This window comes from Burkholderia sp. BE17, from assembly GCF_009362305.1.
Taxonomy (GTDB): Bacteria; Pseudomonadota; Gammaproteobacteria; order Burkholderiales; family Burkholderiaceae; genus Burkholderia; species Burkholderia pyrrocinia_C.
The window spans coordinates 1-55,930 of the sequence record NZ_WHNU01000050.1 but is presented as its reverse complement, the minus strand read 5'-3'; the positions used below and the strand labels follow the sequence as shown (position 1 = coordinate 55,930).

General features: G+C 67.8%; 55 protein-coding genes (1 of these 55 cut by a window edge). 30 read left to right on the top strand and 25 right to left on the bottom strand.

Annotated features, from left to right (window positions below):
• From GD429_RS33550 to GD429_RS33525, 6 genes are all read left to right on the top strand, one after another.
• Positions 1-111, top strand: partial view of an ABC-F family ATPase gene (locus GD429_RS33550; protein ID WP_258281714.1) — the 3' end only. Its footprint begins 1,482 nt before the window's first position; the window shows 111 of its 1,593 coding nt (coding positions 1,483-1,593); its start codon lies off the left edge, out of view; its stop codon occupies positions 109-111.
• 251 nt (positions 112-362) lie between these two features.
• On the top strand, positions 363-1,112 hold the full coding sequence (locus GD429_RS33545) for an FkbM family methyltransferase (protein WP_152863624.1): 750 nt from the start codon (positions 363-365) through the stop codon (positions 1,110-1,112).
• Positions 1,113-2,120, top strand: a complete 1,008-nt coding sequence (locus GD429_RS33540) for a phosphotransferase enzyme family protein (RefSeq protein WP_152863622.1) — start codon at positions 1,113-1,115, stop codon at positions 2,118-2,120.
• Positions 2,113-2,991, top strand: a complete 879-nt coding sequence (locus GD429_RS33535) for a 4Fe-4S cluster-binding domain-containing protein (protein WP_321575073.1) — start codon at positions 2,113-2,115, stop codon at positions 2,989-2,991. Before GD429_RS33540 ends, GD429_RS33535 begins: the two co-directional genes overlap by 8 nt.
• Positions 2,988-4,055, top strand: a complete 1,068-nt coding sequence (locus GD429_RS33530) for an asparagine synthase-related protein (protein WP_152863620.1) — start codon at positions 2,988-2,990, stop codon at positions 4,053-4,055. The genes GD429_RS33535 and GD429_RS33530 overlap by 4 nt, the downstream gene beginning before the upstream one ends.
• A gap of 7 nt (positions 4,056-4,062) precedes the next feature.
• Complete coding sequence (locus GD429_RS33525) at positions 4,063-5,268, top strand: glycosyltransferase (RefSeq protein ID WP_152863618.1); 1,206 nt, start codon at positions 4,063-4,065, stop codon at positions 5,266-5,268.
• On the opposite strand, the gene GD429_RS33520 is transcribed toward GD429_RS33525, so the two are convergent.
• On the bottom strand, positions 5,225-5,914 hold the full coding sequence (locus GD429_RS33520) for a cephalosporin hydroxylase family protein (RefSeq protein WP_152863616.1): 690 nt from the start codon (positions 5,912-5,914) through the stop codon (positions 5,225-5,227). The two genes, GD429_RS33525 and GD429_RS33520, sit on opposite strands and share 44 nt — an antisense overlap.
• 25 nt (positions 5,915-5,939) lie before the next feature.
• Between GD429_RS33520 and GD429_RS33515 the strand changes: the two genes are divergently transcribed.
• A complete protein-coding gene (locus GD429_RS33515) occupies positions 5,940-6,905 on the top strand; it encodes a phosphotransferase (protein WP_321575072.1) in 966 nt (321 codons plus the stop codon).
• 12 nt (positions 6,906-6,917) lie between these two features.
• Here GD429_RS33515 and GD429_RS33510 read toward each other — a convergent pair whose 3' ends face one another.
• Both GD429_RS33510 and GD429_RS33505 read right to left on the bottom strand, forming a co-directional pair.
• A complete protein-coding gene (locus tag GD429_RS33510) occupies positions 6,918-7,493 on the bottom strand; it encodes a polysaccharide deacetylase family protein (RefSeq protein WP_152863612.1) in 576 nt (191 codons plus the stop codon).
• A gap of 197 nt (positions 7,494-7,690) precedes the next feature.
• A complete protein-coding gene (locus tag GD429_RS33505; protein WP_152863610.1) occupies positions 7,691-8,056 on the bottom strand; it encodes a hypothetical protein in 366 nt (121 codons plus the stop codon).
• Between the two features lie 347 nt (positions 8,057-8,403).
• Here GD429_RS33505 and GD429_RS33500 point away from each other — a divergent pair, with 347 nt between their 5' ends.
• The 3 genes from GD429_RS33500 to GD429_RS33490 all read left to right on the top strand — a co-directional run bounded on the left by GD429_RS33500 (position 8,404) and on the right by GD429_RS33490 (position 11,863).
• Positions 8,404-9,840: an aldehyde dehydrogenase family protein gene (locus tag GD429_RS33500; protein WP_152863609.1), complete on the top strand. Its 1,437-nt coding sequence runs from the start codon at positions 8,404-8,406 to the stop codon at positions 9,838-9,840.
• 126 nt (positions 9,841-9,966) lie between these two features.
• Positions 9,967-11,157: an NAD(P)H-dependent flavin oxidoreductase gene (locus tag GD429_RS33495; RefSeq protein WP_152863607.1), complete on the top strand. Its 1,191-nt coding sequence runs from the start codon at positions 9,967-9,969 to the stop codon at positions 11,155-11,157.
• Between the two features lie 64 nt (positions 11,158-11,221).
• Positions 11,222-11,863 (top strand): OmpW/AlkL family protein, encoded by a 642-nt coding sequence (locus GD429_RS33490; RefSeq protein ID WP_152863605.1) that lies wholly within the window; start codon positions 11,222-11,224, stop codon positions 11,861-11,863.
• A 75-nt stretch (positions 11,864-11,938) separates the two neighbouring features.
• On the opposite strand, the gene GD429_RS33485 is transcribed toward GD429_RS33490, so the two are convergent.
• Positions 11,939-12,142 (bottom strand): DUF1289 domain-containing protein, encoded by a 204-nt coding sequence (locus GD429_RS33485; RefSeq protein ID WP_014896954.1) that lies wholly within the window; start codon positions 12,140-12,142, stop codon positions 11,939-11,941.
• A gap of 520 nt (positions 12,143-12,662) precedes the next feature.
• On the opposite strand from GD429_RS33485, the gene GD429_RS33480 reads away from it, so the two are divergent.
• The 4 genes from GD429_RS33480 (at position 12,663) to GD429_RS33465 (ending at position 16,745) form a co-directional block, all read left to right on the top strand.
• A complete protein-coding gene (locus tag GD429_RS33480) occupies positions 12,663-13,757 on the top strand; it encodes a polyamine ABC transporter substrate-binding protein (RefSeq protein ID WP_152863603.1) in 1,095 nt (364 codons plus the stop codon).
• Between the two features lie 86 nt (positions 13,758-13,843).
• On the top strand, positions 13,844-15,004 hold the full coding sequence (locus tag GD429_RS33475) for an ABC transporter ATP-binding protein (RefSeq protein ID WP_152863601.1): 1,161 nt from the start codon (positions 13,844-13,846) through the stop codon (positions 15,002-15,004).
• Positions 15,001-15,927, top strand: a complete 927-nt coding sequence (locus GD429_RS33470; RefSeq protein ID WP_152863599.1) for an ABC transporter permease subunit — start codon at positions 15,001-15,003, stop codon at positions 15,925-15,927. The genes GD429_RS33475 and GD429_RS33470 overlap by 4 nt, the downstream gene beginning before the upstream one ends.
• Positions 15,924-16,745 (top strand): ABC transporter permease subunit, encoded by an 822-nt coding sequence (locus GD429_RS33465; RefSeq protein ID WP_152863597.1) that lies wholly within the window; start codon positions 15,924-15,926, stop codon positions 16,743-16,745. The genes GD429_RS33470 and GD429_RS33465 overlap by 4 nt, the downstream gene beginning before the upstream one ends.
• Positions 16,746-16,850: 105 nt before the next feature.
• Here the strand turns inward: GD429_RS33465 and GD429_RS33460 are convergent, their stop codons facing one another.
• The 4 genes from GD429_RS33460 to GD429_RS33445 all read right to left on the bottom strand — a co-directional run bounded on the left by GD429_RS33460 (position 16,851) and on the right by GD429_RS33445 (position 22,026).
• Positions 16,851-18,464, bottom strand: a complete 1,614-nt coding sequence (locus GD429_RS33460; RefSeq protein ID WP_152863595.1) for an RICIN domain-containing protein — start codon at positions 18,462-18,464, stop codon at positions 16,851-16,853.
• Positions 18,465-18,615: 151 nt separating this feature from the next.
• Positions 18,616-19,422: a sulfite exporter TauE/SafE family protein gene (locus tag GD429_RS33455; RefSeq protein WP_152863593.1), complete on the bottom strand. Its 807-nt coding sequence runs from the start codon at positions 19,420-19,422 to the stop codon at positions 18,616-18,618.
• An 18-nt stretch (positions 19,423-19,440) separates the two neighbouring features.
• A complete protein-coding gene (locus tag GD429_RS33450; RefSeq protein WP_152863591.1) occupies positions 19,441-21,111 on the bottom strand; it encodes a bifunctional protein tyrosine phosphatase family protein/NAD(P)/FAD-dependent oxidoreductase in 1,671 nt (556 codons plus the stop codon).
• Positions 21,112-21,141: 30 nt separating this feature from the next.
• Positions 21,142-22,026 carry an MBL fold metallo-hydrolase gene (locus GD429_RS33445; RefSeq protein WP_174419248.1) on the bottom strand — a complete coding sequence of 295 codons (885 nt, stop codon included), beginning with the start codon at positions 22,024-22,026 and terminating at the stop codon, positions 21,142-21,144.
• A gap of 249 nt (positions 22,027-22,275) precedes the next feature.
• On the opposite strand from GD429_RS33445, the gene GD429_RS33440 reads away from it, so the two are divergent.
• Positions 22,276-23,700: a sigma-54 interaction domain-containing protein gene (locus GD429_RS33440; RefSeq protein WP_152863587.1), complete on the top strand. Its 1,425-nt coding sequence runs from the start codon at positions 22,276-22,278 to the stop codon at positions 23,698-23,700.
• Here GD429_RS33440 and GD429_RS33435 read toward each other — a convergent pair whose 3' ends face one another.
• The 4 genes from GD429_RS33435 to GD429_RS33420 all read right to left on the bottom strand — a co-directional run bounded on the left by GD429_RS33435 (position 23,701) and on the right by GD429_RS33420 (position 30,675).
• Positions 23,701-24,729 carry a MerR family transcriptional regulator gene (locus GD429_RS33435; protein ID WP_152863585.1) on the bottom strand — a complete coding sequence of 343 codons (1,029 nt, stop codon included), beginning with the start codon at positions 24,727-24,729 and terminating at the stop codon, positions 23,701-23,703.
• A 122-nt stretch (positions 24,730-24,851) separates the two neighbouring features.
• On the bottom strand, positions 24,852-26,417 hold the full coding sequence (locus GD429_RS33430) for an efflux transporter outer membrane subunit (protein WP_152863583.1): 1,566 nt from the start codon (positions 26,415-26,417) through the stop codon (positions 24,852-24,854).
• Between the two features lie 2 nt (positions 26,418-26,419).
• Positions 26,420-29,569, bottom strand: coding sequence for an efflux RND transporter permease subunit (locus tag GD429_RS33425; RefSeq protein ID WP_321575071.1), 3,150 nt, complete (start codon positions 29,567-29,569; stop codon positions 26,420-26,422).
• The gene (locus GD429_RS33420; protein ID WP_321575070.1) at positions 29,566-30,675 is read right to left on the bottom strand and encodes an efflux RND transporter periplasmic adaptor subunit; all 1,110 of its coding nucleotides are present in this window, start codon (positions 30,673-30,675) and stop codon (positions 29,566-29,568) included. The genes GD429_RS33425 and GD429_RS33420 overlap by 4 nt, the downstream gene beginning before the upstream one ends.
• 178 nt (positions 30,676-30,853) lie before the next feature.
• Here GD429_RS33420 and GD429_RS33415 point away from each other — a divergent pair, with 178 nt between their 5' ends.
• Positions 30,854-31,474, top strand: coding sequence for a TetR/AcrR family transcriptional regulator (locus tag GD429_RS33415; protein ID WP_152863579.1), 621 nt, complete (start codon positions 30,854-30,856; stop codon positions 31,472-31,474).
• Between the two features lie 86 nt (positions 31,475-31,560).
• Here GD429_RS33415 and GD429_RS33410 read toward each other — a convergent pair whose 3' ends face one another.
• Complete coding sequence (locus GD429_RS33410; RefSeq protein WP_321575076.1) at positions 31,561-33,294, bottom strand: ClcB-like voltage-gated chloride channel protein; 1,734 nt, start codon at positions 33,292-33,294, stop codon at positions 31,561-31,563.
• 103 nt (positions 33,295-33,397) lie between these two features.
• Entirely contained in the window at positions 33,398-34,465 is a 1,068-nt protein-coding gene (locus GD429_RS33400) for a YeiH family protein (RefSeq protein ID WP_152863573.1), read from the bottom strand.
• A gap of 111 nt (positions 34,466-34,576) precedes the next feature.
• Between GD429_RS33400 and GD429_RS33395 the strand changes: the two genes are divergently transcribed.
• The 8 genes from GD429_RS33395 to GD429_RS33360 all read left to right on the top strand — a co-directional run bounded on the left by GD429_RS33395 (position 34,577) and on the right by GD429_RS33360 (position 42,553).
• Positions 34,577-35,470 carry a LysR family transcriptional regulator gene (locus GD429_RS33395; RefSeq protein ID WP_152863571.1) on the top strand — a complete coding sequence of 298 codons (894 nt, stop codon included), beginning with the start codon at positions 34,577-34,579 and terminating at the stop codon, positions 35,468-35,470.
• 160 nt (positions 35,471-35,630) lie between these two features.
• A complete protein-coding gene (locus GD429_RS33390; RefSeq protein ID WP_152863569.1) occupies positions 35,631-36,395 on the top strand; it encodes a TIM barrel protein in 765 nt (254 codons plus the stop codon).
• A 28-nt stretch (positions 36,396-36,423) separates the two neighbouring features.
• Entirely contained in the window at positions 36,424-37,416 is a 993-nt protein-coding gene (locus GD429_RS33385) for a sugar kinase (RefSeq protein WP_152863567.1), read from the top strand.
• 158 nt (positions 37,417-37,574) lie between these two features.
• Complete coding sequence (locus tag GD429_RS33380; RefSeq protein WP_152863565.1) at positions 37,575-38,855, top strand: MFS transporter; 1,281 nt, start codon at positions 37,575-37,577, stop codon at positions 38,853-38,855.
• Between the two features lie 5 nt (positions 38,856-38,860).
• Entirely contained in the window at positions 38,861-39,826 is a 966-nt protein-coding gene (locus GD429_RS33375) for an NAD(P)-dependent oxidoreductase (RefSeq protein ID WP_152863563.1), read from the top strand.
• Between the two features lie 464 nt (positions 39,827-40,290).
• Positions 40,291-41,334, top strand: a complete 1,044-nt coding sequence (locus GD429_RS33370) for a LacI family DNA-binding transcriptional regulator (protein ID WP_321575068.1) — start codon at positions 40,291-40,293, stop codon at positions 41,332-41,334.
• A 54-nt stretch (positions 41,335-41,388) separates the two neighbouring features.
• Complete coding sequence (locus GD429_RS33365) at positions 41,389-42,177, top strand: YhfC family glutamic-type intramembrane protease (RefSeq protein ID WP_152863561.1); 789 nt, start codon at positions 41,389-41,391, stop codon at positions 42,175-42,177.
• 13 nt (positions 42,178-42,190) lie between these two features.
• The gene (locus GD429_RS33360; protein WP_152863559.1) at positions 42,191-42,553 is read left to right on the top strand and encodes a DUF3022 domain-containing protein; all 363 of its coding nucleotides are present in this window, start codon (positions 42,191-42,193) and stop codon (positions 42,551-42,553) included.
• 33 nt (positions 42,554-42,586) lie between these two features.
• On the opposite strand, the gene GD429_RS33355 is transcribed toward GD429_RS33360, so the two are convergent.
• Together GD429_RS33355 and GD429_RS33350 are read right to left on the bottom strand one after the other, a co-directional pair.
• Entirely contained in the window at positions 42,587-43,018 is a 432-nt protein-coding gene (locus GD429_RS33355; RefSeq protein WP_152863558.1) for a PGDYG domain-containing protein, read from the bottom strand.
• A 131-nt stretch (positions 43,019-43,149) separates the two neighbouring features.
• A complete protein-coding gene (locus tag GD429_RS33350; protein WP_152863555.1) occupies positions 43,150-43,695 on the bottom strand; it encodes a Spy/CpxP family protein refolding chaperone in 546 nt (181 codons plus the stop codon).
• Positions 43,696-44,094: 399 nt separating this feature from the next.
• Between GD429_RS33350 and GD429_RS33345 the strand changes: the two genes are divergently transcribed.
• Entirely contained in the window at positions 44,095-44,559 is a 465-nt protein-coding gene (locus GD429_RS33345; protein ID WP_006481526.1) for an Lrp/AsnC family transcriptional regulator, read from the top strand.
• A gap of 55 nt (positions 44,560-44,614) precedes the next feature.
• Here the strand turns inward: GD429_RS33345 and GD429_RS33340 are convergent, their stop codons facing one another.
• From GD429_RS33340 to GD429_RS33325, 4 genes are all read right to left on the bottom strand, one after another.
• Positions 44,615-45,988, bottom strand: a complete 1,374-nt coding sequence (locus GD429_RS33340) for a sensor histidine kinase (protein ID WP_152863553.1) — start codon at positions 45,986-45,988, stop codon at positions 44,615-44,617.
• A complete protein-coding gene (locus GD429_RS33335; protein ID WP_152863551.1) occupies positions 45,964-46,629 on the bottom strand; it encodes a response regulator transcription factor in 666 nt (221 codons plus the stop codon). The genes GD429_RS33340 and GD429_RS33335 overlap by 25 nt, the downstream gene beginning before the upstream one ends.
• 82 nt (positions 46,630-46,711) lie before the next feature.
• On the bottom strand, positions 46,712-47,152 hold the full coding sequence (locus GD429_RS33330; RefSeq protein WP_152863549.1) for a hypothetical protein: 441 nt from the start codon (positions 47,150-47,152) through the stop codon (positions 46,712-46,714).
• 38 nt (positions 47,153-47,190) lie between these two features.
• Positions 47,191-47,973 carry a hypothetical protein gene (locus tag GD429_RS33325; protein WP_152863547.1) on the bottom strand — a complete coding sequence of 261 codons (783 nt, stop codon included), beginning with the start codon at positions 47,971-47,973 and terminating at the stop codon, positions 47,191-47,193.
• Between the two features lie 249 nt (positions 47,974-48,222).
• On the opposite strand from GD429_RS33325, the gene GD429_RS33320 reads away from it, so the two are divergent.
• Positions 48,223-49,323: a saccharopine dehydrogenase family protein gene (locus GD429_RS33320; RefSeq protein ID WP_034181371.1), complete on the top strand. Its 1,101-nt coding sequence runs from the start codon at positions 48,223-48,225 to the stop codon at positions 49,321-49,323.
• A gap of 93 nt (positions 49,324-49,416) precedes the next feature.
• Here GD429_RS33320 and GD429_RS33315 read toward each other — a convergent pair whose 3' ends face one another.
• On the bottom strand, positions 49,417-50,034 hold the full coding sequence (locus tag GD429_RS33315) for an AAA family ATPase (protein ID WP_258281747.1): 618 nt from the start codon (positions 50,032-50,034) through the stop codon (positions 49,417-49,419).
• Positions 50,031-50,177, bottom strand: coding sequence for a cytochrome bd-I oxidase subunit CydX (cydX, locus tag GD429_RS33310; protein ID WP_152863545.1), 147 nt, complete (start codon positions 50,175-50,177; stop codon positions 50,031-50,033). The genes GD429_RS33315 and cydX overlap by 4 nt, the downstream gene beginning before the upstream one ends.
• A 179-nt stretch (positions 50,178-50,356) precedes the next feature.
• On the opposite strand from cydX, the gene corA reads away from it, so the two are divergent.
• On the top strand, positions 50,357-51,334 hold the full coding sequence (gene corA, locus GD429_RS33305) for a magnesium/cobalt transporter CorA (RefSeq protein WP_152863543.1): 978 nt from the start codon (positions 50,357-50,359) through the stop codon (positions 51,332-51,334).
• A 13-nt stretch (positions 51,335-51,347) separates the two neighbouring features.
• Here corA and GD429_RS33300 read toward each other — a convergent pair whose 3' ends face one another.
• The gene (locus GD429_RS33300) at positions 51,348-51,635 is read right to left on the bottom strand and encodes a YciI-like protein (protein ID WP_152863541.1); all 288 of its coding nucleotides are present in this window, start codon (positions 51,633-51,635) and stop codon (positions 51,348-51,350) included.
• A 277-nt stretch (positions 51,636-51,912) separates the two neighbouring features.
• Positions 51,913-52,401, bottom strand: a complete 489-nt coding sequence (locus GD429_RS33295; RefSeq protein WP_152863539.1) for an adenosine-specific kinase — start codon at positions 52,399-52,401, stop codon at positions 51,913-51,915.
• A gap of 142 nt (positions 52,402-52,543) precedes the next feature.
• Between GD429_RS33295 and GD429_RS33290 the strand changes: the two genes are divergently transcribed.
• A complete protein-coding gene (locus GD429_RS33290) occupies positions 52,544-53,530 on the top strand; it encodes a cysteine synthase A (protein ID WP_152863652.1) in 987 nt (328 codons plus the stop codon).
• A gap of 100 nt (positions 53,531-53,630) precedes the next feature.
• A complete protein-coding gene (locus GD429_RS33285; protein WP_152863537.1) occupies positions 53,631-54,116 on the top strand; it encodes an aminoacyl-tRNA deacylase in 486 nt (161 codons plus the stop codon).
• A 453-nt stretch (positions 54,117-54,569) separates the two neighbouring features.
• Here the strand turns inward: GD429_RS33285 and GD429_RS33280 are convergent, their stop codons facing one another.
• Complete coding sequence (locus GD429_RS33280; RefSeq protein WP_152863535.1) at positions 54,570-54,977, bottom strand: hypothetical protein; 408 nt, start codon at positions 54,975-54,977, stop codon at positions 54,570-54,572.
• Here GD429_RS33280 and GD429_RS33275 point away from each other — a divergent pair.
• The gene (locus GD429_RS33275) at positions 54,976-55,677 is read left to right on the top strand and encodes an energy transducer TonB (RefSeq protein WP_152863533.1); all 702 of its coding nucleotides are present in this window, start codon (positions 54,976-54,978) and stop codon (positions 55,675-55,677) included. The genes GD429_RS33280 and GD429_RS33275 overlap by 2 nt on opposite strands.
• Positions 55,678-55,930 lie beyond the last annotated feature (253 nt).

Sequence of the window (55,930 nt, the reverse complement as noted above, 5' to 3'; positions counted from 1 at the left end):
GAGTTCGTGAGCGGGCTGGCGAACCGGATCATCGAAGTGCGCACGGACGGTACGCTGTTCGACTTCGGCGGCAATTACGAGGAGTTCCTGACGAGTCAGGGGCAGGAGTAATTGTCCTGACGCTTCCGTTCATGTGCCGCGGCTAGACAGCAGGAAGCGCGGCGCTTGGAGGGAAACCGCCGAAAACGCATCGGGCCCGCATCGACAGCATTGTCGATGCGGGCTTTTTCATTTCCGCCGCCGGCAAAGCCGGACAGCGCTGCGCATTCCAGTTTCCTCCGATCAATCGACTTCGGGTAAATTACCCTCCGAACGCCGATCCCTGATCCCTATTCCCCATCCCGACCCGGAGCCGCCCCTCGATGCAGGACCATCCTCTGCCGCTCGACCTGTCCGGCCTTGCGCCAAGCCTGTACGCGCAGGGCACCGAGGAAAGCATCCTCGCGCGGCTGATGGAGCGGATCGCGCCTACGAATCGCTTCTGCGTCGATATCGGTGCGAGCGACGGCCTGCGCAACAGCAACACCGCGCGGCTGCTGCGCGAACAGGATTGGGCGGGCGTGCTGGTGGAAGGCAGCGCGTACCGCTTCGGGAAGCTCGCCGCCCACTATGCGGGCGCGGAGCGCGTGCGTCTGCACCACGACCGCGTCCAGCCCGACACGATCGACCCGTTGCTCGCCGATGCGAACGTGCCGGCCGACTTCGACCTGCTGTCGATCGATATCGACGGCAACGACTACTGGGTGTGGCAGGGCCTGCAAGCCTACCGGCCGCGCATCGTCGTGATCGAATACAACCCGTACTACACGCCGCCCGAACGCTGGGTCATGTGCTTCAATCCGGACCACGAATGGGACGGCTCGACTTATTACGGCGCGAGCCTCGAATCGCTCGTTCATCTCGGCAGGCAGAAGGGCTATGAACTCGTCTGCTGCGACGACATGGGCAACAACGCATTCTTCGTGCGGCAGGACCTGTACCCGCTGCTCGGCATCGCGAACAACGCTCCTTCGGTGCTGTTCAGGCCGGCGATGTACAAGCTGCGCTACGTCGGGCACAACACGTTCCTGAGCGGCCATCCATATCGGTACGGGCCGGCCGAGCACATCTGAATGGACGCGCTCGCCGCTACCTTCGACGAGATTCGCGATGCCTATGCGCTCGGCCGCAGCGAGGCGCCGCGCCGCGTCAGCGAACGCGTGTGGCATTTGCCGACTGACAGCGGCGGCGGTGTGGCGGTCAAGCTCTACGCGTCCGAACATCATGCACGTGCGACCAAGGAAGCTGCTGTCCTCGCGCACCTCGAAACGCACGGCGATACCCGATTCCATGTGCAAACGCTGAAACGCACGACGGCCGGCGAACCGCTGTGGACGGGCACCGGCTCGCACGCGATGCTGACGCGCTGGGAAGCGGGGCAGTTCAGAACCTACGATACGTTTTCGCCGGCCGAATGGGATGCACTCGGCGCGAGCCTGGCGGCGTTGCACCTGAGCCTCGAACGACTTCATCTGCCGTCGCTCGACACGATCCGCGCGCGGCTGACCGCGATCGACGCGGACGCGGTGCGCCGCAGCCTGCTCGACGCGCTGGATCGCGCGCGCTCGAACGACGGCGCCACGAACCTGCGCCGCTATGTCGAACTCGCGCTGCGCATGATCGACCGCTACTATCCGGGCAGCGTCGAAGCGTTTCCCATCGACGATCCGCAGCACCCGATCCACAACGACTACAACCAGTTCAACTATCTGTTCGCGGACGCGGGCACGCCGCCGCTCATCCTCGACTGGGAAGCGTCGATCGGCGCGCCGCGCGAATACGAGCTGGTGCGTTGCCTGAATCATCTGCCGCTGGAAGCGCCGCACCTGGCGGAAGCCTTCGTGCGCGCGTACCGGCGGGTCCGGCCGGTGGATCCCGCGCGCATCGCGTGGGCCGTCGATGCCGCGTGCGTGCAGCACGCGCTCAAGCTGTGGGTCGTGCAAGGCTGGCTCGACGATCCGTCGCGCTTCGCCGCGCACCTGAACGGGGCGGTGACGATGGCGTCCGCGATGGTGGACGCGCGCGGCCGTCTCGTCGATTTCTTTTCTCGTAGCGTGGAAGCAGGAAGCCGAAGTGAATGAGAACCTGAACCGGGCCACGAACCCGCTGCCATCCGGCGAGCGGCAACATGTCTTCCCGCCACCGCTGGATCGCGATTACCGCGTCGAAGACGGGCGCGTCCGGACACGCTCGCTTGAAGCGCATATCGTCGATCACTGCAACCTGACCTGCGCGGAATGCTGCTCGCTGTCGCCGCTGCTACCCGAGTGGCATGCGAGCCCCGATTCGCTAGAGGCTGACCTGCGCAAAGCAGCGAAGGTCTTGAGCCCGCGCATGTTCAAGCTGGTCGGCGGCGAACCGCTGCTGCATCCGGCGCTCGTCGAGCTGATCGAACGCGTGCGCGCTACGGGCATCGCACCCGTGATTTCGGTCACGACGAACGGCCTGAAGCTCGGCGAGATGCCGGACGCGTTCTGGCAGTCGGTGGATGCGCTGACGATCTCGCGCTACCCGAAGCCTTCGCTTTCGCCCGACCTGATCGCGCATGTCGAGCACCAGGCCGCGCGCTTTAACGTGCGCCTGAACTGGAAGGTGCAGGACGTGTTCACGACGATGAATCGCGCACAGCCCGGCACGGACCGCGACGACGCACAGCGCCTCTATCGCGATTGCTGGATCCGCGAGCGCTGCCATATGATTCGCGACGGCATGTTCTACACGTGCACGCGTCCCGCGCATTTCCATACGCTGTACAAGGGCGAGAAGGATTTTCAATCCGACGGCCTGCCGCTGCGCGACGACGCAGGCATGCTCGACGCGATGCTCGCCTATCTGCAACGCGAGGCGCCGCTCGAAGCGTGCCTGCATTGCCAGGGCGGCAGCGCGCCGGTGGCGCCGCATCGCATCCTCAAACGCATTGAAGTGGACACCTTGAAGGCTCGTTATCCATGATCGTCGGCACGCGCGACCTGTTCGGTTTCGATCGTCTGCACTACCATCCGCGCAGCGGCGTGTCGGCGTCCGGCATCCGGGCCGTCCTGCACGCGTCGGGGCAACCGTCCGGCGCGCCGGACACGGCCGCCATCGCCGGCTATCTGAGCGGCGAGCGTCCCATCGGCCGCACCGTGCTGCGCGACGTGCTGGCGGTGCCGCCCGGCCATGCGCTGATCCGTTCGCCGCAAGGGCTGGCGGTGCAGCCGGCGCCCGAGCGGCCGCAGCGCGGCGATCTGGAAACCGTGCTGCGCGCATCGCTGCAACGCGCGCTCGACAGCGGCAAGCGCGTCGCGCTGGCGCTGAGCGGCGGGCTCGATTCGGCGCTGCTGCTCGCGTTGCTGCGCGAACTCGGCGCGCAGCGGCACGTGACGTCCTACATCCTCGCGACCGACATGCCGGACTATTGCGAACGGGATGCCGCACTCGAACTGGCCGCGCAGATGCAGGCGACGGTGAAGATCGTGCGCGCGAACGAGGCCGATTTCGTGGCCGCGCTGCCGAGAACGACCCATGCGGTCGAGGAGCCGATGTTCAACCTGCATCCGGTCGCGAAGTTGCTGCTGGCCGAGGCGATGGCCGCGGACGGCATCGAGGTGGCCATCACCGGCGACGGTGCGGACCAGGTGCTGCGCCGCGACCGGTCCGCCAACTATCTGCCGCTGTGCCATGCGTTATTCGATGCGGCGTCGGTCGACCTGCATCCGCCGTTTGTCGACGCCGCCGTCGTCGCGCATCTGACGAGCATCGCGCCCGACCCGAACAAGCAGTGCCTGCGCGATCTCGGTGCGCGCCTGAACCTGCCGGACCGGCTCGTGCACGGCCCCAAGCGCGGGCGGCTCGCACCGGCGATGGACCTCACGAAACTGCTCGATCGCGACCGCACGCACGCGCTCGCCGACACGCTCGGCCTTGCCGCGCCCACGCTGCAGGCGGATACCGAACGCGTGCTGTGGGCGACGCTGACACTGATCCTCGATCATCTCGACCACTTCCACTTCGATGCCGCGCATCGCCCAACCTGAGCCGTTCATGAAACGCATCCTGTTCTGCGTGGTGCCCGAAAAAGGCCACGTCAATCCGTGCATCGGCCCGGCCCAGCATCTGCGTGCCGCCGGCTGCGACGTCGCGTTCTACGCGCCGGCCGACATCAGTGCGCAGCTCGACGGCGCCGGTGACTTCGCGTTCGTCGGGCCGCGCGAGACGCCCGAACGCCACGACCTGTCGCGCGGTGCGAGCTTCGCCGCGAACATTCGCGACGCCGACTGGCTGCGGCACTGGATCCGCACGCTGCTGATCGATCTCGCGCCCGCGCAGGTGGACGGCATCCGCGCGGTGCTGCGTGAATGGCAGCCCGACGTGGTCGTGATCGATCCGCTGCTCTATGCGGCGGCGATCGCCGCCGAGCTGGAAGGGCTGCCGTGGGTCTCGATGTCCAATTCGCTGAATCCGGTGCTGCCGGACGATCTCGATTCGGAACTGCTGCGCACGGTGCGCTGGCTCGCGCCGGAACGCACGCGCCTGTTCGCGCGTTACGGTCTCGACGCGCGTTTTCGCGGTTGCGACATCCTGTCGCCGCATCTGACGCTCGCGTTTACGACCGACGCGCTGGTCGGCGCGCCGCCGCCGGGTGTCGAGCTGGTCGGCCCCGCGTTGCCGTCCGGCCCGCGCGGCGACGAGACGCCGTTCCCGTGGGAACGCCTCGACGCGGATCGTCCGCTTGTCTATATGTCGCTCGGCAGCCAGCTTTATTACCATCCGGACGTGTTCGCGAAGGTCATCGAAGCGACGCGCGCGACGTCGGCGCAACTGGTGCTGTCGGTGGGCGAGCTGGTCGATTCGGATCTGCTGCCGGCCGGTGACGAACGCGTCGTCGCGGTGCGTTATGTGCCGCAACTGGCGCTGCTGCGGCGCACGCATGCGTTCGTCAGCCACGGCGGCGCGAATTCGGTGATGGAGTCGCTCGCGTGTGGCGTGCCGATGCTGCTGTCGCCGTTCTGCAACGACCAGTTCCATTCGGCGCACTTCGTCGAGCGGGCCGGCGCCGGATGCGTGCTGGATCCGCAGCAGGCCGGCGTCGCGGATATTACCGATGCGCTCGAGCGCTTGTTGCGTCCCGGCTCGCTACGCGAGCACGCGGCGCGGATCCGTGCGAGCTACGCGCGCGACGGCTCGGCGCAGGCCGCCCGCCTGATCAGCGAACTCGCTTCAGGAAGCCGCCTGGCGACAGCGTCATGAGCACGCGATCCTCGATGTCCTCGTCGACTTCGAACCGGCCGTCGCGGGCGAGAAATTCGCGCACGGCCGTGGCCGGGTTGTTGCCTTTGCCGTACGGCTTGCCGTCGAACATCGATGCCGGCAGATATTCCATGATGGTATCCATCACGATCGCGTAGCTGCCGGGCGTCACGAGCGCCGCATAGCATTCGAGTTCGCGCAGCACGTGCGCGTGCGTATGCGTGAGATCGAGGATCGCCATCACGCGCGCGCCGTCGCCGATCTGGGCGCGCACCGACGCGAGCGTGTCGGCCGCGCACGATTCGCCTTCGATCAGCACCATGCGATCAGCGAGCCGGTGCAATTGCAGGCGCTGCCTGACTTCGTCGCGCAGGCGCGGTTCGATCGCGACGACGCGGCCGCGATCGCCGTTCAGTTCCAGCATCGACGCGGAGAACACGACACCGCCGCCCGCCGCGATGCCGGTCTGCACGATGCAGTCGGGGCGCTCGCGCCAGATCAGTTCCTGGAGTGCGAGCATGTCGCCGGGCAGATGGAAGAAGCGCTCGCCGAGCCAGCGCGTCTGGAACAGATGGTCGAATTCGGCAGCGCGCGTCAGCCATTCGATGTTGATGTCCCGCATGCGGGCCGAAGGACGCTCTGACATGGTCAATGCAACGAGTAGGAGTGACGTGAAAACGCTGGAACCCTGGCTTCACCGGCACTGGAACCTCGGGCCGGCGCGCCTGCAGGCGCTGTCGTCGGGCCATACTAACAAAACGTATCTCGTCGAGTGCGATTCGGAGCGCGTGGTGCTGCGCGTGTCGTGGTCCGGCAAGCCGGTCGAGCAGGTGCATCGCGAGGCGTCGATACTCGGCGATCTCGGCCGTTCGCGCACGGCGCCGATGCTGCCCGCGCTGCCGCGACTGCGGCCGACCGTGGATGCGCAGTCCGGCGTGCAGGCCCCCGATGGAAGCTGGCTGCACCTGTTCGAGCATATCGACGGCGCCCCCGGCCTGCCCGGCGATGCGCAAGCGGGTGCGATCGATGCGATGCGCGCGCTCGCGCATCTGCATGCGGCGCTGGCGGCGATACCGGCGACCGAATCGGCTCCGCTGGCGTGGCTGTCGGCGCGCCATGCGCGTGTGTCGGCGCGCGCGATGCCGTCGTTGCCGGGTGAGTTGAGCGGCGATTACGGCACGATGATCCGGCGGATCGGCGCGCATCTCGCCGCCGCGTCCCGCTGGCTGACGGGGCCGGTGCATTGGCTGCACGGCGACTATCACGCGGGCAACCTGCTGTACGTGGGGCGTGCGGTGAGCGGCGTGCTCGATTTCGACGATGTCGGGCAGGGCGCGCAATGGCTCGAGGCGGCCTTTGCGCTGTTCTCGCTGTCGCGCGATGCGGGCAGGGACGATCGCTTCGTTTTCGATGCGCTGCGGTGGGAGGCCGGCCTGCAAGCCTATGCGGCGACGCGGGCCGATGCTGTGCCGGACTGGATGCGCGCGAACCGCGCTGCGTTGATGGCGCTGTTCTGCGTGGACCAGACGCTGATCCATCTGGAAGCCGCGCAACGCGGCCTGTGGATGCCGGGGCCCGGCATCGGGTTTCTCGGCGGCTGGCGGCAACTGCTGGGCGGCGCGGCGCCTGGGCGTTAGCCGGCCGCCGCGTCAGTTTTGTCGATTCAGGAACAGGCGCACGGCTTCGACCGTGTTGGGCCGCGCTTCTCCATGCCGCGATCCGTCGTGCATGCAGAACAGCACGTCGCGATGCCGTGCCGCGCTGTCGGCGACATGCGCGCGCATTGCGTCGAACAGTGCTTCGGGCGTCGGCGCCGGGCGCTGCCAATCGTCGAGGATTGCGCTCCAGCCTGTGTGTTCGCGTTGAAGGCGCGCCAGTACGCCGGCGCGATTGTCCTGCGGCGTCAGCCCGTAAGGCAGGCGCAGCGGGATCGTATCCGGCGCGGGCAAACCGGCCCGGCGATACGCGTCGCGAATCAGCGCGTCGGTCGCATCGATTTCGGCGATCAGCACGTCGTCCGCCAGCGCGCCCGGCTTCGCGTGCGAATGGGTGTGGTTGCCGAGCCGATGGCCTTCACGCGCCATTCTTGCCGCGATGTCGAGCGCACCCGCGAGGTTCTTGCCGAGCAGGAAGAAGGTCGCCTTGCACGAGGCGTCACGCAGGACGTCGAGCAAGGGCGGTGTCGACGGGCCGGGGCCGTCGTCGAAACTGAGGTGAATGGACATCGCGGGGAGGGCGCGTCGTTTAAGGTGTACCGGACGAACGATAGCGCAAGTCGCGCCGGGTGGCGGCGATCAGCAGAAATCGAGAGGCGAGCGCCACGCGAGCATCCTTCGGGTTCGAGGCGAGAACGGGCCGGACGGTCCGAACGGCCCGCGACGGCGATTCCATGACGCTTCGCGGGTGCGGCGCGAAATGCGGCTCAATCGGCCAGCCGCTTGTCCGCGAGCGCCTTGCAGCAATCGTCGTACACCCATTGCACGAGTTTCGCCCGATAGTCGAGATCGTCGGTATCGACGATTTCCTCGACCGCGTCGCGCGCCCACGGCGCGTCGACGAACCCGGCGTGCCGCTTCGCGATGTCCTGCGCGAGCGCCGCGAGCTTGGCGACCGCGAGCCAGTCGGCCTGGCGGTGATGACGATCGAGCCAGCGGTGCGCGGCCTGGACCTGGAACGTGGCGTCCGGCCACGATTCGTTGAGGTAAAACGCGCCGAGATTGCCGCAGGTGAGCCAGCAAAGCAGCTCCAGGCGGTCTTGCGAGCCGAGGGTATGGGATGCGTCGGACATGGCAGCGCTCACGAATTGCATCGATTCCGGGCGGCGCCGGTCGCAATGAGCCGGTGCCGATAATAAAAACATAGCACGATGCGGGCCCGACCGCGCACCCGGGCGGATGCTGACATGGCGGCGGCATGGCGGGCGCCGGGCCGGCGCTCGCGACTGACGGTGCAGCGAGGGTGCGGCAGACTCCAGGGTCCTTTCGAATGGCTGTCAATCGTCACACCAGTCGACCGCGACGCTCGTTAGAATGTCGGCTTCCCGCGCAGCATCGGGCTGGAGCAGGTGCCGAAACAGCTACGCCAGCCGACCTGAGCTTCAAGGCGCCAACTCTGGCCAACAGGAGACGGAACACGATGAAAATCTACGACCAGTTCTATATCGACGGCGCTTGGCGCAAACCGGCCGGAACGGGCACGATCGACGTGATCGACTCGGGCACCGAGGCGGTGATCGGCCGGATTCCGGAGGGCATCGCATCCGACGCGCAGGATGCGATCCGCGCGGCGCGCGCGGCCTTCGACGCGTGGGCGGCCACGCCGGCCGCGACGCGCGCGGGCTACCTGCGCAAGATCGTCGAGCATCTGCAGGCGCGCAGCGAGGAACTCGCGCAGTCGATCACGGGCGAAGTCGGGATGCCGATCAAGCTGTCGCGCGCGATCCAGGTCGGCGGCCCGATCTACAACTGGAAGGCGTATGCGAAGCTCGCCGAGTCGTTCGAATTCGAGGCGCAGGTCGGCAACTCGCTCGTGGTGCGCGAGCCGGTCGGCGTGGTCGCGGCGATCACGCCGTGGAACTACCCGCTCAACCAGGTCACGCTGAAGGTCGCGCCGGCGCTCGCGGCCGGCTGCACGGTCGTCCTGAAGCCGTCCGAAGTCGCGCCGCTCAACGCATTCATGCTCGCTGAAGCGATTCACGAAGCCGGCCTGCCGGCCGGCGTGTTCAACCTCGTGTGCGGCTACGGCCCGGTCGTCGGCGAGGTGCTGGCCACCGACCCGGACGTCGACATGGTGTCGTTCACGGGCTCGACGCGCGCCGGCAAGCGGGTGGCCGAGCTGGCGGCCGCGGGCGTCAAGCGCGTCGCGCTCGAACTGGGCGGCAAGTCGGCGTCGGTGATCCTCGACGATGCCGATTTCGCGACGGCGGTGAAGGGCACGGTCAACGCGTGCTACCTGAACGCGGGGCAGACCTGCTCGGCGCATACGCGGATGCTGGTGCCGGAAGCGCGCTACGAAGAGGCGCGCGAGATTGCGAAGGCCGCGGCCGAAACGTACGTCGCGGGCGATCCGCGGCAGGACGCGACGCGCCTCGGTGCGCTCGCGTCGGCCGTGCAGCAGCAGCGCGTGCAGGCGTATATCCAGCGCGGGATCGATGAAGGCGCGGAACTCGTGACGGGCGGCACCGGCCTGCCGGAAGGGCTCGCGAAAGGTTTCTTCGTGAAGCCGACCGTGTTCGGCCGCGTCGATCCGAAATCGACGATCGCGCAGGAAGAGATCTTCGGGCCGGTGCTGTCGATCATCACGTATCGCGACGAAGACGAAGCCGTACGGATCGCGAACGATTCGCCGTACGGGCTCGGCGGCGCGGTATGGGCCGGCAGCGACGAACGCGCGATGGGCATCGCGCGCCGCATCCGCACGGGGCAGGTCGACATCAACGGCGGCACGTGGAACGGCGCCGCGCCGTTCGGCGGCTACAAGCAGTCGGGGCACGGCCGCGAGAACGGTGTGTACGGGCTCGAAGAGTATCTCGAGTACAAGTCGATGCAGTTGAAACCGGCGAAGCCGGCCTGAGCGTTTCGTACTGCATGAACCGGAAACGGCAGGCACGCTCGCGTGCCGTTTTTTATTGACGGCCGTCAAGGTGCGCTGCAGTGAATCGTCGATCATCGCGGTTCCGATGTTCCGACGAGGTATCCGATGACCGTACGCACTTCCTTTCCGCCGCTGACGATTCGCGGCCGCACCTTGCTGCCTGTCGTGCAAGGCGGCATGGGCGTCGGCATCTCCGCGCACCGGCTGGCAGGCAGCGTCGCGCGCGAAGGCGCGGTCGGCACGATCGCGAGCATCGACCTGCGCCACCATCATGCGGACCTGCTCGCGCGTTGCCGTGCGCAACCTGATCGCGCGACGCTAGAGGCCGCGAACCTCGACGCATTGGCGCGCGAGATCCGTCTCGCGAAGACCTACGGCGAAGGGCGCGGGATGATCGCGGTCAACGTGATGAAGGCGGTGAGCGCGCATGCGGACTACGTGCGAGTCGCGTGCGACGAGGGCGCCGATGCGATCGTGATGGGTGCGGGCCTGCCGCTCGACCTGCCCGATCTCACGCAGGGACACGACATCGCGCTGATCCCGATCCTGTCGGACAGCCGCGGGATCGCGCTCGTGCTGAAGAAGTGGATGAAGAAGGGGCGCCTGCCCGATGCGATCGTGATCGAGCATCCGGCGCATGCGGGCGGCCACCTCGGCGTCACGCAGATCGACGACATGCACGATCACCGTTTCGATTTCGCGCGCGTGCTCGACGAGACCGCGCAGGTGATGGCGTCGCTCGGCCTCGCGCGCGACACGATCCCGCTGATCGTTGCGGGCGGGATCAACAGTCACGACATGGTGCGTGACGCGCTCGCGGCCGGTGCGAACGGCGTGCAGGTCGGGACGCCGTTCGCGGTGACGGAAGAGGGCGATGCGCATCCGGATTTCAAGCGCGTGCTCGCCGATGCGGCGCCCGACGACATCGTCGAATTCGTCAGCGTGACGGGGTTGCCCGCGCGCGCGGTGAAGACGCCATGGCTCGATCGTTACCTGCGCAACGAGACGCGCATCCGCAACAAGCTAGGTGCATTCAAGCAGCGCTGTCCGACCGCGCTCGAATGCCTGAGCGTGTGCGGCTTGCGCGACGGCATCGAGAAGTTCGGCCATTTCTGCATCGACACGCGGCTGGCGGCCGCGCTGCGCGGCGACGTCGCGAACGGCTTGTTCTTCCGCGGCCGCGAAGCGCTGCCGTTCGGCCGCGCGATCCGCAGCGTGCGCGATTTGCTCGACCTGTTGCTGACGGGCCGTGCGACCGAGCCTGCGGCAAACCGCCCCACGTTTACGCTGGCTTGACGAATATCAAGATAAGGAAAAGACCCTACGGGGAGAATGGATACATTCTTTGGGGGTCCGTACCATGCATAAAACGATTCGAACTTTTGTCACCGCTGCCGCCGTTGCGGCAAGCCTCGTCGCGATGCCGTCGGTGTCGCACGCGGCGTCGCCGGGCGACGGCATCAACCAGGGTGACGTCCTGGTCCGGCTGCGCGCGATCAGCATCCAGCCGAACGAGCGCGCGAGCGACACGCTCGGCGCGCTCAACGTCGGCGTGAACAACGCGATCGTGCCCGAGCTCGACTTCACGTACATGATCCGCGATTACCTCGGCGTCGAGCTGATCCTCGGCACGTCGCGGCACCAGGTGACGTCGAGCCTCGGCAATCTCGGCGGCGTGGGCGTGCTGCCGCCGACGCTGCTGCTGCAGTATCACTTCAACCATGCCGGCAAGGTGCGTCCGTACGTCGGCGCGGGGTTGAACTACACGTACTTCTACAACAACGGGCTCAACGTCGGCGGGGAGGGCGTGTCGATCAACAAGAGCAGCTTCGGGCCGGCGCTGCAGTTCGGCGTCGACGTGCAGTTGACGAAGAAGGTGTTCATGAACGTCGACGTGAAGAAGATCTGGATGAGCACCGATGCGACGCTCGGCGACAAGGGCATCGGCACGCTGCACATCGATCCGCTGATCGTCGGCGTGGGCGTCGGGATGAAGTTCTAGACGCGGCGGGAAAAGAACAGAGTTGGGGTTGGCGGCATGTCAGTCGGCATGCCGCTTTTTTTATGCGCGAGGGATTTACAGCTTGTCGTACTGGAAGCGCATCGCGGTGCCTTCGCGCGTGATGCGCTCCCACACCGTGCGCTTTTCGTCGTCGCTCAGGAACACCCAGTTCGACACTTCGGCGGCCGTGCGGCCGCAGCCCTTGCAGACTTCGTCGAAGAGGGTCGAGCACACGCCGATGCAGGGGCTGTCGGGCAGGTCGTGGAGATTGGAGGCCATCGGAAGGGTTCGCGCGGTTGAATCGTGAGCCGCCATTTTAATGCATCGCGGCCGGTCGGCCCGGCGGGCGCGGCCGGCATGCGGTATCGGCGCATCGTCACGACGGTGCGGCCGGCCGGTCCGGCGCGGAAGCACCGCACCGGCCGGCCGACAGGGCCGCCCGCCAGGCGCCGGGGCGCGCAGCGCGCCGAGATTTTCACCGGTGAAACGGCGGCGCGCACAGGCCGTTGGACGCGCGACCCGAGCGGCCCGCGAACGCGGTTGCGCCGCTGCCTGTTTTTCCCGGTGGACAGCCGCCGATTACCCGATAGAATTCCTCCCGGAATGCCCGGCCGCACGGGCGGCCTGACTGGCCGGCGGCGGTAATCTGTTCCGTTTGCGCGACACCGGCATGATTTTTTTGTGACCGAGCGCGAATGGTGGTAGTTTTCGGGGTTTTCGAGGGGCGGAGCACCAGAATGCGCCGCCGTGACGAGGCAGACGGCAGCCGGACAAACGGTCCGGCCGGAGGGAGAACGGGATGAAAGCAAAAGTAGTGGGCCGGTTCGCAGCGCTCGCGCTGTGCGTGGGTGCATCGGCGGCAGCGGCGAAGGATACGCAGCTCAATGTCTATAACTGGTCGGACTACATTGCGAAGGACACGATCCCGAACTTCGAGAAGCAGGCGGGTGTCAAGGTTCGCTACGACAACTATGACAGCGACGACACGCTGCAGGCGAAGCTGCTGACGGGCAGCTCGGGCTACGACATCGTCGTGCCGACCAGCAACTACGCGGGCAAGCAGATCGCCGCCGGCATCTTCGCGCCGCTCGACAAGTCGAAGCTGCCGAACCTCAAGTACCTCGATCCGCAACTGATGGCGCTCGTCGCCGGCGCGGACCCGGGCAACAAGTACTCGGTGCCCTGGGCGTACGGCACGACCGGCCTCGCGTACAACCTGACCAAGGCGCAGCAGGCGCTCGGCAAGGTGCCGCTCGACAACTGGGACATCCTGTTCAAGCCGGAAAACCTGTCGAAGCTGAAGACCTGCGGCGTGTCGGTGCTCGACGCGCCCGACCAGATGTTCGCGGCTGCGCTGCACTACATCGGCAAGGATCCGATGAGCACGAACCCGGCCGACTACAAGGCCGCGATGGAAGTGCTGAAGAAGATCCGCCCGTACATCACGCAATTCAACTCGTCGGGCTACATCAACGACCTGGTCGGCGGCGACATCTGCTTCGCGTTCGGCTGGTCGGGCGACGTCGTGATCGCGAAGCATCGCGCGATCGAGGCGAAGAAGCCGTACAAGGTCGAGTACTACATTCCGAAGGGCGGCGCGCCGGTGTGGTTCGACGTGATGGCGATCCCGAAGGACGCGAAGAACAAGGATGCCGCGCTGCAGTGGATCAACTACATCGAGGATCCGAAGGTGCACGCGGCGATCACGAACGCGGTGTACTACCCGAGCGCCAATGCCGAGGCACGCAAGTACGTGCGGCCCGACGTCGCGAACGACCCGGCCGTCTACCCGCCGGCCGACGTCGTGAAGACGCTGTTCCTGCTCAAGCCGCTGCCGCCTGAAATCCAGCGCCTGCAGACGCGTCTGTGGACCGAGCTGAAGTCGGGCCGCTGACGCGAGCCGGCGTTCCCCAGCAGTCATGAAGCCCCTGGTGCCCCCGGGGGCTTTGTTCGTTAAACGCAGGAGAGAAGCAGCACATCATGAATAGCCAGTCGGGTGCGCCGGTCGCGGGCGCACCGTCCTCCGTTTCCTCCTCCGGCGCCGATGCGCGCGCCGAGAATTTTGTCCAGATCGTCGACGTCGTGAAGAAATTCGGCGACACCGAAGCCGTGCGCAGCGTCAACCTGACCGTGCGCCGGGGCGAGCTGTTCGCGCTGCTCGGCAGCTCGGGCTGCGGCAAGTCGACGTTGCTGCGCATGCTCGCGGGCCTCGAGACGGTCACGTCGGGCAAGATCCTGATCGACGGCGAGGATCTCGCGCAGATGCCGCCGTACAAGCGGCCCGTGAACATGATGTTCCAGTCGTATGCGCTGTTCCCGCACATGTCGGTCGAGTCGAACGTCGCGTTCGGCCTGAAGCAGGAAGGCGTGCCGAAGGCCGAGCTGAAGGAGCGCGTGCATGCGGCGCTCGAACTCGTGCAGATGAGCAAGTATGCGAAGCGCAAGCCGCATCAGCTCTCCGGCGGCCAGCAGCAGCGCGTCGCGCTCGCGCGTTCGCTGGTCAAGCGCCCGAAGCTGCTGCTGCTCGACGAGCCGATGTCGGCGCTCGACAAGCAGATCCGCCAGCGCACGCAGATCGAGCTCGTCAACATCCTGAACAAGGTCGGCGTCACCTGCATCATGGTCACGCACGACCAGGAAGAAGCGATGACGATGGCGAACCGTCTCGCGGTGATGAGCGAAGGCCAGATCGTGCAGATCGGTTCGCCGAACGAGGTCTACGAATATCCGAACAGCCGCTTCTCGGCCGAGTTCATCGGCTCGACGAACCTGTTCGACGGCGTGACCGTCGAGGACGAACCCGACCACGTGTACATCGAATCGCCGGAGCTGCCGAGCCGGCTGTACGTGAGCCACGGAATCTCGGGCCCGCTCGGGATGCCGGTCACGGTGTCGGTGCGCCCCGAGCGGATCGCGCTCACGCGCAAGCCGCCCGAAGGCGCGTTCAACTGGGCGCGCGGCAGGATCGGCAACGTCGCGTACATGGGCGGCTATTCGCTGTATCACGTGAAGCTCGACGCGGGCAAGACGGTGATCGCGAACGTGTCGAGCCTCGCGATTTCGGAGCTCGACACGCCGGCGCTCGGCGACGAGATCTACGTGCGCTGGAGCGCGACCGCAGGCGTGGTGCTGACGTCATGAACGCGTTCAAGTCCCTGCTCGAGTGGCCGGTGCGGCGCTTCAACCTGACGGGCGCGTCGGCGGTCGTCGCCGGGCCGTTCACGTGGCTCGTGCTGTTCTTCCTCGTGCCGTTCGTGCTGGTCGTCAAGATCAGCTTCGCGGAACTGCAGCTCGGCATCCCGCCGTACACGGAGCTGGCGTCATACGCGGACGGCGTCGTGCACGTCGCGCTGAACCTGTCGCACTACGCGTTCCTGTTCACGGACAGCCTGTATTTCGCGACCTACGTGAATTCGGTGTGGGTAGCCGCGGTCACGACGCTGCTGTGTCTGCTGATCGGCTATCCGATGGCGTACTACATCGCGCGCTCGAACCCGGCGACCCGCAACCTGCTGATGATGGGCGTGATGCTGCCGTTCTGGACGTCGTTCCTGATCCGCGTGTATGCATGGATCGGCATCCTGAAGAACAACGGGCTGCTGAACAACTTCCTGATGTGGATCGGCCTGACCCATACGCCGATCGAGCTGTACCGCACGAACTATGCGGTGTACATCGGGATGGTGTATTCGTACCTGCCGTTCCTCGTGATGCCGCTCTACGCGCACCTCGTGAAGATGGACCTGCGCCTGCTCGAGGCCGCGTACGACCTCGGCGCGAAGCCGTGGAAGGCGTTCGTGCAGATCACGCTGCCGCTGTCGAAGAACGGGATCATCGCGGGCTGCCTGCTGGTGTTCATTCCGGCGGTCGGCGAGTACGTGATTCCGGAACTGCTCGGCGGCGCGAACACGCTGATGATCGGCCGCGTGATGTGGAATGAGTTCTTCAACAACGCAGACTGGCCGATGGCGTCGGCGGTGACCTGCGCGATGGTGGTGCTGCTGCTCGTGCCGATGGCGATGTTCCAGCACTTCCAGGCGAAGGAGCAGGAGGCCCGTCGATGAAGCCGAATCGTTACCTGCAGTTCGCGGCGCTGTTTGCCGGCTTCGCGTTCCTGTACATCCCGATCATCAGCCTGATCGTCTATTCGTTCAACGAGTCGAAGCTCGTCACCGTGTGGTCGGGCTTTTCGTTCCGCTGGTACTCGGCGCTCGTCGAGGACGACGAGCTGCTGACGGCCGCGTGGCTGTCGCTGAAGATCGGCATGCTGACCGCGTTCGCGTCGGTGTTCATCGGCACGTGGGCCGGCTTCGTGCTCGCGCGGATGGGGCGCTTTCGCGGCTTCGCGCTGTTCAGCGGGATGATCAACGCGCCGCTGGTGATTCCCGAGGTGATCCAGGGGATCTCGCTGCTGCTGCTGTTCATCGAGCTCGCGAAGTGGATCGGCTGGCCGGCCGAGCGCGGCATCTTCACGATCTGGCTTGGCCACGTGATGCTGTGCATCTCGTATGTCGCGATCATCGTGCAGTCGCGCGTGCGCGAGCTGAATCCGTCGCTGGAAGAGGCCGCGCTCGATCTCGGCGCAACGCCGCTGAAGGTGTTCTTCACGATCACGCTGCCGCTGATCTCGCAGGCGCTGATTGCGGGCTGGCTACTGTCGTTCACGCTGTCGATCGACGACCTCGTGCTGTCGGCGTTCCTGTCGGGCCCCGGCTCGACGACGCTGCCGCTCGTCGTGTTCTCGCGCGTGCGCCTCGGGCTGAACCCGGAAATGAACGCGCTCGCGACGCTGTTCATCGTCGCGGTGACGGCCGGCGTCGTGATCGCGAACTTCGTGATGCTGCGCCAGGAGCGCAAGCGGATGGCGGGGTTCGCGACCTGACGCGCAGGTCGCGGCCGCAATAAAAAACGCCCGGTGCCGACGACGAGTCGGGCCGGGCGTTTTGTTTGGGCGCGCTGCGTGCCGCTTGGCGCAGGTCGCCGCCGGTCAGTACGCGAAGCTCTTGCCGGGCGTCGTCCAGACCGCGGTGGCGGCCGAGCACGGTTGGAGGCTCAGCGTGCCGCCGGCGGCGGGCGCGAGGCAGCGGCCCGTCGGCTGCGACACGAGCTGTGCCGAACCGGGCGCGGTGCCGGCCTTGACGAGCCATTGCTGATCGGCCTCGCCGGCGACGCAGGTGCGCAGCAGCGCGCCGTTGCCCGCGCTCGGTGCCTGCGCGGTGAGGCAGTAGCTGTACTTGGTCTGCAGCGTGCCGTCGCCCGCGGCGACCCACAGTTGCGGATTGAAGTGCGTGCCGCCGGACGCGCGCACCGACGCGAGCGTCGGGCAGGCGCCGAGCACCGCGGCATTGCCGTCGCGCAGGCCACCCGATGCGGTCAGGCAAGCGCCATTCGCCTTGACGAGGCCTGCGGCCGACTGCTGCGGGCCGCCGATCAGCGTCGCGACGCCGTTCGATTCGGATGCGTTTGCGTAAGCGGCGGGGCACGTCTTGTTGACCGTGACCGACGGGACAGGCACCGTCACCGGATTGCCGAGCCCGTCGTAGGCAGCCACGCTGAATCGCGCGTTCGTGTATGCAACCGACGCGCAGCTCGTGCGGCTCGAATTCCAGTCGAAGTACTCGACCCACTGGCTGATCGACGAGACCGGAACCTGCGTTTGCGTCGTGCCGACGTAGATGCTGCCGATGTCGAAGCTGTCGCCGGTCGCGCCGCCCGTCACGTCGGTCACGTTGCTCTTGAACCAGCCGGGCCCCTGGCTCGCGTCCGGCGTGATGCGGAAGCGGTACGTGTGGCCAGCCTGCCACTCGTAGCGATAGCGGCATTGCGCGCCGGCGCTGCCATCCGTCGCCGAGCCGCTGACCGTGCAGTAGCTGCCCGCGCCGATGCCTGCGCTCGTGGGTGTGCCGGGTTTCGCGGCGGTGGCGCCCCACAGGCTGAAGAGGAATTGCTTGCCCGTGCCTTCGCTGGCAGACACCAGTTCGGTCGACTGCAAACCCGTGTAGCCGTGCAGCGAGTTGACCTGGTTCGACCAGTACACGTTGGAGTTCGGGCCCGGGTCGGTCTCCGGTGTGATGAACAGGTCGAGGATCGCGACGCTGCGCAGCGTCGACGGGAACCACGTGTTGCTGTAAAGCCCCGGCGTCGCGCCGAGGAAGCCGTTGAGCGTCGGCGCGGTGCTGGCCGACAGTGTCGCAAGGCCCGGCGCCGTGCTGGCCGCGATGCTGAAACTGCGCGTGCCCGGTGGCGGCAGGGACGCGACGGGCGGTACGCCGAGCGTGAAGGTGAACGTGCACGCGCCGCCTGCCGGCACCGTCGCGCCGGTCAGCGCGAGCTGCGCGGTGCCGTCGCTGGCCAGCGTACCGCCGCACGCGCTCGTGAAACCGTTCGCGGTGAAACCGGCGGGCATGCCGATGGAGAGGCCGGCGGCAGCCGGTTCGGTGCCTGTGTTGGCGAGTTTCAGCGTCGCCTTGTCGGTGCCGCCTACGGACGGCGACAGGCTGGCGAGCGTCAATGTCGCCGTGTAGGCGGGCGCGGCGAGCGCAGTGAGCGGAGCGAGCATCAGCGCAGCGATTGCCGCGCGGCTGACGGACGGGACGAGCATGGCCGGACTCCTGAATAGTTATTCGTTTTCGACGCGCGAAGGACGGGCGTGCGGCGGCGAGTCTAGCATGCGGTCCTGACAAATTCGCGACGGATGGTGCGCGTCGCGAGCCGGGCGCGGGATCGATTCCGCACCCGGATGCTGAGCCGGCTTATGCGCCGAACGCCGCCTTCGCCAGCAACCCGAGCGCGACGCACACGAGCACCGCCGCGAAGCCGGCCTGCACGTGTCGCGCAGCAAGGTGCCGCGATGCGCCGCGACCGGCGGCCATGCCGAGCGCGGTCGCGACGGTGAACCACAGCGTCACGTCGAGCGGTGCGCGCGTACCCGATACGAGCGTTGCGAACACGCCGCCGGCGCCGACCAGCGCGATCACCATCAGCGACGTCGCGACGATGCCGTGCATCGACACGTTCGTGAACTTGCGCAGCATCGGCACGATCACGAAGCCGCCGCCGACGCCGAGCAACCCCGTCATCAGGCCCGTCACCGCACCGGTCGACGCGAGCGCGACGCCGACCGGCCAGGACCACACGAGACGGCCCGTATCGGGATTCACGCGGCCGATGCACAGCGGTGACGCGTCCGCGTCGACCGGTGCGTGCCGCAGCGCCTGCCGCAGCAGGCGGCCGGCGACGATCAGCATCGTCAGCGCGAACAGCGCGAGCAGCAGGCGCTGCGGCAGCACATGCGCGAGCCGCACGCCGAGCGTGGTCAGCGGCACGCCGGCCACGGCCATCAGCAGCGCCGCGCGATAGCGCACGAGCCCGCGGCGGAAGCCTTCGAGCGCACCGAGCGCGGCACTGCCGGCCACCGCGACGAGCGCGACGGGCGTGGCCTGCTGCATCGGCCAGCTCATGCCGACGACGAGCGCAGGCACCGCGAGAATGCCGCCGCCGGCGCCGGTCAGGCCGAGCACGGCGCCGACGAAGCCGCCGAGTACGAGGGAAATCAGCATGACGTCATCGGGCTCCGGTCAACGCGCGATCGCGGGTTTCGCGAGCCATTCGCGGCCCTTGAGCATCGCCTTCCAGTAGAGCGGCGGCAGCACGCGTTCCTTGAGCAGCCACGCGAGCCGCGACGGGCGCTTGCCGTCGATCAGCCAGGCGGGGAAGGTCGGCGCGACCTTGCCGCCGTACAGGAACTCGGCGAGCACGATCTTGCCGCGCTCGACCGTGAGCGGGCACGAGCCGTAGCCGTCGTATGCGGCGTCGCCGTGCGCGTGGCCGAGCGATGCGAGCAGGTTGTGCGCAACGACGGGCGCCTGCTTGCGGGCGGCCGCGGCCGTCTTCGCATTGGTCGTGTTGGTGGCGTCGCCGAGCGCGTAGATGTCCGGGAAGTGCTTGTGCCGCAGCGTCGCCGGATCGACGTCGATCCAGCCGGCCGCGTCGGCGAGCGGGCTCGATCGCACGAAGTCGGGCGCCTTCTGCGGCGGCACGACGTGGATCATGTCGAACGAACGCACGACGGTTTCGGTGCCGCCGTCCGGCAGCGCGCGCGCGAACGTCGCGCGGCGCGCGGGCCCGTCGATCGCGACGAGGTTATGGCCGAACGACAGCGCGATGTCATAGCTTTTCACGTACTCCATCAGCGCGGGCACGTAGTCGGCCACGCCGAACAGCGCGCCGCCCGCATTCAGGAACTCGACGTTCGCGGCCTCGAGGCGCCCCGAGCGCCGCCAGTGGTCGCACGACAGGTACATCGCCTTTTGCGGCGCGCCCGCGCACTTGATCGGCATCGGCGGCTGCGTGAAGAGCGCGTTGCCGCCGCGGAACGTACGGACGAGCTCCCACGTGTACGGCGCGAGATCGTAGCGGTAGTTCGACGTGACGCCGTTGCGGCCGAGCGTGTCGGCGAGGCCTTCGATCGCGTGCCAGTCGAGCTTGAGCCCCGGGCACACGACGAGCTTGCGGTAGCCGATGCGCCGGCAGCCGTCGAGCACGACCGTGTGCGCGTCGGGCTCGAAGCCCGCGACGGCGGCCTGGATCCGGTGCACGCCGCGCGGCAGCACGTCGGTCATCTGGCGCGCGGTCGTCTCGGGCCGGAACACGCCCGCGCCGACCATCGTCCAGCCAGGCTGGTAGTAGTGGACATCTGCCGGATCGATTACCGCGATGTCGAGCGACGCGTTGCGCGCGAGCAGGCTCGATGCGACCGCGATACCGGCCGCGCCCGCGCCGACGATCACGATGTCGTGCCGCGCGTCGACGGCCGGCGCGGCCTGCCGGCTGCCTTGCGTGACGCGCGACGCGACCGCGCGCAGGTCGTAGCCGGCCGCGTCGGCCGTCGCGACGATGTCGTCCAGCGGACGCAGGCCCGCTTGCGACAGCGCCCACAGCGTGGCCGAGCGCGTGCCGCTGCGGCAGTATGCGAGCACCGGGCCGTCGAGCGATGCGACGAGCGCGCCGAACTGCGCGGCCTGGTCGTCGGTCACCTTGCCCGTATCGACCGGCAGGTAATGCACGTCGATGCCGAGCGGCGCGGCGGCCGCGCGGATCTCGGTGACGGTCGGCTGGTCGGGGCCTTCGCCGTCGGGCCGGTTGCAGACGATCGCGCGGATGCCCGCCGCGTGCAGCGCGGGCAGGTCGGCCGCCGCGATCTGCGGCGAGACCGACAGCGCGTCGGTCAGCTTGCGGATGGTGGTCATGTCGGGGTTCTCGGTTGGGGACGGCGGCGCTCAGATCGCGTCGAGCGGGATCTTCAGGTAGCGCACGCCATTGTTTTCGGGCTCGGGCAGGTGGCCGGCGCGCATGTTGACCTGCACGGACGGCAGCATCAGCACCGGCATGTCGAGCGTCGCATCGCGCGCGGTGCGCATCGCGACGAAATCGTCCTCGGTCACGCCGTCCTTCACGTGCACGTTCGCGCGGCGCTGCTCGGCAACGGTCGTCACGAACTGCACGTCGCGGCCGCCCGGCTGGTAGTCGTGGCACAGGTACAGGCGCGTGTCGGGCGGCAGCGCGAGCACGCGGGAGATCGAGCGGTACAGCGTGCGCGCGTCGCCTCCGGGGAAGTCGCAGCGGGCCGTGCCGTAGTCGGGCATGAACAGCGTGTCGCCGACGAACGCCGCGCGCTGCGTCGCGTCGTCGACGCAGTAGGTCATGCACGCGGGCGTGTGGCCCGGCGTGTGCAGCGCGCGGATCGTCAGCGTGCCGAGCGCGAGCGTGTCGCCGTCGTCGACGAGCCGGTCGAACTGGCGGCCGTCTTCCGCGAAGCCGGGGCCCGCGTTGAACAGCGTGCCGAAGACGTGCTGCACGCGGCGCACGTGCGAACCGATCGCGATCCGGCCGCCGACCCGTGCCTTCAGGTACGGCGCGGCCGACAGGTGGTCGGCATGCACGTGCGTCTCGAGCAGCCAGTGCACGGTCGCGCCGAGTTCGGCGACGCGGGCGATCAGCCGGTCGGCGCTGGCGGTGCGCGTGCGGCCGGATTTCGGGTCGTAGTCGAGCACGCTGTCGACCAGCGCGCACGCGCGGCTCGCCGTATCGAGCAGGAGATAGCTGACGGTGTGGGTCGCCGGGTCGAAAAAGCCTTCGACCGACAGCGTGGGGGCGTTGCTCACGGGGTGTCCTCGATCGGGTTCTGCATTTGCAATCGGGATCTCTAACTCAAGAAGCATGCCAAGCGGCACAGCGGTGCCGGCCGATGGGCCAGAGGCTTGATTTGGCTCGGGTTTTCGGCGTGGCCGTGGCAATGCACGGGCGTTGGCGGTCGCCGGTCGAGCATGTTGACTGCCATATCTGGCAGTGCCGTGGCAGAATTGGCAGTCAGCCTGGCAGTCCGTCCGGCAGAACCGTCACCGAGCGCCCGCATGAATCCGCATGACACCATCCCGATCGTTCCCGTCCCGCGCCGCGATGTCACGCCCGACGTACGCGCGCTCGTCGCGTATCTCGAGCAGGACCCGCAGCCGATGATCGTCGTCGATCCCGACTACCGCATCCTCGCGGCGAACGATGCGTACCGGCGCCAGTTCGGCGTGGCGGGCGTCGAGCACGTGGGCCGGCACTGCTTCCAGGTTTCGCACCACTACGACGTGCCGTGCGACCAGGCCGGCGAGCATTGCCCGATGAAGCAGGCGCTCGAATCGCGCGGGCTGAACCGCGTGCTGCACATCCATCACACGCCGCGCGGCCCCGAGCACGTCGACGTCGAACTGCGGCCGATCTTCGATGCGCACGGCAACGTGATCGCGTATGTCGAGCGGCTGACGACGGTGCGCAGCGCGTCCGCACAGCCGAGCGCGGAAGGGCTGGTCGGCGGCGCCGACGCGTTCAACGCGGCGCTCGGCGCGCTGCAGCGCGTCGCACCGTCGATGTTGCCGGTGCTGCTGCTCGGCGAGTCGGGCACCGGCAAGGAGCTGTTCGCCCGCGCGCTGCACGAGGCGAGCGATCGCGCGATGGGGCCGTTCGTCGTCGTCGATTGCTCGGGGATCGCGGAGACGCTGTTCGAGAGTGAGCTGTTCGGCTATGAGAAAGGCGCGTTCACGGGCGCGAACCAGCGCAAGCCGGGCCTCGTCGAGACGGCGCAAGGCGGCACGCTGTTTCTCGACGAGATCGGCGACGTGCCGCTGCCGATGCAGGTGAAGCTGCTCAGGCTGATCGAGTCGGGCACGTTCCGGCGCGTCGGCGGCGTCGAGGCGCTGCGCGCCGATTTCCGGCTCGTCGCGGCCACGCACAAGCCGCTGCGCGAGATGATCGACGACGGCCGGTTCCGGCAGGACCTCTACTATCGGATCAATGCGTTTCCGATCCCGCTGCCGGCGCTGCGCGAACGGCAGGGCGACGTTACGCTGCTCGCCGAATCGATCCTGCGGCGGATCGCGAACGCGCGCACGAATGTGGGCGATGCGGGCGCGCGGCCGTTCGCGGCCCGGCCGTTCGTGCTGACCGAGCGCGCGCGCGCGTGCCTCGACGCGTATGCGTGGCCGGGCAACATCCGCGAACTGCGCAACGTGCTCGAACGCGCATGCCTGTTCGCGGACGACGGGACGATCCGGGTCGAGCACCTGCCGGCCGAACTCGTCGCGGCATCGGCGGCGCAGCCGGATGGCGCGGGTGCGGCGGGCGCGCTGACGGATGCCGAACTGGCGCGGATCGCCGGCGAATTCACCGGCACGCGCAAGGCGCTGGCCGAGCGCACGGGGATGAGCGAGCGCACGCTGTACCGGCGCTTGAAGGCGCTCGGGCTGGGCACGCGCGGCGGGCAACCCGCGTGCCGCCCGCCACGTGACTGATCAGCGCGCCGGCGCCAACTGCGCCATCGCCTCGCGGATGAAACCGAGCAGCGTATCGTCGATCCACGCGTCCTTCGTCAGCGCCGGCTCGTTCATCATCGCGTGACGGAATTTCGCGTGCGTGGCCGGATCGTGGCCCGCATAGCTGCAGAACAGCTCGAGCCAGCGCTGCGCGAGCGCGCGGCCTTCCGGCGAATCGGGCTTCGCGCCCGCGTCGATCGCGTCGCGCACGTCGCCCATCAGTTGCGGCCATTCCATCGCGCGTTTGCCGTAGTGCGCCCGCATGAAGCGGATCTCGTCCGGCGCGAGGTGCTTCTCGAAGATCCGCATCTTCGTTTCCGAGGCCGCGCGCAGCACATAGTCGCGCAGCGCGGTCGAAATGCCGATCTTCGACTGCATAGCCGGTTCGTGTTCGTGCATCAGGTTCAGCTTCGCGAGCAGCCGCGGGTCGTTGTTCGTGTCGCGCACGAGCATCGTCATCCAGCGGCCGGCGAGCGCACGGGCACGCTCGTCCTCGGGCGGTACGCCCGCGTCGTGCAGCGCACGGACCTCGCCGACGAGCGCGATCCATTCGGCGTCGCCGGCCTGGCTCTTGCGGTACATCGGCATGCGTGCGAGTTCTTCCTCGGAAAAGTATTTGTCGTACACGGTCATCAACTCCAGTGTGGTGAGCCAATCGGCCAGTTCCGGCTCCGTGCCCGCGTCGAGCTGCGCGTGCAGGCTCACGAGCCGCTCGCGCAGCTGCGCGGTTTGCGCGAGCTGGCGGTCGAGCAGCGCGATCTGCTTCGCGACGAGATCGACGAGCGGGGAGCCGGGCTGGTTCAGGTAGTCGCCGATTTCGGTGAGCGACAGTCCGAAGCGACGCAGTGCCTGGATCTGGTGGAGCCGGGCGATGTCGTGGCGGTCGTACAGCCGGTAGCCGTTGTCGGCGCGCGCCGATGGCGTCAGCAGACCGATCGCGTGATAGTGATGAAGCGTGCGGACGGTCAGCCCGCTGCGTTTCGCCAGTTCTCCCACTTTCAGCTGCATTCGTTCCTCCGTTCGGTACGCACACTGGAGTCTCGAACGTTACGCTACGTGAGGGTCAAGCGGAAGATCGGCGATCGGGCGCGCGCGAGGTCGCTCCGCGCGCGCCCGATCGCCGGGCCGGCTTATCGCGGCGAAGGCGCGGTGTCAGGCGTGGCGGCGCGTGCTTCCTTGCCGGTTGCGCTGTCGCCGGCTGCCTTGTCGGTTTTGCCGGCTTTATCGGCTTTGTCGGCCGGCGGCGTGCCCATCGCCTGATAGAGCCGCGCGGTATCCGCGAACCGCGCGCCGGTCGCGCGGATCTCGTCGAGCCGCGCGTTGCGGTACTGCAGCTCGCTGGCGCGCGCGGCCGACGGCGGCAGCGCGCCGAGCCGCACGCGGGCGGCCGCGTCGTCGTATGAGCCGCGCGCGGACAGCGCGGCGCGCGACGATGCGTCGAGCGCCTCCGCATCGTGCTCGAGCGCCGCGAGCGAATCGGCGACGTTCTGGAACGCGCCGAGCACGGCCTGCTTGTACTGGTCGACCGCGGCTTCGTAGGTGGCCTTCGCCGCGCGGCGCTGCGCGAGCAGCGCGCCGCCGTGGAAGATCGGCTGGCTCAGCGACGCGCCGACGTTCCAGATCGCGCCGGCGCCCGACAGCATGGCCGGCCAGCTGAAGCCGCCTTTGCCCATCGCCGCCGACAGCGACAGTTGCGGGAACAGCTGCGCGGTCGCGACGCCCACTTCGGCCGCGGCCGCCTTCAGACCCGCGTCGGCCGCCTGGATGTCCGGGCGGCTTTGCAGCAGGTCCGACGGCACGACGACGGGCACCTGTTCGGGCAGGTGCAGATCGGCGAGCGTGAGATCGGCAGGCGGCCGGTCGGGCGTGCGGCCGACCAGCACCGCGAGCGCATGGCGCGCCGAGTCGCGCTGCTGGCGCAGCGCGGGCAGGCTTGCCGCGAACGTGTCGGCGCTTTGCCGCGCGTTCAGCGCGTCGCTGCGCGACGCCGAGCCGAGCGCGTAGCGGCGTTCGGCGTCGTGCGCCTGGTCGTTCGCGAGTGCGACGAGCCGCTCGGTCGTATCGATCTGCGCGTTGAGCACCGACACCGTGATCGACGCGGTGACGATGTTCGCGGCCAGCGCGCGCCGCGCGGATTCGAGCTGGAACGCACTGACGTCGACGCGTTTCGCGAGCGCGCGGTTCGCGAAGCGGGAGGCGCCGAACAGGTCGATCGTGTAGCTCGCCTGCAGTTGCCCGACGAACGTGTCGTACAGCAGCGTCGGTGCGCCGAGCGCCGGAATCGGCACGCCGAGCGCACGCTGGCGCGTGGCCTGGCCGACCGCGTCGATCGACGGCAGCATCGAGCTGCCGATCTGTCCGCGCAACTGCTCGCGCGCGGCATCCAGCGAATGCGACGCCGCGCCGAGCGTCGGGCTGTTGCGCAGCCCTTCGTCGACGAGCGCGTTCAGCGCATCGGAACGGTACTGTTTCCACCAGTCGGGCACCGGCTGCGCGCCGACTTCGAACTGCTGCACGACGCCTTGCGCGGACACGGTCTGCTGGACTTGCGGCGCGGCGCCGTAATGCGCGGGCGACGGCATCGCGGGCGGCTCGCCGCTCGGCGCGAACCACGCGCAGCCGGCGAGCGGGCCGGCGAGGCTCGCGGCCGCGAGCGCGCGCACGGCTTGGGTTTTCAGGTTCATCGACACATCCATGGTCAGGCTCCCGACGGCGCGGCCGGCGTGCTGCCGTCATGCGGCGGGCCGTCCTGCGGGTCGCGTTCGTCGCGCTTCACGCGGAACCACGTCGCGTACAGCGCGGGCAGGTAGAACAGCGTCAGCACGGTCGCGCTCGTGATGCCGCCCATCAGCGCGGTCGCCATCGGCCCGAAGAAGTTCGAGCGCAGCAGCGGGATCAGCGCGAGCACGGCGGCCGCGGCCGTCAGCGTGATCGGGCGGAAGCGCCGCACCGTCGCGCCGATGATCGCGTCGACGCGGCCGTGGCCGACCGCGATGTCCTGCTCGATCTGGTCGACCAGGATCACCGAGTTGCGCATGATGATCCCGAACATCGCGATCACGCCGAGCATCGCGACGAAGCCGAACGGCTGCCCGAACAGCAGCAGCGTGGCGACCACGCCGATCAGCCCGAGCGGCGCGGTCAGCACGACCATCAGCACGCGCGAGAAGCTCTGCAGCTGGATCATCAGCAGCGTGAACACGGCGATCGCCATCAGCGGCATCTGCGCGTTGATCGAGTTCTGCGCCTTCGCGCTTTCCTCGACCGAGCCGCCGATGTTGATCTGATAGCCGACCGGCAGCTGCGCGCGCAGCGCGTTCAGCTTCGCGTCGACTGCATGCGTGACGTCGATGCCCTGTGCGCCGGCGCGCACGTCCGACTGCACGGTGATGGTCGGCTGGCGGTCGCGTTCCCAAACGACGCCGTATTCGAGCGTCGGCTCGAAGCGGCCGAGCGAGCCGAGCGGCACCGGGCCGTTCGGCGTCGGCAGCGCGAGGCCCGCGAGCTTCGCCGGATCGACGCGGTCGGCCTGCGGCGCGCGCAGGTCAACCGCGATCAACTTGTCGCGCTCGCGGTACTGCGTGACCGTCGTGCCGGACAGCGTCATCGCGAGGAAGCTCGACACGTCCTGCGACGTCACGTTCAGTTCGCGCGCCTTCTTCTGGTCGATCTCGAAGCGCACCGAGCGCTCGGCCGGCTCGTCCCAGTCGAACTGCACGTTGACCGTGCGCGCATCGCCGCGCATCGTCGCCGCGACCTTCTCGGCGATCGAGCGGACCGTCGCGATGCTGTCGCCGCTCACGCGGAACTGCACCGGATAGCCGACCGGCGGGCCGTTCTCGAGCCGCGACAGCCGCCAGCGCACGGCCGGGAACTTGTCGCGCAGCGTGGTTTCGAGCCAGGTCGCGAGCTTCTCGCGATCCTCGACCGATTTCGCGGTGATCACGAACTGCGCGAAGTTCGGCAGTTGCAGCTGCTGGTCGAGCGGCAGGTAGAAGCGCGGCGCGCCGCTGCCGACGAAGTTCACCGAATGATCGATCTCGGGGCGCTTGTCGATCGCCTTCTCGAGGCGTTCGGTTTCGCGCAGCGTCGCCGCGAACGACGCGCCCTCGGGCAGCCGCAGGTCGACCAGCAGCTCGGGCCGGTCGGAGCTCGGGAAGAACTGCTGCGGCACCAGCGAGAAGCCCATCAGCGACACGACGAACAGGGCGCCCGTGATCAGCAGCACGACGAAGCGCCGCTCGATGCACCAGTCGACCCAGCCGCGCAGCCGCCGGTAGAAGCGGGTGTCGTAGATGTCGTGCTCGTGGTCGTCGGGCAGGTGCGCTTCGTGCGCCTGCCGCTTGCGCTCGGGCAGCATGTGGAAGCCGAGCAGCGGGATCAGCACGACGGCCGCGAACCACGATGCGATCAGCGCGATCGCCGACACCTCGAAGATCGAGCGCGTGTATTCGCCGGTGCTCGATTTCGCGAGCGCGATCGGCAGGAAGCCGGACACCGTGACGAGCGTGCCCGTCAGCATCGGGAACGCGGTGCTGGTGTACGCGAACGCGGCGGCGCGCGCGCGGCTGTAGCCCTGTTCGAGCTTCACGGCCATCATCTCGACCGCGATGATCGCGTCGTCGACGAGCAGCCCGAGCGCGAGCACGAGCGTGCCGAGCGACACCTTGTGCAGCCCGATGTCGAACAGGTACATGAACAGGGCCGTGACCGCGAGCACGACCGGAATCGAGATCACGACGACCATCCCGGTGCGCAGGCCGAGCGACACGAGGCTCACGACCAGCACGATCGCGATGGCTTCGGCGACTGCCTCGAGGAAGTCGTCGACCGAATGCGCGACCGCGTGCGGCATGCTCGACACCTCGACCAGCTTGAGGCCGGCCGGCAGGCGCGCCTGCAGGTCCTTCGATTCGGCGTCGAGCGCCTTGCCGAGCCGGATCACGTCGCCGCCCGGCTGCATCGTGACGCCGATGCCGAGCACGGCCTTGCCGGCCGCGCGCATCTGCGTGACCGTCGGATCGTCGTAGCCGCGCTTCACCGTCGCGAGATCGCCGAGCCGGAACGTGCGGCCGTTGATGCGGATCAGCGTATCGGCGATCGCATTGACATTGTCGAACTGGCCGCTCGGCCGCACGAACACGCGATCGTCGGCGGTCGTCAGCACGCCGGCCGACGAGATGTCGTTCTGCGCGTTGATCGCCTGCCCGAGCTGCTGCGGCGAGATGCCGAGGCGCGTGAGCTGCGCGTTGTTCACCTCGATGAAGATCCGCTGGTCGGGGTCGCCGAAGTAGTCGACCTTGCCGACGCCCGGCACGCGCAGCAGCACGGTGCGCAACTGGTCCGCGTAGTCGTGCAGCTGCGCGGGCGTGAAGCCGTCGCCTTCGAGCGTCCAGATGTTGGTGTAGACGTCGCCGAATTCGTCGTTGAAGAACGGGCCCTGCACGCCGGGCGGCAGCGTGTAGCCGATGTCGCCGACCTTCTTGCGGATCTGGTACCAGGTCTCGGGCACGTCCTTCACGGGCGCCGAATCCTTCATCGTGAAGAAGATCAGCGATTCGCCGGGGCGCGAATAGCTGCGCAGGAAGTCGATGGCCGGCGTTTCCTGCAGCTTGCGGCCGATCCGGTCGGTCACCTGTTCCTGCACCTGCCGCGCGGTCGCGCCGGGCCAGAACGTGCGGATCACCATCACGCGGAACGTGAACGGCGGGTCTTCGGACTGCGCGAGCCGCGTGTACGCGAGGATACCCGCGAGCGTCGCGAGCGCGATCAGGTAGACGACGAGCGCCTGGTGGCGCAGCGCCCACGCCGACAGGTTGAACCGGCCTTCTTCGCGGGAGGTGCTCACGATGCGAAGTCCTCAGGATGCAGCGGCGCGATCGGGCGCACCTTCTCGCCCGCGCTGACCGTATGCACGCCCTGCAGCACGACGCGCTCGCCCGGCTGAAGCCCGTGCGACACGGTGACGGTGCGCTCGTTGAAGCGCGCGACGTCGACGCGGCGCAATTCGAGCGTGTCGTCCTTCGTGCGCACGACCCACACGGCCGGCTGCGCGCCGTCGTGGAACAGCGCGGTCGCGGGCAGCGTGATCGGCTGCGCGTCGCCGGCGGCCGGCGTGCCGTCGAGCGCGACGTTCGCGGTCATCCCGAGGCGGATCGCCGGATCGGGCGCGGCGAGCGTGAGCTTCACGCGATACGTGCGGCTTTGCGGATCGGCGGCCGGCGCGACTTCGCGCACCTTCGCGGCGAACTGGCGGCCCGGCAGCGACGGCAGCGTGACGGTCGCTGCATGGCCGGGCGCGAGCGACGCGAGCGCGGCCTCGGGCACGTCGCTGACGACGTCGACGTCGCCGGACCACGCGAGCTGGTAGACGGCCTGGCCGGCCGACACGTTCTGGCCGGTGTCGGCCTGTTCGGCGGTGATGTAGCCCGCATGATCGGCGACGAGCGTCGCATAGCGGAGCTGGTTCTTCGCGAGCGCGAGCTGCTGCTGAGCCTGGTCGCGCTGCGCGAGCGCCGACGTGTAGCTGTTCTGGGTCTGCTCGAGCTGTGCGGTCGCGATCAGGTTTTCATGCGCCTGCGCGCGATCGCGGTCGAGCTGCTGCTTCGCGAACGCGAGGGTGTGCGTCGCGGCATCGAGCTGCGCCTGCGCGCTCGCGGCGCTTTTCTCGACGTCGGACGGATCGAGCAGCGCGACGACCTGGCCGACCTTGACCGTATCGCCGAGCCGAACCTTGCGCTCGACGATCTTGCCGGCGATGCGGAACGACAGCGGCGTCGCGTAGCGCGGCTGGATTTCGCCGGGGAGCGTGCGCGCGACCGCGGCGCCATCGGCGTGCGCGGGCAGCGCGACGACGGGGCGCGGCGCGGGTGGCGCGGATTCTTTCGAATGACAGGCGGCGACGAAGAGCGCGACGCCGATCAGCAGCGCAGCGCGGGAACCGGAGCGATTCACGAAACCCCCAGGTGAGGTGGAGCGGAACGAAGCCGGCAAGCGCGGTGGGCGCTTGCCCCAAGCGGCGCCGACACGGGCGCGCGGACAACACTTTCAGAAACTGTTGCGGATTCTAATACACACCTGTATCTGAATGCAAAGGTGAATCCGAAAGGGGAAAGGTGCTAGACTGCGCGCCATGAAACCACAGCGCTTAACTCGCGAGCAGAGCAGGGACCAGACGCGCGAACGTCTGCTGAAAGCCGCGCACCGGATTTTTCTGAAGAAAGGCTATGTGGCCGCGAGCGTCGAGGACATCGCGGCCGCGGCCGGCTATACGCGCGGCGCGTTCTACTCGAATTTCCGCAGCAAGTCCGACTTGTTGCTGGAGTTGCTGGAGCGCGATCACGCAGAGGTGCGGGCCGATTTCGAGGCGATCTTCGACGAGGGCGGGTCTCGCGAACAGATGGAATCGACGGCGCTCGCGCATTACCGGACGTTGTTCCGCGACGACGAATATTCGCTGCTGTGGGGCGAGGCGAAGCTGCAGGCCGCGCGCGACGCAAAATTCCGCGTGCGTTTCAACCAGTTCCTGCACGGCAAGCGCCTGCAGATGGCCGAATTCATCCAGCGCTTCGCCGAGCGCGCGGGCACGCCGCTGCTGCTGCCGGCGGAGACGCTCGCGTTCGGGCTGATGTGCCTGTGCGACGGCGTGCAGTCGTACTACACGGCCGATCCGCAGCACGTGCCGGCCGACGTGGCCGAATCGGTGCTCGCGGGGTTCTTCGCGCGGGTCGTGCTGGGGCGCGCGCCGGACTGAACGGGGAAGCGGGTTCGCGGGCGTCGTGTCCGCCCGCGGCAGGCTGGATGCGATGAAGCGGTGCGGCGCGAGCCGCACCATGCGCGTCAGCGCTCGCCGGTCATCCGCCGGTACGCGTCGAGCAGCGACGTCTTGTAGACGACGCCCGCGAGCATCGGCTCGGCTTCGCTTTCGATCACCGGCAGCCGTTCGCCCTGGAACGCCATGAAGCGTTCGAGTGCCGTCGCGAGCGGCATGTCGGGCGTGAGGAGCGGAAACGGCGTATGCGCGTAGTGCGCGGCCGTCTTGTCGGACGTGTCGCGCTTGTCGAGCAGGTCGGACGTGATGTCCTTCAGCGCGACCGCGCCGCGGAAGCGCCCGGCGTCGTCGGTCACGTACAGGTACTTCACCGGATATTCGAGAAACACGCGCGTCATGTCGGCGACGCTCGCGGTGAGCGGCACGACCGTCTGCGCGGGCTGGATCAGCGCGCGCATCTGCGTGGTGCGCAGCCGCAGCCGTTCCTGCGCGTCCTGGTAGTGGTGCAGCGTGATCTCGTACATCGACGTCGTGCCCGTCGCGCGTGCGACGAAATACGCGAACACGCACGACACCAGCAGCGGCAGCACGACCTGGTAGCTCAGCGTCATCTCGAAGATCATCAGGATCGCCATCAGCGGCGCCTGCGTGGCGCCCGCCATGAACGCACCCATCCCGACGATCGCATACGCGAAATACGCCGACGTATGGCCGGGCCACAGCGCTTCCATCGCGAGTCCGAACAGCGAACCGAACACCGCGCCGACGAACAGCGTCGGCGTGAAGACGCCGCCGATCGCGCCCGAGCCGGCGGTCGCGGCGGTCGCGATCACCTTGAACACGAGTACCGCGATGAGTGCCTGCCAGGTCCACGGCGAATGAAGGATGTGGTTCACGACGCTGTAGCCGTTGCCCCATACGTCCGGAATCCACACCGAGATCACGCCGACGACGAGGCCGCCGAGCGCGAGCCGCACGGGCAGCGGCACGGGCAGCCGCTTGAACTGGTTCTTCGACGCATCGAGCAGGTGCAGGAACTGCGGCGCGAGCACGCCGCACAGCGCGCCGAGCACGACGAACAGCAGCACTTCGGCGCCCGTGACGGCCGGAAACACCGGCATCTCGTACGGCGGCCGGTAGCCGGCGAATTCGCGCATCACGATGTTCGCGACGACCGACGCGACGACCATCGGCCCGAAGCTCTCCATCGCGATCGTGCCGAGCACGATCTCCGACACGAAGAACGCGCCGGCGATCGGCGCGTTGTACGCGGACGTGATGCCGGCAGCTGCCCCGCACGCGACCAGCAGGCGCAGGCGCGGCGGGTCGAAGTGCACGAAGCGGCCGACGAGCGACGCGGCGAGCGCCGCGAGCTGCACCATCGGGCCTTCGCGGCCGATCGAACCGCCGCTGCCGATCGTCAGCAGCGACGACACGCTGCGCCACAGGCTCTGCCGCACGGGCACGATGCCGTTGCCGAGCGCGACGGATTCCATGTAGTCGGTCTTGCCGGACGGCTTGTCGCCGCGTGTCGCGAACAGCAGCACGCAGCCGGCGAGGAAGCCGCCCGCGGCCGGCATCCAGAACCGCACGTACCACGGCAGGCTCTTCGCCATCTGGACGAAGCTGCCGCTGTGTCCGGAGATCAGGCGCTGCATCAGGTCGATGCCTTCGCGGAACGCCATGGTGGCAAAGGCGCCGCCGACGCCGACGATGGCCGACCAGATCAGCATCGTATGGGCGTCCGACAGGCGGAACAGCGTTTCGGCGCGAGTGCGCAGCTTCAGCAGGAACGAGAGCACGGCTGAAAGAGGGCGATGGAAAACGACGCGAAGCATAGCACTGCGCCGCGCCCGCGGGACCATCCCGTCGGGCGCGGCGCGCGAAGTGTCACGAATGGGCGGCTCAGCCAAGCCAGTGCTGCACGGCCCAGGTGATCCCGTAGCCGCCGGCGATCAGCCACACGTACAGGATCAGGCCGGTCACCAGTGCGCGGGGGCCGGCCGCGCGGATCTGCGACACGCGCGTCTCGATGCCGAGCGCGGTCATCGCCATCGTCAGCGCGAAGGTGTCGAGCACGTTCAGCGTGTGCGTGACGTCGGTGGGCAGCACGTTCAGCGAATTGACGATCACGAAGCCGAGGAAACCGAGCGCGAACCAGGGCACGGCTACCTTGCGCTTGCCTTGCGCACCGCCTGCGGTCGCGCGGGCCGAACGGGCGAGCCACCAGCCGAGCACCAGCAGCACGGGGACCAGCAGCATCACGCGCGTCATCTTGACGATCGTCGCGATGTGCGCGACCTGCGGGCTGATGTCGCTGGCTGCGCCGACCACCTGCGCGACCTCGTGGATCGTGCCGCCGAAGAACAGGCCGAGGCCGGCCGGATCGAGGTTCAGCAGCCCGGCGTGATACGCGATCGGGTACAGGAACATCGACAGCGTGCCGAACAGCACGACGCTGCCCACGGCCATCGCGCTCTGGTGCGGCTTCGACTGCAGCGTCGACTCGAACGCGAGCACGGCGGCCGCGCCGCAGATCGCGCTGCCGGCGGCGGTCAGCAGCGCCGCGTCGCGGTCGAGTTTCATCAGCTTCATGCCGGCCCAGGTGCCGATCACGAGCGTGCTGACGACGACCAGCACCGAGACCGTCAGGCCCGGCAGGCCGACCTGCGCGATTTCCTGCAGGCTCACGCGCAACCCGAAGAATGCGACCGCGATGCGCAGCAGCTTGCGCGCGGAGAAATTGACGCCGGCCGCCCAGCTGGCCGGCATGCCGTCGCGCAGCGCATTGCCGTACAGCGCGCCGGCGACGATGCCGACGATCAGCGGCGACAGGCCGAGCCCGGCGATCGCGGGGAGCTCGGACAGGCTCGTGACGGCGGCGGCGAACAGCGCGACGAACAGCACGCCGTTCAACTGGCCGCGCATCGACGGCGTGGCGTGGCTGAGAGGGGGAGTCGGGGCAGTGGACATGGAGCACCGTAATTGAGCGTGTTGCGATGCTGTAATCCTAATTTCGTTATATCGATATGAAAAATTGTGATTTGTGACGTAAACTATCCGGAAAGCCGATAATTCATCCCCATGACCCCGGATCAACTGATAACGTTCGCCGCCGTCGCCGAACACCTGAACATCAGCCGTGCCGCCGTGGCGCTGCATCTGTCGCAGCCGGCCGTGTCGGGCCAGTTGCGGCTGCTGCAGGACGAATTCGGCGAGCCGCTGTACCAGCGCGACGGCCGCGGCATCCGGCTGACGCCGGTCGGCGAACAGCTCGCGCAGTACGCGAAGGCGCAGCGCGACACGTTCGCGCAGGCGCGCGCGTTTCGCGACGCGGTGCGCGGCCTCGAGGCCGGCACGCTGCGGATCGGCGCGAGCACGACGCCGGCGAGCTACCTGCTGCCGTACCTGATCGCGGCGTTCCAGCCGCGCGCGCCGCGCGTGACGATCCAGACGATGAGCGGCAATACGGCCGACGTGGTCGCCGCGCTGCCGTCGCTCGACATCGCGATGATCGAAGGGCCGCCCGGCGAGGCGCTGCCGCCCGGCACGGCCGTGCATGCGTGGCACGAGGACGAGATCGTCGCGATCGTGCCGGCCGGCCATCCGCTGGCTGCGCCCGGCTACGATGCGGGCGTGACGCTCGCCGCGCTCGCCGCCCATCCGCTCGTGCTGCGCGAGGAGGGCTCCGGCGTGCGGCAGCTCGTCGAGCGCGCGTTCGCGCATGGCGGCGCGCCGATGCGCGTCGCGTTCGAGATCGCGGGCGTCGAGGCCGTGAAGGAGGCCGTGCGCGCCGGGATGGGTGTCGGGTTCGTGTCCGCGATGTCGCTGCGTCATCAGGATGCGGCGCTCGTGCTGCGCTCGCTGGCGCCCGCGCCGCTCACGCGTCATTTCTCCATCCTCGTGCCGCATGGCGGCGCGCCGTCGCGGGTTGCCTCGCAGTTCCTCGAAATGAGTCTCGCGCAGGACCTCGCCTGAGCGGCCGAAGCCCGCCCGGAAACGTGCGATGCACGCCGGCGGGCGCGCGTTCGCGTGGCGCCCAGCCCTAGGGATTTCCTCTATGGCGTGCGTTCGACGCGAAGCGCACCATCCGTCTCAAGCAAATGGAACCGGTTCCATTTCGGTAAAAAAGGGCAAAATGGCAGACATCGTGATCGTGGCGAGCGCATTCGGGATAGGCCGCGTGCGTCAGGAGGGCCACAGTGCATTCGTCGCGACCGCGGCGGCATCCGGTGCGACCGGTTTCGAGGTGCGGCGCGAGCTGTTCGCGTCGGACGACGACACGACGCCCGGCGCGCTGGCCGCGCTCGGCGCGCAATTGGCCGGCCACGGGCTGTGGTCGGTCTATTCGACGCCGGCCGCGCTGTACACGGAAACGGGCGCGCTCGATGCCGACGCATTGCGCGACGCGCTCGCGGAAGCCGACGCACTCGGCGCGCGTTTCGTGAAATTCCAGCTTGGCGGTTTTGCCGGCGACGCGCATGCGGCCGACATCGTCGCGCTGTCGCGCGGCGCGCGTGCCCGGGTGGTGGTCGAGAACGGCCAGCTTCCGGTCGGCGGCACGCTCGCGCAGTTCCGCGGGCTGTTCGACGCGCTGGCCGCGGCGGGCCTGCCCGATGCGCTCGGGATGACGTTCGACATCGGCAACTGGCAGTGGCCGGGCGAAGCGCCGCTCGACTGCGCGCAGATGCTCGCGCCGCATGTGGAATACATTCATTGCAAGGCGGTTGCCGGCGAGGGCGCGCGTCGTTTCGCCGCTGCACCGGCGCCGAACGATTCGCTCGTGACCGGCGTGCTCGCGGTGTTGCCGCAGCATGCGCCGCGCGGCATCGAGTTTCCGTTCGACGCGGCCGACCTGGCGGGCGATGCATGCCGGCGTGTCGCGTGGCTTGCGACCGCGTGACGGCGGAAGGATCCGGAGGAGTTCACTCATGAAAGCAGCACTCGATGTCGTGACCTATGGCGAGGCGATGGCGATGTTCGTCGCGACCGAGCCTGGCCACCTCGCGCATGCGGCGCAATTCACGAAGCGGATCGCGGGCGCCGACCTGAACGTCGCGATCGGCCTGTCGCGGCTCGGTTTTCGGGTCGGCTGGATGAGCCGCGTCGGCCGCGATTCGTTCGGCGGCTACGTGCTCGACACGCTCGCACGCGAAGGTATCGACGCGTCGTGCGTGACCGTCGATCCGCGTTACCCGACCGGTTTCCAGTTGAAGTCGCGCAACGACGACGGCAGCGACCCGACCGTCGAATATTTCCGCAAGGGTTCGGCCGCAAGCCACCTGTCGTGCGACGATTACGTGGCCGACTACGTGCTCGGCGCGGGGCACCTGCACCTGACGGGTGTCGCGCCGGCGATCTCCGCGACGTCGTGCGAGCTCGCGTTCCATCTGGCGCGCGAGATGCGCGCGGCCGACAAGACGATCTCGTTCGACCCGAACCTGCGCCCGACGCTGTGGCCGTCCGCCGACGTGATGGCGAAGACGCTGAACGCGCTCGCGGCGCTCGCCGACTGGGTGCTGCCGGGCCTCGCCGAAGGGCGGCAACTGACCGGGCACGACACGCCGGCCGACATCGCGGGCTTCTATCTCGCGCAAGGCGCGCGCGGCGTCGTGATCAAGCTCGGCGAGCAAGGCGCGTACTTCCGGACGGCCGACGGCCGCGAGGGCACGGTTGCGGGCGAGCGTGTCGAACGCGTCGTCGACACGGTCGGCGCCGGCGACGGTTTCGCGGTCGGCGTGGTCAGCGCGCTGCTGGAAGGCCGCAGCGTCGAACAGGCCGTCGCGCGTGGCAACCGGATCGGCGCGCTCGCGATCCAGGTGATCGGCGATTCGGAAGGCTTGCCGACGCGCGACGCACTCGATCGGATCGAAAATGTCAGCAATCGCGCCGATCGCTTAGAGGAAACCGTCACCGCGCAATAAGAGGCCGAACACGGCACAATCCGCGGATCCATTTCGTGCATCAAGCACCGCTTTGCGTGAGACCGGACGGCAAAGCAGGCGACCGGAGCGGTGCGGAAGCACCGGCTTCGGCCGCGAAGCGCTGAAGCGTCAGCCCGGTCAACAAAGGAGACATTTTGATGGCAACCAATCTCGCAGCCCGACGCTGGTGGACGATCATGCCGATCGTGTTCATCACGTACAGCCTCGCTTACCTCGACCGCGCGAACTACGGGTTCGCGGCCGCGGCCGGCATCAACCAGGACCTCGGGATCGGCAAGGGCCTGTCGTCGCTGATCGGCGCGCTGTTCTTCCTCGGTTATTTCTTCTTCCAGATTCCCGGCGCGATCTATGCGGAACGCCGCAGCGTGAAGAAGCTCGTGTTCGTCAGCCTCGTGTTGTGGGGCGCTTGCGCGGCGCTCACCGGCGTGGTCAGCAACATCCCGTCGCTGATGGCGATCCGCTTCGTGCTCGGCGTCGTCGAGGCGGCCGTGATGCCGGCGATGCTGATCTACATCAGCAACTGGTTCACGAAGAGCGAGCGCTCGCGCGCGAACACGTTCCTGATTCTCGGCAACCCGGTCACCGTGCTGTGGATGTCGATCGTGTCGGGTTATCTCGTGCATGAATTCGGCTGGCGCCACATGTTCATCGCCGAAGGCGTGCCGGCCATCCTCTGGGCCGTGTGCTGGTGGTTCCTCGTGCAGGACAAGCCGGCCGATTCGCCGTGGCTCACCGCGCAGGAAAAACGCGACCTCGACGCCGCGCTCGCGGCCGAGCAGGCGGCGATCAAGCCGGTGCGCAACTATGGCGAGGCGTTCCGCTCGCCGGCCGTGATCAAGCTGTGCGCGCAGTATTTCTGCTGGAGCATCGGCGTGTACGGCTTCGTGCTGTGGCTGCCGTCGATCGTCAAGAACGGCTCCGAGCTCGGCATGGTCGCGACCGGCTGGCTGTCCGCGCTGCCGTATCTCGCGGCGACGATCGCGATGCTCGCCGCCTCGTGGGCGTCCGACAAGGTCGGCTCGCGGCGCGGCTTCGTGTGGCCGTTCCTGCTGATCGGCGCGGCCGCGTTCGCCGCGTCGTACGCGCTCGGCTCGTCGCATTTCTGGATCTCGTATGCGCTGCTGGTGGTCGCAGGCGCCGCGATGTACGCGCCGTACGGCCCGTTCTTCGCGATCGTGCCGGAACTGCTGCCGAAGAACGTCGCCGGCGGCGCGATGGCGCTGATCAACAGCATGGGCGCGCTCGGCTCGTTCGTCGGCTCGTACTTCGTCGGCTACCTGAACGGCGCGACCGGGTCGCCCGTCGCGTCGTATGCGTTCATGAGCGCCGCGCTCGTCGCCGCGGTGATCCTCACGCTGTCCGTCAAACCCCAGGCGCGCGATGCGCATCCGCTCGCCGCGCCGCTGCAAGGAAAATGAATCCGATGAAGCCTCGTATCGTCGCGTACAAGCCGCTGCCCGATGACGTTCTCGCGTACCTGCGCGAGCATGCGGACGTCGTGCAGGCCGACGGCGCCGACGCGCTCGCCGATGCGCTCGGCAACGCGGACGGCGCGATTGGCGCGAGCCTGAAGGTCACGCCGCGGATGCTCGACCGCGCGCCGCGGCTGAAGGCATGGTCGACGATCTCGGTCGGCTACGACAATTTCGACGTCGCGGATCTCACGCGGCGCGGGATCGTGCTCGCGCATACGCCGGACGTGCTGACCGAGTCGACCGCCGATACGGTGTTCTCGCTGATCCTCGCGTCCGCGCGTCGCGTGGTCGAGCTGGCCGAGTGGGTGAAGGCCGGCCACTGGCATCGCAGCATCGGTCCGGACCTGTACGGCACCGACGTGCAGGGCAAGACGCTCGGCATCGTCGGGCTCGGCCGGATCGGCGGCGCGGTTGCACGCCGCGCGGCACTCGGCTTCCGGATGCAGGTGCTGTACGCGAACCGGTCCGCGCATGCCGAAGCCGAGACGCAGTACGGCGCGCGGCGCGTGACGCTCGACGAACTGCTCGCGCGGTCGGATTTCGTGTGCCTGCAGGTGCCGCTGTCGCCGGAAACGCACCACCTGATCGGCGCGGCCGAATTCGCGAAAATGAAGCGCGGCGCGATCCTGATCAATGCGTCGCGCGGGCCCGTCGTCGACGAAGCCGCGCTGGTCGACGCGCTGAGCGCGGGCACGATCCGCGGCGCGGGGCTCGACGTATTCGAGAAGGAGCCGCTGCCGGCGGATTCGCCGCTGCTGCAGATGAAGAATGTCGTCGCGCTGCCGCATATCGGCTCGGCGACGCACGAGACGCGCCACGCGATGGCGCGCTGCGCCGCGGAAAACCTGGTCGGCGCGCTGGCCGGCACGCTGCGCGCGAATCTCGTCAATCCGGACGCGCTCGCGCGGGCCTGAGCCGCGTCGGGTAACAGGGCGACAGCCGGCCGGCGGGGCGCCGGCGCCGTTAGAGGCGATGGTCTTGGTGCCGGAGGGCTGGCTGCGTTATGATCGCCCGCTTGTCGCATCGACGGCCCGGCAACGCTGCCGGCGGCGCCCGGCGACGGGCATTCGCGCCAGGTCCGGTGCGGCCGACTGCTTTTGCATGTGATTGAAGCGGGCGCCGATGCGCCGGCGCTGATCGACCGCGAAGCATGGAACCCGCGTAAGCGCTGAAGGGCTGACGCTGGTCGACCGCGAAGCATGGGACCAGCGTAAGCGTTGAAGGGCTGACGCTGGTCGACCGCGAAGCATGGGACCAGCGTAAGCGCTGAAGCGCTAACGCTGGTCGACAGAGGAGTCTGCCGGGTGGCTTACGTTTCCAACAACAAAGGTCCGTCTGCCCACGAAGCGGCGCGGATCATACGTCGCGAGGCACGACAGTGACCGATTCGCAACCTTCCACGACGCGTCCGGCGACGATCAGCGACGTCGCGCGCGAGGCCGGCACGGGCAAGACCAGCGTTTCTCGCTACCTGAACGGCGAAACGCATGTGCTGTCCGTCGATCTGCGTCAGCGCATCGAGGCCGCGATCGCGCGGCTCAACTACCGGCCGAACCAGATGGCGCGCGGGCTCAAGCGCGGCCGCAACCGGCTGCTCGGGATGCTCGCGGCCGACCTGACCAATCCATATACCGTCGAAGTGCTGCAGGGCGTCGAGGCCGCGTGCCACGCGCTCGGCTACATGCCGCTGATCTGCCACGCGGCGAACGAGGTCGAGATGGAGCGCCGCTTCCTGCAGTTGCTCACGACCTACCGTGTCGAAGGGCTGATCGTCAACGCGCTCGGCGCCGAGGAGGACGTGCTGCGCCCGCTGCGCGGCGCCGGCATCCCGGCCGTGCTCGTCGACCGCACGGTCGAGGGGTTCGAGGCCGACCTGATCGGCCTCGACAACGCCGATGCGATCGAGATGGCGGTCGCGCACCTGATCGAGCACGGCTTCGACGCGATCCATTTCGTCGTGCAGCCGTTCGAGCACGTCAGCTCGCGGCGCGTGCGCGAGGCCGCGTTCCGCGCGGCGCTGGGCGCGCGCGGGTTGCCGGTGCCGGCAACGGTCGTGCTCGACCTGAACGAGCCCGACGCGGCCGCGGCGGCGCTTGCCGACCTCGATACGCGCATCGACGATGCAACGCGGCGCGGCGTGCGTGCGGCGCTGTTCGCCGCGAACGCGCCGGTCGCACTCGCGATCGCGCGCCACCTGCGCGCGCGTTTCGGCGCCGAGTGGCAGCAGAAGGCCGCGCTGCTGTCGATCGACGATCCGGAATGGGCCGAGCTGATCGGCATCACGACGATCCGTCAGCCGACCTACGAAATCGGCTACAAGGCCGTCGAATTCGTGCACGAGCGGATCGACGGCGCAGCGGGCGACGTGCGCGTCGCGATGCTGCCGGGCGAGCTGATTGCGCGCGCGTCGACCGCAAGCTGAGTATCATTCGGGGCACGCAGCGCGCCAGGTGCGCTGCCCCGAACAAGGAAATACATGACTGTCGCTCCCGTCACGCTGGCGGTGCTGATTGCCGCCACGCTGATCATCGCGCTGCTGCCGCTCGTCCTCTTCCGACTCCTGCGCAAGCCGCTCGCGCTCAACCGCCGCGACACGATCGTCGGCGTCGCCGTCTTCACGCTGTTCGCGATGATCGTCGAACGCGCATTCCACGGTCTCGTGCTGAGCCGGACGCCGGCGGACGGCTGGCTGACGCAGCCGCTCGCGTTCGTCGCGTACAGCGCGCTCGCGACCGCCGTATTCGAGGAAGTCGGCCGTTATCTCGGGATGCGTTTCCTGAACCGGCGCTACGGCGCGTCGGCCGGCGACGGTCGCGGGATCGGCTACGGGATCGGCCACGGCGGCGCCGAAGCGTGGTTCGTCGGCGTGCTCGTGTGGGGCCAGTGGTCGTATCTCGCGTGGCTGGCAAGCCGCGGGCAGCTCGAGACGCAGCTTTCCGACCTGCCGGGCGATACCGTCGTGCGGCTGCACGTGATGCTCGCCACGCTGTCGGTGCAGTCGATCCTGCTGTTGCTGCTCGAACGCTGCGCAGCGCTCGTGCTGCAGCTTGCGCTGTCGGTGCTGGTGTGGCGCGGCGTGCGCGCCGGTCGCGCGGGCGTGTTGCCGCTCGCGATCGTGCTGCATGCGCTCGCGGCGGCGCCGGCGCTGCTGTACCAGGTGCGCGTGCTGCCGGCCGCATGGGTCGAGGCCGCGTATTTCGTGCTGGCCGCGATCCTGGTCGTGGTGATGGTGAAGGCGTGCCGGCCGCCGCGTACGGCTGCCTGACGGGAGAGACTGGATGGACGACTATCTGATCGAATGCCAGAGCGCCGAATTCGACGCGCTCGCGCGCGTGATCTGCGATCTCTTTCCGGAGCAGACGCGTTTCACCGAAAGCAGCGACGAGCGCGGGCGGTTCCTGTCCGTGCACTGGCTCGCGATGCGTTTCGGCGCGACGCCGAAGCGGATGACGCTCGATATCCGCATCGTGCCGGCCGCGCTCGCGCGTTATCTCGCGCTCAAGCCGATGCAGCGCGCACGCAGCCATGCGGTGCTGCATGCCTATACGGAAGCGATGCTCGGGTCGCTCGAGGAGCGCCACGCGGCCGGCGAGGCCGTCGAGCGCAACGCGGAACTCGAACTCGACGAAGACTTTGCGTGAGCATGCACGCCGGCCTCATGCCGGCGCGGCGGATTACGCGTCGCGGTAGACCTGCGCGAAGCGCTGAGCCTGCACGACGCCGTAATCGCCGGGTGCGTACTGCATCACCCAGTCGCCGGCGACGCCGCGCAGCGTGTCGCCGTTTTCCGAGCGGGCGATCGTAAACGGCTCGTCCATCCGGCGCGCGAGCACGACGGCCGGCCGGTTCCGGTAGGCGCCCGGTGCGCCGTGCGCGAGTGCCGGATCGGCGGGCAGGTATTTGGCGTCGAAGCGCGCGCGCGACACGACCCAGCGGTCGCCGGTCGAGCCCGTGATCAGCGCGTCGCCCGCGACGTAGCGGTTCGGGCCTTCGAGGCTCATCAGTTCGCCGTCGGCGTCCGCGAAAGAAACGGCAACGGTTTCGTCCTTGACGACGCGACGGGCCTGCGGGTCGGTGCGCAGATCGATGTTCTTGAGTTCGAGCATGGCGAGGAAGTGCGGGAAAAGCCGGGAGCTTATCCCGAATTCGGCGCGCCGTGTGACGCGCGCCGACCGCCGGCAGGATGCGCGGCGCCGTTCGGCCCGTAACGGGCAGCGCGGCGCCGGCGGGGAGGGCGTCAGGGTTGCGCGGGTGCGCTTGCGGCCGGCGCGGCTGCCGCCTTGCCTTCCTTGCCCTTCGTCTTGGCCTTGCCGCGGTGCTCGCCGCCATGGCTCAGCCAGCTGCGGAACGTCGTGTCGGCCAGCGCCTTCTGCTCGGCCGGGAAGCTCTCGTAGAGCGGCGCGAATGCGTCGGCGAGCTTCTTCGCGCCGTCGGCGTTCGCCTGCGACAGTTCCGCATACTGCTTCATGTCATCGATCGCGGAGACGTCGTGCTTGGCCATCCGGTCGCGATAGAGGCGGCCCATCGTTTCGCCGTTGTCGCGCATCGTGTCGGCGAACGTCTTCCATTGCGGTTCCTGCGCCGACGTGATCTTCAACTGGTCGTGCAGGTACTTGATGCGCTGCTCGACACGCGCTTCGTGGCGTGCCGCGCGCTGCTCGGCGCTCGGAGCCGACGCCGCGGCCGTCGTGGCCGCAGCGGGCGTCTGCGGCTGCGCCGGGGTTTGCGCGAACGCGCTGGCTGCAACGGCGAGCGTAGCGAGGGTGAGCGAGATTTTCTTCATGATTGGCTCTCCGGGGTGGTGTCTTGCGAGCGGGCGCGGCGGCAATTGCCGAAAGCACGCATTTCGCGTCGCACATTATTAGTAGCACGTTGCGTGCGGCGCGGCAGCGAAAGCGACACTTGCTTACATCCGATACGAATGGAAATTGAAAGGGACATGGCGGGTCGGCAGCGGGGCTGGCGATGGTCCGGCGCGTACCGGCGCCGGGAGCGGCAAGTGGGCGGCAAGGGGGGCGGCAAGCGCGATCCGGATGCGGTCGTCGCGCACGGACAAGGCGGCGCGGCCACATGACGGCGCGCGATTGCGCGGTCGTGCGATGCCGTTTGGGCGTACCGGCGTTCGGCGCTATCATCGCGTCACCTTCCACTTAGCCGGCGCGTCGCATGCCGGCCCAGCCTCATGCGTCCACCCCGCCTCGACCAACTCGACGATCTCGACCGGCAACTCGTCGCGCTGCTGCAAGCCGATGCGCGCGCGAGCGTCGCGGATCTCGCGCGCCAGCTCGACGTCGCGCGCACGACGGTCGTCGCACGTATCGCGCGGCTCGAACGCACCAATGTGATCGCCGGCTACAGCGTCCGGCTCGGGCAGGACGTGCTCGACGCGAGCATTTACGCTTATGTCGGCATCATCCTCACGCCGAAGTTCGGCAAGGACGTGTTGCGCAAGCTCGACCGGATGCCCGAAGTGCAGTTGCTGTGCGCGGTGAGCGGCGAATACGACTACGTCGCGTGGCTGCGCGCCGATTCGCCCGAGCGGCTCAACGACCTGCTCGACCAGATCGGCACGCTCGAAGGCGTCGAACGCACGACGACGTCGATCATCCTGTCGCGCAAGATCGATCGCGGGACGATCGGCGGGTGATGCCCAGGTCCGATGTGCGTCGCGCCGCGTGTGTTGCGCCGGCGCGTCGGCGTGGTTATCGGGCCGCGCCGGGCGGCCGCGCGAGCGGAATCCGCACCGAGACCCGCAGCCCGCGCGATGCCCGTTCGTCCGCATACGCGAGCGCGATGTCGGCGCCCATCCGGTCCGCGAGGATCTTCACGATCGACAGGCCGAGCCCGGAGCCGATCTGCGCGTTGCCGGGCACCCGGTAGAACGGATCGAACACGCGCGCGCGTTCGTGCGGCGCGATGCCCGGCCCGGTGTCGGCAATCGTCACGCACGCGTGCGTGTCGGTTTGTTGCGTCGACAGGTCCACGCGTCCGCCGGACGGCGTGTAGCGGATCGCGTTGTCGACCAGATTCATGACCAGCGACGTGAGTTCGAGCTCGTCGACGGGCACGCGGGTGTCCGGGCCGTCGTCGATGCCGATATCGAGTGTCTTCGCGTCGGCGAGCGGCATCAGGTCTTCCAGCACGCGGCGATAGATCGCATGCACCGATACGGCGCCGGGCGGCGCGGCCGGTGCGCTTTGCGCGCGCGCGAGCGCGAGGAGCTGCCCGATCAGGTGGCGGCTGCGGTCGAGCCCGCCGCGCAGCGCGGCGAGCCGGGCGCGCGCATCGTCCGGCAGGTCGCTGTCGGCCAGGCGCTCGGCCTGCAGCGACATCGCCGTGAGCGGCGAGCGCAACTCGTGCGCGGCGTCGGCGACGAAGCGGCGCTGCGCGTCGACCGATTGCGCGACGCGCGCGAGCATCCGGTTGATCGCGACGACGAACGGCCGCACCTCGGCCGGCACGTGATCGGCCGGCACCGGGCGCAGGTCGTGCTCGTCGCGCGCGTCGATGCCGGCGGACAGCACGGCCACCGGGCGGAACAGCTTGCGCACGAGATCGGCGACGAGCAGCAGCAGGATCGGCACGAGGATCAGCAGCGGCAGCGCGGTGCGCCACGCGCTTTCGCGCGCGACGTCGTCGCGCATGCCGGCTTCCTGCGCGACCGCGATGCGCTCGCCGTTCGCGAGCGTATGGATTATCACGCGATACGCGTTGCCGCCGACATCGACCGTATGCAGCCCGTCGGCGAGCGTCGGCGGCAGAGCAAGCCGCGGCGTACCGTCGGCGCTCGGTTGCGGCGCGCCGCCGACCGGCAGCGGCTGCACGATCACGCGCGACAGTTCGTCGCTTTCGCGCGCGGGCCCGGCGCCGGCGGCACGGGGCGAGGGCGCGCGCTCGCGGTCGAGCAGCGTCGCGACCTCGCGCAACACGTCGTCCTGCAATTCGTGCGCTTCGTCGAACGCCGATGAAAACGCGAACGCGGCCGCGGCCGTCGCGACGACCAGGATCGCGGCCGACAGCGCGACCGACAGCCGGAACCCGATCGACTCGCTCAGGCGCTTCTTGAAACCATCCATCCCGCCCCCCTGACGTTCTTGATCACGGTGCTGCCGAGCTTGCGGCGCAGCGAATGGATCAGGAATTCGACCGCGTTGCTTTCGACTTCCTCGCCCCAGCCGTACAGGCGATCCTCGAGCTCGCGGCGCGACAGGATCGCGCCGGGGCGCACCAGCAGCGCGCGCAGTAGCGAGAACTCGCGATTCGACAGCGGGACGGGCGCTTGCCCGTCGACGGCGGCTTCGCGCGTCGCCGGGTCGAGCGACACGATGCCGTTGCTCAGCAGCGGCGCGGCTGAGCCGGCCCGCCGCCGGATCGCAACGCGAATCCGCGCGAGCAGCTCGGCCATCTCGAACGGCTTCACGATGTAATCGTCGGCGCCGCCGTCGAGGCCGCGCAGGCGGTCGTCGAGACCGTCGCGCGCGGTGACGATCAGCAGCGGCGCGCTGGCGTCCTTCGCACGTATGCCGGCCAGCACGTCGAGCCCGTCGCGGCCGGGCAGGCCGAGATCGAGCAGGATCAGGTCGTAGGGCTGCGCCGCGAACGCGGTCAGCGCGCGCACGCCGTCGGTGACCCAGTCGGTGGCGTACGACGCGTCCTTCAGCGCGGCATGGATCGCCTCGCCGATCATCGGGTCGTCTTCGACGAGCAGTATTCGCATGCGTGTTCTCCGTGCCGCGCAATCGCCGCCAGCGTATGCGATTCCCGGGCGTGCGTCACGCGCCGCGCGCCCGGCGCAACGCTTATTTGCCGCCGAACCGGTCGAAGGCCGCGAGCAGGTTCTTCATCGCGGCGGCCGAATCGGCCTGGGTCGGATGGTCGGCGCGCAGCGCGGACAGCGCGCGGTCGATCTCCTGATCGACCATATGCCAGTCGGCGGCCGCGCGCGGCTTGAGGCCGGCCTCGGCCGCATCCCACGCGATCTCGAGATCCTTGATGCGCGCCTTCGCGCCGGCCAGGTCGCCCTTGCCGACGAGCGTGTCGACGTCGGCGGCGATCGTGCGGAACTGCGACAGGTCGCCGAGCTTCGATGCGCGGGCCGCCGCGGACGACGCCGCGGCCGGTGCGGGCACCGCTGTCGATGCGTTCGCATCCTGTTGCTTCGAGCAGCCGGCGGCGGCGCCCAGCACGGCAATCGTGGCCGCGGCAACGGCGAGACGGGAAACGGAATACGGGAAGCGCATGGAGTGTCCTCGATTCGATGAACGGAAAGGAAAGGGGGTCATTCGGCCGCGCCGGCGCGCGTATGCGGGCCGCTGCCGAACTGCGCGACGGCGACGAGCAGCACGATCACGGTCAGGAACAGCAGGCTCGTCCACGCGGCGCCGAAGCCGAGCCCGCCGTATGCGCGGGCCTGCGTGAGCAGGTCGCCGAGCGAGGCGCCGAACGGGCGCGTCAGGATGTACGCGATCCAGAACGCCAGCGTTGCATTGGCACCGAGCCGCCACATCACGAACACGGTCGCGATCAACGCGCCGAAGCACAGCGCGCCGAGCGTGAAGCCGAGCCCGAGCGCTTCGGTCGCGAGATCGCCCGCGGCGGTGCCGAGCGCGAACGTGCAGAGGATCGCGGCCCAGTAGAACAGTTCGCGCCGCGGCGTGACGATCGTGTCGATCGACAGCGAGCCTTCGACGCGATGCCACACGAAGAAGATCGCCGCGAGCGCGACGGCAAACGCTGCCGTGCTTGCATACAGGCTGACGTTCAGGCCGTCGGTGAGCAGGTCGGTGATCTGCGTGCCGACGATGCTGACCAGCACCACCGTGAGCCAATAGATCCACGGCACGTAGCGGCGCGTGCGCAACTGAAGCCACAGCGCGATCGCGAGCAGCGACGCCATCGCGATGCGCGTGACGGTCTGGCCGAGGCCCGCGTTGACCGCGAGAAAGTCCGCGCCGGTTTCGCCGACGGTGGTCGACATGATCTTGATGATCCAGAACGACAGCGCGACGTCGGGCACCTTGTTCAGCCAGTGCGACGCGCGATTGACGGGCAGGGATTGCATGCGATGCCTCCTTGGCGATCGAGTGGTCGGCATGCAGTCTGAAACGGGAGACTTAGGCCAGCCATAGCGAGGCCGGCAGCGGGATAAATACGCTGTTTCGACATTTCGACGAAATTGTTCGTCGTAACGTCGAAATTATCGGTCGTTTCGCATCATTCTTCGTCTTGGAACTGATTTTGCGCGTCCCTAAACTGTGTTCATGGCTCGACGCCGTCCACAACACCAAACCCATCATCAGGAGATAAGCGCATGAAAATCGCCATCGTCGGCGCAGGTCTGATCGGCCACACCATTGCTCACATGCTGCGCGAAACGGGCGACTACGAAGTCGTCGCGTTCGACCGCGATGCGGATGCGCTCGCGAAGCTGTCGCGCGAAGGCATCGCGACGCAACGGGTCGATTCGGCCGACGCGAACGCGATTCGCGAAGCAGTGAAGGGCTTCGATGCGCTCGTCAACGCGCTGCCTTATTACCTCGCGGTCAACGTCGCCGCCGCCGCGAAGGCTGCCGGCGTCCATTACTTCGACCTGACCGAAGACGTGCGCGCGACCCACGCGATCCGCGAACTGGCCGACGGCTCCGACCGTGCGTTCATGCCGCAGTGCGGCCTCGCGCCGGGCTTCATCGGCATCGCCGCGCACGAGCTCGTGAACGGCTTCAGCGAAGTGCGCGACGTGAAGATGCGCGTCGGCGCGCTGCCCGAGTATCCGACCAACGCGCTGAAGTACAACCTGACGTGGAGCGTCGACGGCCTGATCAACGAATACTGCCAGCCGTGCGAAGCGATCCGCGACGGCCGCAAGCAGTGGGTGCAGCCGCTCGAAGGCCTCGAGCACTTCTCGCTCGACGGCACCGAATACGAAGCGTTCAACACGTCGGGCGGCCTCGGCACGCTGTGCGAGACGCTGTCGGGCAAGGTCGAGACGCTCGACTACAAGTCGGTGCGCTACCCGGGCCACCGCGAGCTCGTCCAGTTCCTGCTGGAGGACCTGCGCCTGTCGACCGACCGCGACACGCTGAAGTCGATCATGCGCCGCGCGGTGCCGTCGACGAAGCAGGACGTCGTGCTCGTGTTCGTCACGGTGACGGGCGTGAAGGACGGCCAGCTCGTGCAAGACGTGTTCACGCGCAAGATCTTCGCGAAGGACGTGTGCGGGATGCACATGAGCGCGATCCAGATCACGACGGCCGGCGCGATGTGCGCGGTGCTGGATCTGTTCCGCGAGAAGAAGCTGCCGCAGAGCGGTTTCATCCCGCAGGAAAAGGTATCGCTGAAGGCGTTCCTGTCGAACCGCTTCGGCAAGCTGTACGAAGGCGGCACGATGGAGCGCGTGCACGCGGTGGCCTGACCACCCGCCAGCCTCTGGCACGAGGGCCGTACGACGCCGGGAGCGCAGCAGCGCTTCCGGCGTTGTTTTTTTGGGGAGAGAGAAGGGTGCCGGTCAGGCCGGCAACGGCGGGACGATCGTCGCCGCGGGCGCGGGCGGCACGATGCGGTACAGCAATGCGTCGACGTCCGTGTCGGATGGCGCGGTGTTGTCGAACATCACGATGCCGTCGCATTCGTGGCCGGTCGGCACGAAGCGGCGCTGCCGGTATTCGTCCCAGTGCGCGAGCTTGTACGCATCGTTCGGGTTGCCGCGCGCGACGATCCGCGCGTGCGCGGTGTCTTCCGACGTGTGGACCCAGACGACCGTCAGCGTGACGTCGGGCGCGATGCCGAGCCATGCGCGGTCGAGGATGCGCCGGTCGCGCACTTCGCGCGACAGCGGGCCGACCACGATCACGCTGATGCCGAGCGCGAGATTTTCACGGGCGGTATCGAGCAGGCCGTGGTATTCGGGATCGCGCAGATGTTTCAGGTAAAGCGGGCTGTCGCGGTCGTTCGGATCCGCGGTGAGCGCGCCCATCGCGGCCGAGCTGTAGCGGCCGTACAGCGTGTCCTTGTCGAGCAGGCAGAAAGCCTCGCCGGTCGCGCGCATCAGCGGCCCGATGAGCCGCTTCGCGAGCGTGGTCTTGCCGGTGCCGGCGTGACCGCAAAAGAACACCAGGTGCGTCACGAATACTTGCTCCCCGCCTCCTGGCCCGACGCGTCGCTGCGCTTGTCGCCGCGCGAGAACACTTCCGCTTCCAGCCACATCGCGTTGACGATGCCGAAACCGAGTGCCACGCCGATGCCGAGTATCCACGAGAAATACCACATGGGTCTGTCTCCTTGATGGTTGGGCCGCACGGCAGTGCGGCGCACGTGCCGAAGTGCGTTGGTACGCGTGCTGCGGCGCACGCAGCACGATCATGACCAATATCGGCGTGCCGCGCAAGCCGGGCCGCCCGCGCAGCAAAACGGTAAACTGATGCGCAAACGGCAACATCACGGACAACATGCTGATCAACTGTGCTGCATACCAGGACGGCCGCAAGCTGGCCGACATCGATATCGACGCCATCAGCGACTACGTGTCGAAGCCCGAATGCTTCGTATGGGTCGCGCTGAAGGATCCGACACCCGACGAAATCGACCTGATGGGCGAGGAGTTCTCGCTGCACGAGCTCGCGCTCGAGGACGCCCGCAAGGGGCACCAGCGGCCGAAGATCGAGGAGTACGGCGATTCGCTGTTCGCGGTGCTGCATATGGTCGAGCTCGACGATGACGGCGAACTCAAGGTGGGCGAGCTGAACGTGTTCGTCGGCCCGAACTATGTGCTGTCGATCCGCAACCACACCGAGCAGGACTTCCGCGACGTGCGCAAGCGCTGCGAGCGCGAGCCGCATCTGCTGCAGGAAGGCTCGGCGTTCGTGTTCTACGCGCTGATGGACCAGGTCGTCGACCGCTATTTCCCGATCCTCGAAACGCTCGGCGCGGAGCTCGAGGAACTCGAGGACCGCATCTTCACGAAGGCCACGCTCGCATCGTCGCGCGCGATCATCGAGGATCTCTATTCGCTGAAGCGCCGCCTCGTGTTGCTGCATCAGCACACGGCGCCGCTGATCGAGCCGCTCGCGAAGCTCACGGGCGGACGCATCCCGCAGATATGCAGCGGGATGGAGCATTACTTCCGCGACGTGTACGACCATCTGCAACGGATCGTGAAGACGATCGAAGGGCGGCGCGAGATGGTCGTGACGGCGATCCAGGTCAACCTCGGAATGATCTCGCTCGCCGAGAACGAGGTGACCAAGCGGCTCGGCTCGTTCGCCGCGCTGTTCGCGATACCGACGATGATCGCCGGCATCTACGGGATGAACTTCGCGAACATGCCCGAGCTGCACCTGAAATACGGCTTCTATGGCTGCATTGCCGTGATGGTCGTTGCCGATTTCGCGCTGTGGTGGCGTTTCAAGCGGGCAGGGTGGCTGTAGCCGTTCTTCGTGCCTAGCGCGGCGCGTGCTTGCCGACCACGACGCGCCACGGGCGCACGCGCCAGGATTTCACGAGGCCGTTCTGCACGTACGGATCGGCGCGCGCGAACGACTCGGCCGCTTCCGGCGAATCGCCTTCGAACACGAGCACGGCCTGGTCGGCCGGGTCCGCCAGCGCGCCGGCGAGCATGAGCTCGCCGCGCTCGGTCGCGGCCTGCGCGAGCGCGAGGTGCTCCGCGCGGAACGGTTCGCGCCGCGACAGGTAATCGTCGACGAGTTCGTAGATCAGCTGGTAATGCATGCGTTTCTCCGGGAAGGGGCGGCGGCCGCGGACGGGTGCGTCGGTACGGCCGTCGGTCAGTCTGCTGCGGCCTGTAGCGGCCAGTATAGGACAGCCGGGCGACAGCGACGCGACGCAAGCGAAAGCGTATCCCGTTCTCTCAAATGCAACTAACGGTCCGGTTTTCCTGCGTCCTGAAATCCCGGGCGCGAACGCGCCTTTGATGCAGCAGAGTCTGCAGGAAAGGCCCCGGCAGGGGCGACGCGATCATGAACCGTCCGCCCCCGGCGGCTCGCTTCTACGCCTTGTATCCGATCGTGCGCAGCAGATCCTTGCGCCAGCGCACGTCGTCGTCGTTCTCGACGCCGAGAGGCGGAAAACCGTCGACGACGCCGACGATCCCGCGTCCCTGCGCGGTTTCCGCGACGATCACGTCGGTCGGGTTCGCGGTCGCGCAGTAGATTCGGCAGACCTCCGGCACGGCCTTGATCGCATTGAGCACGTTGACCGGATAGAAACCGTCGCCGAGGAACACGATGAAAGCGTGACCGGCGCCGATCGCGAGGGCGTTGCGGCACGCGAGTTCGACGAGCTCCGCATCGGTGCCGGAACGGCGCACGAGCCGCTTGCCCGATGCCTCGCAGAACGCGAGCCCGAAACGGATGCCGGGCACGGTGCCGACCAGCGTCTCGTGGATGTCCTCGACGGACTTGATGAAATGCGACTGGCCAAGGATGAAATTCATGGCCTCGGGCTTGTCGACGGCGACGGTGTGCAATTGCGGCATGGCGGACCTCGTCTGGCGATGCGGCGCGCGCGCCGCAATGGGCTCTCCAAGCTTAGTACGCGGCGGCCGGCGCCGAAAGCGGCGGGTGCGTCCTATCCTTCGTTGTGTATGGCGCGCGAGCGCGAATGCAAAGGAGGGCGAAATGGACGTGCGACAAGGTTTCGTCGACTGCGTGGGTCGCACACCGTTGATCCGGCTGGCGAAGCTCAGCGCGGAAACGGGCTGCGAGATCCTGGGCAAGGCGGAATTCATGAATCCGGGCGGATCGGTGAAGGATCGCGCGGCGCTCTACATCATCCGCGACGCCGAGCAGCGCGGCGCGCTGAAGCCGGGCGGCACCGTCGTCGAGGGCACGGCCGGCAACACGGGCATCGGTCTTGCGCATATCTGCGCGGCGCGCGGTTATCACTGCGTGATCGTGATTCCCGACACGCAATCGCCGGACAAGATGGCGATCCTGCGCACGCTCGGCGCCGACGTGCGCCCGGCGCCGGCGGCGCCGTACCGCGACCCGAACAACTATCAGAAGATTGCCGGGCGGCTTGCGGACGAACTCGACAACGCGGTATGGGCCAACCAGTTCGACAACGTCGTCAACCGGCAGGCGCACTACGAGACGACGGGGCCGGAAATCTGGCGCGACACCGCGGGCACGGTCGATGCATTCGTCTGCGCGACCGGCACGGGCGGCACGCTGGCGGGCGTGAGCCGCTACCTGAAGGAGCAGAATCCGGAGGTCCGGATCGTACTGGCCGATCCCCACGGCAGCGGGCTCTACGGTTACGTGAAAACGGGCGATCTCAGCGCCGAAGGCAACTCGATCACCGAAGGCATCGGCTCGACGCGCGTCACTGCGAATCTCGCCGGTGCGCCGATCGATGACGCCGTGCGGATCGACGATACGCAGTGCGTGAAGATGGTCTACCGGCTGCTGCGCGAGGAAGGGCTGTACGTCGGCGGCTCGAGCGGCATCAACGTCGCGGCGGCGGTCTGGCTGGCCCGCCGGATGGGCCCGGGGCACACGATCGTGACCTTGCTGTGCGATCGCGGCGACATCTATCGAGCGCGGCTTTTCAACCGCGAATGGCTGCGTGAAAAGGGGTTGGAACCTGGGCTGGAGCCCGAATGACGAAGGGGCGCGGCGGCGATTTCCATCGGCCCGAATGCGAACTATGCTGAACGAATCCGGTGCGAACGCCGTTCGCTCGATTCGTCAGACGAGGTGTGCCATGTCCGTGTCAGCCACCCTGCAGGATTGCCTGCGTCAGAAGTCATCGCGGTACGAAGTCGTGTACCACCCCTATAGCCATACGAGCATGGAGACGGCCGCCGCCGCGCATATTCCCGGCGATCGCCTCGCGAAAACCGTGCTTCTCGAGGACGACGAGGGCTACGTCGCCGCCGTGTTGCCGACGACGCACGCCGTGCGCCTGTCGGATCTTTGGGTGAAGACGGGCCGCCATCTCGTGCTCGCCCGGGAGGTCGAACTGCGCGAACTGTTCAAGGATTGCGACATGGGCGCGCTGCCGCCGGTCTGCATGGCGTACGGGATGAAAACGTTCCTCGAGGAACGCCTTGCGCAGCAGCCGGATGTCTATTTCGAGGCCGGCGACCACGAAGCACTGATCCACATGACGCAGGACGAATTCCTGACGCTGATGGAGACGGCCGAGCGCGCGCATTTTTCGCACAGGATGCAGGGCATGCAGTCCTGAGCGCGAGGCGCATGCGGCGAGGCGCGGGGGCGCTTCGCACGCGTGCGCGCCGATGCGTGGACGGCTTGGTCGTGTGCGGGGCGCGTGGCGTCATCCGCGACAGTTAATTCGATATCCGAAATTGTTCGGCGGACTTTCACGTGATGAAGGTTCGCCTCTCTTTGTATCGGATTGCAGATTAATCAAGCGATTGGTTATTCGCGCGCTCGACGTGCGCATGGAGCCGTGCCGGCCGGCTGGAGGAGGGTGGGCGGGGGCACTGGACGACCGATGCCGGCGTTGGCGACGCGAAGGGGTGCGCCTTGCCCGTTTTTCCGGGGCGAACCATTTTGGTGCGGCGTGGGAAATACGAGAATATTTATGTCGAAAGGGCTGAATATTCGATTTCGTATATACCCATACAAAACAATTACTACTTCAATAATAGAAGCTGGATTTATGCTTACCGGAATATTATTTGAATAAACCCTCCAAACTTTGTATTCGGGCATCAAATAAAGTTTGACGGCAAAATTTTTTCCTTGCTATCTTCTGCACCCAAGTGAACGGCGCTATTGACACCACCGTGTAACGAACGGCGAACCGTCTGCGAAAACGAAACGCCAGATCGCGCCAGCTCAGCTGACAATTGCCTGAACGTGCAGGCGCGTGGATTTCCGGTGCGACACACCGGGCCACGCCGGCCGGAACGATTCCTTGAAAACGAATTAATTGGAATTCGAATTTGATTCTTTCAATTCGGATTGCAAATTGAATTTGAAATGAAATCTTCGGGTTGAAGCGGAGGCGATGCCGACCTGGCTTCGCAACCGGCCGCAACCCGAAACTGGGCGAATCGCTTGGGGGATGGATGGTGGGCATGAAAGTCGAAGAACGTCTGGCTACTTCGAACAGCGGACTGGCTATGCTGGGGCGTCCGCGAGAGTTCGGCAGGAAGCAGCAGAATCCGGTGCGCCGGTTCGGCGGCATCGGAATCGTCCTGGTGCTGCATGCAGTGCTGATCTACGCATTGCTCAACGGCCTCGCGACGAAAGTCGTGCAGGTGATCCAGCATCCGATCGAAACCCGCATCATCGAGCCGGTCAAGCCGCCGCCGCCACCGCCGATGCCCGTGGTCAAGCTCCCGCCGCCGAAATTCGCGCCGCCGCCACCGCCGTTCGTCCCGCCGCCGGAAGTGCCGGTGCAGGCGCCGCCGCAGGCGACGATCACGCACCAGTCGGCACCGATACCCTCCGCGCCGGCCGTGCAGGCACCGGTCGTGGCGCCCGCTCCGGCGCCGGCCAAGCCGGTCAGCCATGACGTGGGTGTCGTCTGCCCGAATTCGGACACGCTTCGCGCGTCGATCCAGTACCCGAAGGAAGCGCAGGAAAACAACATCACGGGCGACGTGACGATCGAATTCGTCGTGGATGCGGAAGGGAACATCACGAACGAGCGCGTGGCGCAGTCCGCCGATCCGATCCTCGATCGCGCCGCCTACAACACCGTGAAACGGTTCAAGTGCGTCGCGCAGGGCCAATCGGTGCGGGTCCAGGTGCCGTTCTCGTTCAATCTGAATTAATGCAGTGGGCGGCCCGGCGCGAGCCGGGCCGGGGAAAACCGTCTCGAACTGAAGTATTAAGTTTACCGAAAGAACTGGAGTGGGGTATGACGAAGCGTTCACTGGCCGCGCTGGCGGCAAGCATGTTGATGTCCGTCGCCGCAGTCGACGGGTTCGTTGCACCGCAGCTCGCTCACGCGCAGGCAAGCGGGGCGGCCGGCACGTCGGCGCAGGCGGTGGCACCGTCGGCCACGCCGGCCCCGGCCCCGGCCCC

Coding starts and splice junctions, on each gene's coding strand:
- GD429_RS33545 (WP_152863624.1), top strand. CDS start 363: ATGCAGGACCATCCTCTGCCGCTCGACCTGTCCGGCCTTGCGCCAAGC.
- GD429_RS33540 (WP_152863622.1), top strand. CDS start 1,113: ATGGACGCGCTCGCCGCTACCTTCGACGAGATTCGCGATGCCTATGCG.
- GD429_RS33530 (WP_152863620.1), top strand. CDS start 2,988: ATGATCGTCGGCACGCGCGACCTGTTCGGTTTCGATCGTCTGCACTAC.
- GD429_RS33525 (WP_152863618.1), top strand. CDS start 4,063: ATGAAACGCATCCTGTTCTGCGTGGTGCCCGAAAAAGGCCACGTCAAT.
- GD429_RS33520 (WP_152863616.1), bottom strand. CDS start 5,914: ATGTCAGAGCGTCCTTCGGCCCGCATGCGGGACATCAACATCGAATGG.
- GD429_RS33510 (WP_152863612.1), bottom strand. CDS start 7,493: ATGTCCATTCACCTCAGTTTCGACGACGGCCCCGGCCCGTCGACACCG.
- GD429_RS33505 (WP_152863610.1), bottom strand. CDS start 8,056: ATGTCCGACGCATCCCATACCCTCGGCTCGCAAGACCGCCTGGAGCTG.
- GD429_RS33500 (WP_152863609.1), top strand. CDS start 8,404: ATGAAAATCTACGACCAGTTCTATATCGACGGCGCTTGGCGCAAACCG.
- GD429_RS33495 (WP_152863607.1), top strand. CDS start 9,967: ATGACCGTACGCACTTCCTTTCCGCCGCTGACGATTCGCGGCCGCACC.
- GD429_RS33490 (WP_152863605.1), top strand. CDS start 11,222: ATGCATAAAACGATTCGAACTTTTGTCACCGCTGCCGCCGTTGCGGCA.
- GD429_RS33485 (WP_014896954.1), bottom strand. CDS start 12,142: ATGGCCTCCAATCTCCACGACCTGCCCGACAGCCCCTGCATCGGCGTG.
- GD429_RS33480 (WP_152863603.1), top strand. CDS start 12,663: ATGAAAGCAAAAGTAGTGGGCCGGTTCGCAGCGCTCGCGCTGTGCGTG.
- GD429_RS33475 (WP_152863601.1), top strand. CDS start 13,844: ATGAATAGCCAGTCGGGTGCGCCGGTCGCGGGCGCACCGTCCTCCGTT.
- GD429_RS33470 (WP_152863599.1), top strand. CDS start 15,001: ATGAACGCGTTCAAGTCCCTGCTCGAGTGGCCGGTGCGGCGCTTCAAC.
- GD429_RS33465 (WP_152863597.1), top strand. CDS start 15,924: ATGAAGCCGAATCGTTACCTGCAGTTCGCGGCGCTGTTTGCCGGCTTC.
- GD429_RS33460 (WP_152863595.1), bottom strand. CDS start 18,464: ATGCTCGTCCCGTCCGTCAGCCGCGCGGCAATCGCTGCGCTGATGCTC.
- GD429_RS33455 (WP_152863593.1), bottom strand. CDS start 19,422: ATGCTGATTTCCCTCGTACTCGGCGGCTTCGTCGGCGCCGTGCTCGGC.
- GD429_RS33450 (WP_152863591.1), bottom strand. CDS start 21,111: ATGACCACCATCCGCAAGCTGACCGACGCGCTGTCGGTCTCGCCGCAG.
- GD429_RS33440 (WP_152863587.1), top strand. CDS start 22,276: ATGAATCCGCATGACACCATCCCGATCGTTCCCGTCCCGCGCCGCGAT.
- GD429_RS33435 (WP_152863585.1), bottom strand. CDS start 24,729: ATGCAGCTGAAAGTGGGAGAACTGGCGAAACGCAGCGGGCTGACCGTC.
- GD429_RS33430 (WP_152863583.1), bottom strand. CDS start 26,417: ATGGATGTGTCGATGAACCTGAAAACCCAAGCCGTGCGCGCGCTCGCG.
- GD429_RS33415 (WP_152863579.1), top strand. CDS start 30,854: ATGAAACCACAGCGCTTAACTCGCGAGCAGAGCAGGGACCAGACGCGC.
- GD429_RS33400 (WP_152863573.1), bottom strand. CDS start 34,465: ATGTCCACTGCCCCGACTCCCCCTCTCAGCCACGCCACGCCGTCGATG.
- GD429_RS33395 (WP_152863571.1), top strand. CDS start 34,577: ATGACCCCGGATCAACTGATAACGTTCGCCGCCGTCGCCGAACACCTG.
- GD429_RS33390 (WP_152863569.1), top strand. CDS start 35,631: ATGGCAGACATCGTGATCGTGGCGAGCGCATTCGGGATAGGCCGCGTG.
- GD429_RS33385 (WP_152863567.1), top strand. CDS start 36,424: ATGAAAGCAGCACTCGATGTCGTGACCTATGGCGAGGCGATGGCGATG.
- GD429_RS33380 (WP_152863565.1), top strand. CDS start 37,575: ATGGCAACCAATCTCGCAGCCCGACGCTGGTGGACGATCATGCCGATC.
- GD429_RS33375 (WP_152863563.1), top strand. CDS start 38,861: ATGAAGCCTCGTATCGTCGCGTACAAGCCGCTGCCCGATGACGTTCTC.
- GD429_RS33365 (WP_152863561.1), top strand. CDS start 41,389: ATGACTGTCGCTCCCGTCACGCTGGCGGTGCTGATTGCCGCCACGCTG.
- GD429_RS33360 (WP_152863559.1), top strand. CDS start 42,191: ATGGACGACTATCTGATCGAATGCCAGAGCGCCGAATTCGACGCGCTC.
- GD429_RS33355 (WP_152863558.1), bottom strand. CDS start 43,018: ATGCTCGAACTCAAGAACATCGATCTGCGCACCGACCCGCAGGCCCGT.
- GD429_RS33350 (WP_152863555.1), bottom strand. CDS start 43,695: ATGAAGAAAATCTCGCTCACCCTCGCTACGCTCGCCGTTGCAGCCAGC.
- GD429_RS33345 (WP_006481526.1), top strand. CDS start 44,095: ATGCGTCCACCCCGCCTCGACCAACTCGACGATCTCGACCGGCAACTC.
- GD429_RS33340 (WP_152863553.1), bottom strand. CDS start 45,988: ATGGATGGTTTCAAGAAGCGCCTGAGCGAGTCGATCGGGTTCCGGCTG.
- GD429_RS33335 (WP_152863551.1), bottom strand. CDS start 46,629: ATGCGAATACTGCTCGTCGAAGACGACCCGATGATCGGCGAGGCGATC.
- GD429_RS33330 (WP_152863549.1), bottom strand. CDS start 47,152: ATGCGCTTCCCGTATTCCGTTTCCCGTCTCGCCGTTGCCGCGGCCACG.
- GD429_RS33325 (WP_152863547.1), bottom strand. CDS start 47,973: ATGCAATCCCTGCCCGTCAATCGCGCGTCGCACTGGCTGAACAAGGTG.
- GD429_RS33320 (WP_034181371.1), top strand. CDS start 48,223: ATGAAAATCGCCATCGTCGGCGCAGGTCTGATCGGCCACACCATTGCT.
- cydX (WP_152863545.1), bottom strand. CDS start 50,177: ATGTGGTATTTCTCGTGGATACTCGGCATCGGCGTGGCACTCGGTTTC.
- corA (WP_152863543.1), top strand. CDS start 50,357: ATGCTGATCAACTGTGCTGCATACCAGGACGGCCGCAAGCTGGCCGAC.
- GD429_RS33300 (WP_152863541.1), bottom strand. CDS start 51,635: ATGCATTACCAGCTGATCTACGAACTCGTCGACGATTACCTGTCGCGG.
- GD429_RS33295 (WP_152863539.1), bottom strand. CDS start 52,401: ATGCCGCAATTGCACACCGTCGCCGTCGACAAGCCCGAGGCCATGAAT.
- GD429_RS33290 (WP_152863652.1), top strand. CDS start 52,544: ATGGACGTGCGACAAGGTTTCGTCGACTGCGTGGGTCGCACACCGTTG.
- GD429_RS33285 (WP_152863537.1), top strand. CDS start 53,631: ATGTCCGTGTCAGCCACCCTGCAGGATTGCCTGCGTCAGAAGTCATCG.
- GD429_RS33275 (WP_152863533.1), top strand. CDS start 54,976: ATGAAAGTCGAAGAACGTCTGGCTACTTCGAACAGCGGACTGGCTATG.
- GD429_RS33280 (WP_152863535.1), bottom strand. CDS start 54,977: ATGCCCACCATCCATCCCCCAAGCGATTCGCCCAGTTTCGGGTTGCGG.